The following is a 57,671-nucleotide window of genomic DNA, read 5'->3' as shown; positions in this document are numbered from 1 at the left end:
CTAGTGTTGAAATATCTAGTCTGGTTGTAACGTATAGAGTTTACGTTAGTAGGTATATCCGTGAAGGCAGTATAGTTATTGTATCTCAACGTCAACTTGTTGTTGTTGTTGATGTTGTAATCCAATCTCAAGTTGAATCTTTCTTGCTCAGATGCAAATGGATAGGAGTCAGGAGCACCAGTATCATATCCGTAAATGTTCATCATCTGCTCTCTAACGAAGTTAGCTTGAGACAACGGAACTCTAGAAATAAACTGACCATCTGGAGTTTCTCCTTCTCTAGCAGCTCTTCTCAAAATTGCTGGAGTTGATTCAGTTTCCTTTTCGTAGTTGACGAAGAAGAACAATTTATCTTTAATGATTGGACCCCCAAGTCTGAAACCCATTGTTTCATTCTTAGAATCACCAGGATTCAAGAAAGTTTCTCCAATTTTTGTACCGATCATTTGATCGTTTCTTAAGAAATAATAAGCAGAACCCGTGAATTGGTTAGTACCTGATCTAGTTACGGCGTTTACACCTGCACCAGTAAAACCACCCTGACGAACGTCATATGGAGCAAGGTTTACCTGAACTTCTTCAATCGCATCAAGTGATACTGGGTTGCCACCGGCAAACTGGCCAGAACCAAGACCGAAGTTGTTGTTGTAGATGTTACCATCAATGGTAAAGTTGTTGAATCTAGAGCTTGTACCAGCGAAAGAGTTACCGTTAGACTGAGGAGTCAATCTGGTAAAGTCGTTGATACTTCTAGAAATAGTAGGAAGAGAGTTGATAGTCTCGTTAGAAAGGTTCAAAGCAGCACCAGTTCTGTCAGAGTTCATCACCTTATCCTTTGAAGCACTTACTTCAATCACATCAAGGTCCATACCGTCGCTCATTCTGGCGTTGATGGTATAATTTTGACCTAAGGCAAGCTGAATGCCTTCGTAGATTCTGTCTTCGAAGCCAATGTAAGTGATAGCGACACGGTAAGGACCGCCCACTCTTACGTTAGCCAATACAAATCTACCTTCGATGTTTGTCACCGCGCCATAGCGGGTTCCAGAAGGCTCGTGAATGGCAACTACGTTAGCGCCAGGAAGCGACTCTCCTGTCTCGTCGGTCACTATACCCTGCATACTTGCAGTAGTAACCCCTTGTGCAAACAATGTCCCTGAAGCAGAGATAAACATTGCAAGCGCAATCACACATTTAAGTAAGGAATTCCTCATAATATTTTGTTTTGTCGGAAAATGGATTTTAGTTAGGTTATATAATTTTCTTTTCCGGGAGCAAAGATAGATTTGATTTGCTAAGTGATTGACATGCCAATGTTTACAAAATATTAAGAATTAAGGTTTTTTAACAGGCTTTCTTAACATTGGCTTAACATTGCAAAACTTAAAAACCTCTTATTTCACTATTCTAACTTTTAGTGATTTTATTCCAACACCCAGCCCCAATAATGATAAAATTCCAGTTTATTTAGCCAAGGTAACGCCAAGGTTGGGGGATTGTTAAAATCGGTTGTACAAAGAACTATGTACTAGATACTAAGTAAAAAGCCTGCCTGGTTCTCGCGACCAGGCAGGCTTTATGTATGACTGTTAAAATTTAACCGCTAAGAACTCAAAGAAACGCTTAGTTAGCAGATAGTAGATGTCCCCCTTACTTCCAACTCCTCCTTTGCGCCACTCAGCGCCCTTTGCGGTGAGTTATTAACCTCTGATCCTCCGCGCCTCCGCGGTTGTCACGTCCTAAATTTACTTGACACTTTTTTCTCAAACTTTTAAATTTTTCTCCGCGAAGTGGCCTTTCCCGATCCGCCCTCGATTGTCCCGATGGCTCTCGGGAGGGCTACTCGGGACAAGTTGTGAAACTTCGTGAAAACTTTGTGGCCTTTGTGGCCATTTTTTTCCAACATCCGACATCCGACATCGGACATCCAACTTTAAAATGTATACCTCACACCCAATTGCGCTCGCCATCTTGAGAAAAAGTCATTGGGGAGCCATGCTTCATCACCGCGCACGTCCGCTTTGAAGGCAGGGATGTTGGGATCCACCGCCACGGGGGCGCCGTTGATGGTACGGGGCTCTGCGCCTGCTGCTGGGTTGTTGCCAAATTGGGCCACTGTCATAAACTGGGCGTTTTGGATCGCATAGGACCTTCCCCATTCATTGTTGAGCAAGTTGCCCGCATTCAGCACATCAAAGGTCACTTCCAGCCTGCCGGCATTTCTCACAATGATCTCCTGGGCCACCCTCACATCAAATCGATGCTCAAACGGCGTCCTGCCTCCGTTTCGCTCGGCATAATCTCCCCTTCTACCATTCAAATAGGAATTGTTGCTGATGAAGTTGTTGATGGCATTATATTGCTGATCGGCAGTTTCCACCAACACCCATTGATCATTCTCCACCACATATCGATCATAGAGCACGATTTCGTTTCTACTGGCAGGAATGTAAATTAGGTCATTTCCAAATACACCATCACGGTTCATGTCCCCCTGATAAGTGAAGGAAATCGGCACCCCGGATTGCCCGTTATAGAATATCCCCACTGAGGTGGCCAGGAATCCGGCATATTCCTTTCTATAATTAATGGCTGCCACGATTCTGTGAGGCACCATAAACTGGGAGAAAGAAAGCTCTGGGTTATTGGGATTTCCCACTGTCGGCACGTTTCTCCAGTTGGAAATAGCCTGGGAAGAGTTGCCCGGGTTGATATCCTTGGCCACACCATAAGTATACCCAATGTTGGCCATCAGCCCGTTTTCAAATTGTTTACTCAATTGCCCTGTCAAATTATAAGTATACCCTTCATTGGTGTTGGTCAGGTAGACAATATCGGTGAAGTTTGGATTGATGAATGCTCCATCAAATCGCCTTCTGTTATCTGCACCTTCAAAGAAGGTAAACTGATTATCTTCCAAACCAGCAATATTCAGGTTTTGATAAAGGATGTTGTTGAAATTCTGCGTATAAATACCGTCAAAGGTAAATACATATCCATCGCCAATCATATAATCAGCACCCAGGTTCAACCTCAACACCTGTGGATATCTAAACCTTCTGTCGGTCACGTTAATCTCTGATGTGAAAGTAGGCAGCCCCAAGTCCGCAGCATTGGGCTGGTTGTTGGGGTCAGGGTTGAAAGTGAACCCTTCCGGAAAGTCACCCCGCTGCCGCTGGGCCTGGAGTCTGGCGATTTCTACACCTGTGTTGGAAAACTGGTTGGAAAGCCAAACAAAGGGAAGCCTTCCCGAGAAAATTCCCACCCCACCGCGAAGCTGGAAGGTGGCGTCACCGTTGACGTCCCAGTTAAACCCAAACCTTGGGGACCAAAGCAGATTCGATCCAGGCATCCTGTTAGTAGCCACATCAAACCTGTTGGCAATAGGAGAATTGTTAAATTCTGGATTAGCTGATGGGTCATCCGGGAAAATTGGCACATCCACCCTCACTCCAAAGGTCAGCTTCAGATCATCGGTAGCCTGATATTCATCCTGCGCATAGAATCCTAACTGCACAGCACGGAATTCCGCTCCCCAGTTGGGTTCATTGGGCACATTGGAAAAGGATAGGTCATATGTTAAAGGAAAAACCTCCCCTGGAGTACCCACCGTCAACCAATCATCCAAGCTGGCATAACGATAGGACCCGAATGCCTGCCTGATGAACAGGTTATAAATATTATAAAACTCATTGTGCGTACCCAAAGTGAAAGTATGCTTTCCTTTGAAGACGCTGAAGTTATTGGTCAGCGTAAACACATCCTGGTTTAGGGTGTTGGCGGTACCAAATTGCTCGGAACCCAGCTGAATATTTCTACCCCCACCCAGGTCGACCTGCACATAAGGGAATGGGGTACCCACAAAGCCCCGGTCATCTCTTACCGTAGTATACCCAATTCTCAATTCGTTGGACGCGCTGTTTCCAAAACGGGAATTCAGTTCAGCCACAGTAGTATTGGTAGTACTTGGAAAAAACTGCGCTCCTCCGGACAATACAAATGTATTCGCATTCCTAAACACACTCAGCGCTTCCGCATTCACGTAATTGTGTCGGATGGAAAAAGTATTATTGTTGTTGATATTCCAATCCAAACGCACAAAGATCTTTTCGGTATCGGTAGTCTGGTTAAACGGCCCTGCATCACCAATATCGGCATTCGGGGAAATCCGGTTAATGACACTGGTCACCTGGTTGATTTCATCCTGCGTGATGTTGGATCCCTCACCGATCCCAAACAGCTGCGGCTGGGTTCTTTCGGTCAACTCCCCATTGAGGAAGAAAAACAGTTTGTCCTTGATTATGGGACCGCCGACTCTAAACCCATATTGCCTTTCAGTATAGTCTGGAACCCTTTCTCCTTCAGTAGCCGGAAGCACCCCGGTACCGGTTAGGTTTTGGTTGTTGACAAAATAATAGGCAGACCCTCTAAAGGTATTGGTTCCGCTACGGGTCACGGCATTGATACCGCCTCCTGTAAACCCGCCCATCCTGACATCAAAAGGCGCAAGCTCCACATTGATCTCTTCAATTGCATCGAGGGAAATAGGCTGGGTGCCCGTTTGTCCACCATTGGTACCATCGGCAGCCAGACCAAACACATCATTGTTTACTGTTCCGTCAATGGCAAACTGGTTATACCGGTTATTTGTCCCAGCGAAGGAAATCCCGTTTCCTCGGGTGTTGGCCTGAGGGGTAAGTCTGGCAAAGTCCTGGATTCCCCGCTCAATTGATGGCAAACTGTTGATTCTTTCTGAGCCTATGTTGGTAGAGGCCCCGGTTCGGTTCCCGTCAAAGACCTGGTCCCGCCTGGCGGAAATAACTACTTCATCAAGTTCAGAGGCGTCATCCTGTAGGGTGATGTTGAGGTTTTGGGTTTGGCCCAAGGAGAGGTTGACATTTTCGTAGATGGATGATTCAAAGCCAATGTAGGAGATGGTGACGGTATAGGGGCCACCTACGCGCATATTTGGTATAGAAAACCGCCCTTCCATATTGGTGGTGGTACCGTATCTTGTTCCGGATGGCTCATGCACGGCCACCACGTTTGCCCCTGGTAAGGTTTCCCCAGAAGATTCAGCTACCCGACCCGAGAGCCCCGAAGTGGTGACCCCCTGTCCAATTACCTGCCCACTGCCCACCAGGACAAGCGCAAGTATTACTACACACTGTAGGAAATGCTTCATAATTGTAGAAATTTATGCCAAATGATTTCATTTTTATATTTACTCCAAGATTTTACTGCAAAGATTCCGGGAACCAACTTTTACTCTAAATGGTGGCTCGAAGACCGGAGACCGAGGCTTACCCCCTGACATCCGTGTCACGTCCTTTATTTATTTTAACACTAATCAAATAAGCTTGCCGCGAAGAAGAAACTCAGTGTAACTCTGTGTCGAACTCCGTGTAACTCTGTGACCCCTTTCTTTCCGCGATGACACGCGCCACCCTCACAAAATTAATGTAGTTATTATTCAAAAACGTAATCCCAAGATTAATTTTTTAACACTTTTTCACGTTTTCAAAACATTTTACTAACATTGGATCGGGCTAAAAGTTTTTGATTTCTAGGGTTTTACAATTAAATCACGTGAGAAGGGCAATTATTAGGCTCTAAATAAGATTTTCCTATCTTTAATGGCTCAAATAAAAAAGGGATGGCTCGCAAAGGAATAGTTTGGTTATATGTATATTTAATGGCAGGAATCGCAGATTTGGCATTCGTCGCCAACAGTGCTGATACTTATAGATATGTGAGCAAACCCCTGCTTTTACTCTCTCTATACTTCTATTTCATCACGCAGACTTCCCTGATCAAGGGCAGCCTGCTGCGCAAAAGCATGGGTGCGGCCCTGCTGTTTTCTTTGGCTGGCGACATCTTCCTGCTTTTTCCAAATCTGTTTCTATATGGCTTGGGGGCTTTTCTGATGGCCCATTTATGCTACATTGTTGCTTTCAAGCTGACCCAGCATTTTCAGTTTAGCTTCTACACAGTCAATTTTGTAAAGCTTTTTTTCTACAACCTCCCCATCTACATCCCCGGGGCAATCATATATTTTCTGATCCAACCCAACCTCAATGATCTAAAAATCCCCGTTGTAGTTTACCTGATCGTGATACTGATGATGGCTTCCCTGGCTCGGGAAAGATTTGGCCGGACCAATGCGTCCAGCTTTTGGCAGGTTTTCATCGGGGCCATGCTCTTCATGGTTTCCGACGGCATTTTGGCCCTCAACATGTTTGGCTACCCCATGGTGGATGGCGACACCCTGGTGATGGGGACCTATATTTTAGCTCAGCTGCTGATCGTAATGGGGATCCGCAGTCATATTGTGTCGCATCCTACGGAGTAGGTTTATAAGTTTATGTTTCGCGGCCGCGAAAGGATTAAAGGTTTAAGAGTTTCTTTTAACCCACTTGTCCGGATTCTTTGATCTATCAATACCGCTCGAACAATCACCTTTCGATAATTTTCATCAATTGTAAAATGGATCATGTAGGGAAATTGACTTAATGGAACACAGTGAACATTATCATACCGAACCTGATAATATGGATTAATTTCTAATGCTGAAAAATGGTGATCTAAATTACTTAAAAATCGATTCCCCAAATCTATTTGAACCTCTTCAAAGTAATCATATGCCTCTTGGATATCTCCGAGAGCAAGCGGCTCAACAAATACGGTAAACTCCTTATTTCAGTTTAAGCTGTTTTCTCCCCTCCTTCCAAGTCAACAGCTTGTCCTCTTCAGAGTTTTTAATCCTCTCTCTAACCAGGGAATTATGGGCTTCAGGAATCTCTGTTCCCTCTTGATCGAACCCCAAGCTCTCAATTAGCTCTAAAAAAAAGAGATATTTATCATCCGGAACATTAATAGTAACTTTTTTCATAGCGGTTCTTTAATTCCATTAATATGGCTATAAGTTCTATTTTAACCAAAAATATCCCGCAAGAGTTGCAACCCCCTTTCTAACAATAAAACCCACGAAGCCATTAGCCTCGCGGGTTTGTATTTTGTGCATCAAGATTCAAAACTTTGCGCTCCTTTAAATTCTCTGCGGTTAAATCCCCTTGCTTTCCAGCTTGATATGCAACTCCTTCAACTGATCCTCAGCAATACTGCTCGGCGAATCAATCATCACGTCGCGGCCTGAGTTGTTTTTAGGGAAGGCAATGTAATCCCTGATGGAATCTGAGCCGCCAAAGATCGCACAAAGCCTGTCGAAACCGAATGCAATGCCTCCATGTGGCGGCGCACCGTACTCAAAGGCCTCCATAAGGAATCCAAACTGCTTTTGTGCTTCCTCGTCGGTAAAACCAAGGTGCTTAAACATCAATTGTTGTGTTGCGCGGTCGTGGATTCTGATCGAACCCCCACCTATTTCTACTCCATTGATCACTAGATCATAGGCATTGGCACGTACAGCTCCCGGGTCCGTTTCGAGAAGCGGGATATCTTCGGCTTTTGGCGAAGTGAAAGGGTGGTGCATGGCATGAAACCTTGCCGTCTCCTCATCCCACTCCAGCAATGGAAAATCCATCACCCACAGCGGCCTGAATACTTCACGGTCACGTAGCCCCAGATCTTCACCCATCTTGAGCCTGAGCTCTGACATCTGCTTCCTTGCTGTGTTTTTGTCTCCAGACAATACCAAAATCAAATCGCCCGCCTCGGCACCGCACTTTTCGGCCCAAGCCTTCAAGTCATCCTGGTTGAAAAACTTATCCACAGAGGATTTGAAGCTTCCATCCGCATTGCACTTCACATATATCAAACCTTTGGCGCCGATTTGTGGTCGCTTCACCCAATTGGTCAACTCATCCAGCTGCTTTCTGGTATACTCACCGGCTCCTTTGGCGCAGATGCCCAATACCAGTTCAGCAGAATCAAACACGCCAAAGCCTTTGTTTTGGGCCACGTCATTCAATTCCACAAACTTCATATCAAACCTCAAATCAGGTTTGTCGTTGCCATAATATTTCATGGCATCGGCGAAAGTCATCCGCTCCACTTCACCAAGTTCCACCCCTTTCACTTGGGTGAAAAGGTGGCGTACCAATCCTTCAAAAGTATTGAGCACATCCTCCTGCTCCACAAATGACATCTCGCAGTCAATCTGGGTAAATTCAGGCTGCCTGTCTGCCCTCAAGTCCTCATCCCTGAAGCATTTCACAATCTGAAAATAGCGGTCAAATCCACTTACCATCAAAAGTTGCTTGAAGGTCTGAGGGGACTGCGGCAAAGCGTAAAACTCCCCCGGATTCACCCTGCTAGGTACCACAAAGTCCCTTGCACCCTCTGGTGTGGACTTTATCAACACGGGCGTTTCTACCTCGATAAAGTCCTGCCCGTCCATAAATTTACGGGTTTCCTGCATCATGCGGTGGCGGAGCTGAAGCTTGTTGCGCACCACATTGCGGCGAAGGTCCAGGTATCGGTATTTCATCCTCAATTCCTCACCACCGTCCGTTTCATCTTCAATAATAAAAGGTGGTACCTTGGCGCGGTTTAGCACCTCAAGGGAAGTCGCCTTGATCTCAATGTCACCGGTCGGGATTTTATCGTTCTTGGAAGTCCTCTCTATGACAGTTCCCTCCACCTGAATGACAAATTCACGTCCAAGGGAAGCAGCTTTCTTCAGCAAGGCCTCATCCGTGCTCCCTTCTTCCAAGATCAACTGGGTCACCCCATAACGGTCCCGAAGGTCCACCCAGATCAGCCCACCTTTGTTTCTGACACGCTGCACCCATCCGGCCAACGTCACTTCTGTATTTATATCTTCCGCGCGGAGTTCTCCACAGGTATGTGTTCTTAGCATAACTATCAATAGTTTCGGTCACAAAGGTGCAAAGATAAAGGTTCTGCCAGCAGATTGCAGTTTTTGGGAGATGATTATTTGTTTACTGGAATATTTTTTCTTCGGTCTTCCGTCTTCCGTCTTCGGTGTCACGTCCCAAATTAACTTGACACTTTTTTCTCAAGCTTTTAAAATTTTCTCCGCGAAGTGGCCTTTCCCGATCCGCCCTCGATTGTCCCGATGGCTCTCGGGAGGGCTACTCGGGACAAGTTGTGATACTTCGTGAAAACTTTGTGGCCTTTGTGGCCATTTTCTACTTCGGTCTTCCACCCCGCCAATCAAAGAAGATTTGGCATCCGACCTCAAGACTGAAACCCATAAAAGTTTTTTAACCAAGTCCTTTTTAGTATATTTAAAATAACCTTTTTGACTTTTCAATGAAAAAATACCTGTTTCCGGCTCTCAGCGTTATCTTTTTTAGTTGAGATTTATTGAGAAAAATATAAAAAAATAAAGACGAACGCTTAGTTTTTCAGCATTTTATGAACTTATTTTGTACTAAACGATACGCTCTAATTAAGTAGCCATGAAGAAAATTTGGATGACTGTAGGATTCGTCCTACTGGTAGCGGCGGGGTATAGCTATTTGAAATATAATAAGCAAGACAAAGAGCTCCTTGCCCATCAAGACCTTGAAAATGAGGTTGATTTAGAAGATGAAATCATTGAAGAAATAGAGGAAATCCTCTATGGGATCACTATCAACGACCTGGATATCACCGAGGGCCTTGTAGGGAAGAACCAAACCCTTTCCACCATCCTTTCCCCTTTCAATGTCCCTTATCAAATCATCGATGAGCTGGCCAAGAAATCCAAGGATATTTTTGACGTCAGAAAGATCGCTTTCAATAAAAAATACACCGTACTCACTCCAAAAGATTCCGCACAGGCGCAGTTTTTCATTTATGAGCCTAATCCCGCAGAATTTGTAGTATTCAGACTCGATTCCGTAGATATCTACAAAGAGGCCAAGCCTATGGAGCTTCGCAAAAGAGAAGTGGCCGGCACCATTACCAAATCCCTTTATGTCAACATGGTGGAGCAGGGCGTAACGCCTGACCTGATTGACCAGTTTGCCGATCTTTATGGCTGGACGGTAGATTTCCAGAGGGTTCACAAAGGAGACAAGTTCAAAGTAATTTACAACGAAAAAGTGGTAGATGACCACGTTGTTGGGGTTGAGGATATCGAAGTGGCGTATTTTGAGCATTTGGGCACTCCCTATCATGCCATTCCATTTGAGCAAAATGGGGAAATCGCCTATTTTGACCAAGAGGGCAACAGCTTGAAAAAAGCATTTTTGAGAGACCCTTTAAAATATACACGAATCAGTTCGAGGTATAACCTGAAGAGATTTCACCCTGTACAGAAAAGATACAAGCCGCACTTAGGCACGGATTATGCCGCTCCAACTGGCACAGAAATCCGCTCTGTAGGCGACGGAACAGTAGTGGAATCCAAGTTTACCAGTGCCAATGGCAACTATATCAAAATCAAACATAACGGCACCTACACCACACAATACCTTCATATGTCCAAAAGAGCTGTGGCTGCAGGCACTCGGGTAAGGCAGGGACAGGTGATCGGCTATGTGGGCAGCACAGGCTTGGCTACCGGACCGCATCTTTGCTTCCGATTCTGGAAAAACGGCAAGCAGGAAGACTGGTTGAAAGAAAAAATCCCACCTTCCGCTCCAATTGCCAAGGACAACCGCATGGCTTACGAAAGGCTTCTTATGGAAAAACTGGACCAACTGGCCAATATCCCATATGCAGGTGAAGAGCAACCTTTGCTGACAAGTGCGGAATAAAGGAAATAGCCACAAAGAAACGAAGGCGCAAAGTTTTATGGACTTTGCGCCTTCTTTTTTTTAAAATTCTCTGTGGAGGAGAAAACCTGCTTTTGCCGGTAAGCAGACTCGGTGAAACTCTTTTGTTTAGAACTCTGTGGAACTCTGTGTCCCTTTTGCTTGGCGGTTTACTTATTAGCTTCAGTAAAAGCAGTTGCTTTCTCCTTGGGGAGTTCTTCTTGAGCCAAGTCAGAAGATGAAAATCTTACCTCAGTTCTTCTATTTGCCTGGTGCTGCTCTTCGGTGCATTGGCTGCACTCCACGACTGGACGGGTTTTGCCAAACCATTGGAAGGCCATCCTGTTTTCATCCACTCCGCGCCCTTTGAGGTAATCAAACACCACTTGCGCCCTTCTCTCCGAAAGCCTCTTATTGTAATCTTCCGATCCACGGATATCCGTATGTCCCTGCAGATCCAACTGGAAATCCCTACGTTGCTGCATCCATAAGGCAAGTTTTTCCAGTTCCATCTTATGAGGAAGCCTCAAGGTATATTTATCAAAGTCAAAGTAAACCCGGGGAAGGGCCAGCAACCCATTTTCCTGCAGCCTATCCTGAATGGCTGCCAATAGGGTCTTTTCATCGCAGTCGGCAGCGGCTAGATCAATGGGAAAATCGTAATCTTTGCCACTTTCAGGGAAAGCCCTCAGCACGAGCTCACTCCTCCTATTTAGCTGATGATCAGTTTCCGAACAAGGCTGACCCTCACCGCAATCCCTAACAGGCTTTTTCTTCCCATGCCACTCCGGTGTGATCCGGCTTTTCGAAACGCCTTTCTCTACCAGGTAATCCACCACCGACTCGGCTCTTTTTTGGCTAAGCTTCTCGTTGTATGCCTCTGATGCCCTCACGTCGGTGTGGGAATTAACCTGCAAATCCAAAAAGTCATTTTCCTTCATCATCTCAGCCAGCTTATCCAAGGCAGGCTTGGCCTCGCTTCTGATCTCAGATTTATCCAAATCATAATAGATCAGGTCCACAAAAACCGGCATCCTGTATGGTATGCGTATCATGGTGTAAAACCTTTCCAATATTTCATCCTCAATATCCTTGGTGGATATCGTGCTGTCAATTTTAGAAAAATAACCCTCACGGTGGATTTTAACCAGGTAATCTGAATCATGATTGAGCTCGGCGGTGAATTTTGCCATCCGGTTACGGTCAGTACGTATATCCGACTTCAGCTTTCTATCCTGCAGGGCGAAGAAAAACTCTTCCTCCACCTCATTCCCATCGCAATCCAATAAATTCGCCAGAAAGCGCTTATACATTTCCTCCACCTTATAAATATCATCAAGCCCCTTACCACCCAAGCGGTCGGATGAAAAATAGGCTTTGCCTTTCTCCTTATGGAAATATGCATAATCATCCTGGGGAGAATTATAGGGCAGGCCAAGGTTTTCGACCTCAGCATATCCATCTTCCAGCATGACTGCCTTGAAAATATCCAGCCCCCCAAGCCCCTCATGACCCTCAGAACTAAAATACAAATGTCCATCCTTTACAAAGGGGTTTCGCTCATTCTCAGCAGTATTGATAGCAGGGTCCAAGTTGATGGGTTCTCCAAATTTGAGGTCTTCATCATATTCCACATAGTAAAGATCCAGGCCTCCATGTCCACCATTCATGTCGGAGGCAAAATAAAGCCTCTTGCTTTCCTCATCCACAAATGGAGTGATGATGGCATGCTCCAAAAATGAATTGTACGGAAAGGCCTCATAGCCCACCATTTCACCTTTGCTGTCGATTCGGCTAAAATAAAGCTCGGGATTGATATCGTATTCCCTTTTCTTAACCCCTTTTACCTCCCTGGTGACCGTGTAAAACACGATTGGCTCTTTTTTTAGGAAAAAAGGATCAGAAAAATGGTACGTATCAGGCACGGGGGACTGAACCTCAGAGACCTGAAAATTCTGGTCAACTCTATAGACCGTTAGAAAGTCCCTTCCAGTCCAGCCATAGGCATCCCGACTAAACCTATTTCGCCCATCTATCCGGACGGGTTTCTTGCCCTTCCCGATTTCACCCCTGTCAGAGGTGATATAAATATTGCCCCGGTAATCCTCTGCCCATCCAAAATCTGCAAATCCGGTATTCAGCGTATCCATAGGCTTGGCCTCTACCAAGCGGTTGGGGTTTTGGTTTACCCAGGAGACCAGGGTCACATTTTTTGCCTCAAGCTCTTTTTTGAGTTCAAAATACCTGTCCATTTCCCCGGCCCGCTGTGCAGCCATGGCGTAGGCTTTCCAATCCTCTGTACTGGCCTCTGGATGTCCGGCTGCGATTTGCCTCCACTTATAGGCAAGCCCATAATCCCGCATCTGCTCAAATGACTGGGCAGCTCGCTGGGCGGTTCGGTACCTGGCCTTCTTTTGGTAGGCCTCACTGTAAACCTTGGCCGCTTCCCGGTAATTCAACTCTTCAAACTGCCTGTCGGCATATCTAAGCATGGAGTTTTGGGCAAACACCTGCACCCCCATGGCAAAAAAGACGATAATCAACAATAACTTCTTCATAATCAAAACCATCTAGGATTCTTCATTCGGACATTGCGCGGAGTGACATAATAGCCCACAGACAACTCGTGGGAGTTGTTCCGGTAGTTGTTCAGCACGTTGGTATTGTGGTCGTAAGCGTAACCTAACCTAAGGTTGCTCAGGGCAAAAAACTCCACGATAAAGGCTACCGCATTTCTACGGTTGAGATTGGCCTGCAACTGTTCAGAGCCCAAATCCAGGTTGGACCGATAACTGGCCCCCAGCCACAGCCTCTCCATGAAAAGAAACATCCCATTCAAATCGTAGCTGGTAGGGGCCCCGCCGGTTTCTTCTTTTATCAAAAAGGAAGGCTTAAACTGCACTTGTTCAGATACCGGAAAAAGTGCCCCGGCCGTGAAGTAAAAATGGAAGTTGTGATAGGCAAGTGCCAAATCCTCCCTTTCCAAAGCCTGTCTGCCCACCAAATTAAAGGCGCTCAAGCCCGCATAGTATTTTGAATTGTGCCAAAACACCCCAGCATTCATATTGGGAGCAAACATGTTGTTTCTGCCCTCCGGAACATGGATATCCCCATGGTCATTGGGGTTAAATATAGATCCGTCAATCACGTACTCGGTCACCCCGGCACTTACCCCAAACCCTAAAAAGGAATCATATCCGGTTTGTAACCGGTAAGCGTAGGTGAGCAAGGCCCCAGAGGTTTGAGAAGGCCCAAGCCTGTCAGATAAAATTGATGCCCCAAAACCCATCCTGCCCTCATTGGCACTGAGATCTGCTGTCACCGTAAACGTACGTGGTGCCCCGGGGAAGTCCATCCATTGACTTCTGTAAGTACTCTGAACATAGGGCTCACCCTTATAGCCGGCGTATCCCGGATTGATATGGAGCCCATTGAAAATATATTGGCTAAACTGGGGCAACTGTTGCCCTTGGGTCTGCTGGGAAAAAATCAGCCCCAGCAAACCAAATACTGCTATTATTCTAAAAATCTTTTCCATTTCCGTCTTTGATTACTTGTATCCAACCCTTAAAAATTGTCTGCTGACCATTACTATCGGTGGATTTCATCACATAGTAATAGGTACCCGAATTCAGTCCCGGAGCCCCCCAGTTGTTTTGGTAATTGGTGGCTTCATAGATATGATCCCCGTAGCGGTTGAAAATGGTCAGGTCGTTTTGGACGAATTTGTCCAGCCCCTTGATGACAAAGAAATCATTTTTCCCATCCCCTCCAGGGGTGATCACATTGGGGAAAAACACCTCTTTAATTTCATTTTCATCCCTAGCTTTGTTATTGGACAGGTCTACATCTTCCTCCCTGGAGCTCACCTCCACCTCGTTGATAATAGTGCCTTTATTGTTGGCCTTCACCTCCAGGGTTAGTGTCAAAGTACCACCGGCGGGGAAGCGCTCCACCTGCCATTGAACCTGCTGACCACTGACCTGAACGCTGATCTCGGCATCAAAATCTGCCTCAAAGCTATAGCCCAGATAGGTTACTTTTGAAGGTAGCCGGTCTGTGATTATTACCGCATGGGCTGTTTCAGATCCGATATTAATCACCTCAATTTCATACTCAAAGGCATCCCCCTCTACAATATCCCGATTGAAGGAAGTTTTGGAAATCGCCAGGTCAACTTGGGCGTTTTTGACGATCACGGATTCGGATTCTGCTTCTTTCTCAAAATCCCCAATAGTGAGCTGCGCTTTGTTTACCACTTCCCCTTCGGCAGTGGCCATTGCTTCGATCACCAGCTCCACTGTTTCACCGGCAGGAAGTTGGGCTATGATAAACACCAGGGAATCATCATCTTCCCTGTCAAAATTTGAAGAGATATACATCAATTCTTCGGGAAGGAAATCCTCTATCCGGATATTCTCCAAAGTCTGATTCCCATTATTGGTCAGGGAAATGGTGTAGGTGACCATATCGCCTACCATCACTTCGGTGCGGTCCACTGATTTAGTGAAATCAACTTCAGGATCACCTGAAAGCAGTTGGAAGGTAACAATGGCCTTATCCCGATTTTGAGGATTGCCTAGTTCCCAAAGTTCATACTCCAAAGTATACGCTCTCGCCTCAGCCACGCCACCCATCAACCTCAACTTACCATCTTCCCCGATGATCAAGCCAAGCAGGCCGTCCAAATCCGTGAAAATGAAGTCAATTTGCTCAGGTTTCACTTTCTGGCCATTTAGGAGATCATTGTCCAGAATATTTCCCAAAAGCCCTCCAACCTTGGCCTCAAAATCACCGAAATGATCATCATTAGCTATGATGGTTGGGTTGTCGCCCGGAGGAGGGCCCTCACCCGCCCTGTAGGTTACCAAGGCGCTGGCTTCCAAGGCAAATTCCACCCCACCGGCATCCACGGTAACAGCAAAGGCCGTATTTCTCACCTTTCCGGCTTCAACATCGGCCGCAGTTACCGTGTAGGAGGTATAAACATGGTATTTGCTGAAAGGAGGAACCTCGGCCACGATGGTCTCTAGTCCCGTAAGGGGATCTTCCACCTTGACATTGTTTGCAGCAAAGTCACCGTCGTTGTCAATCTCAATCACATAATTGATCTCCTGACCCGCTTCGCTGAAAACCGCTCGGTCGGCTACCTTGGTCAGGGAAAGGGCAAAGCCAGCTAATACTTTGACCACCACTGGCACCTTTTCACTTTCACACCCAGCTTCATTTACCTGGCTTACATAGGCCGTATGGACACCTGGGAACCAGAGTTGCACCACTGGCTCCTCGTCCAGCTTATTGCCCCTGAAGTCATACCACACCAGGGTATGATTTGGAGAAGCCTCTACGATGTAAGTGGTGGTGCCAAAATCGATGTCGACCACCCTGTTTTTCACCTTGGGAGGCGCCACTTCATTGACCTTGATTTCAAAGGCAAAGGCACACACCTCATGGTCCATTCCCACAGGCAGGGCATAGTATGTATCCGATTCGGTAGGGAAAGGATTATTGGCATCAAATTCCATCAACTCCACATTAAGACCTGGAATCTCCTTGTAAAACCTGATTCCTGCCGGGAAAGCGTCTTTGATCAGGTCGAAAGGAATCTCTTCCCCTTCAGCCAAGCAGAACTCAAACACCCTGTTCTGGGAGTAATCCTTGCATTGGGTTGCATCAAAGTTTTCAGTGTTGACCCATACGACCACAGGCCCAGTCACCATCTCACCCTTGCATTCTCCACCATCCTGGTAGCCCTGGATCAGGGATATTTCCTTAAACGGTGTTCCGGAAACCTTACCTGTCCCCGAAATGGCGCCCTCTATAGATATGGAGGGGTTACATTCTTCATTAGTAAGTATGAAACAATCCTCTGTGGCTTTGACGGTATAGCTGAGCCTAGCCAGTACAAAATCGCTGGCCTCACCGATACTGGACGGCATGGGAAGGTCTCCAACTTTCCAAACGATCGAACCATTGGGTCCCATGGTCGGCTCATAGGTAGCGCCTGAAGAATTGTGTCCGCTAAAGAATAACTGCTCCTCCACAGTCGCTTGGGTGGCTGTGAAAGGCAGGGGAATTACAATTTGGGCATCCTCAATAGGCTCGGTGCCTTTATTAAAGAGTTCAATGGTGAATTCAATCTCTTCCCCTGGCTCCACTTCGGCATTTTCCTCGGTCACTTCCTGCCCATTGATCCGACTCACCTTATTAATCCCCACAACTTCGGGCACATAGGCATCCACCGAAAACGTAAGGTTGAAAATAATGTAACGGTCACGCACAGATCCATATCGGAACAAGGTTGAGGTTTGGCTATTTCCGATCACCTCATTGTTCTCATTGGGAATTTCAAACATGGAAATATCCATCCCGGCATTATGCTTTAGGAACGGATTACGGGGATTGCCTCCTGTAAAAATGGAGGAATTGAAGAAGTTGTCAGGACTATTTCCCTCATGACTCAGACGGATAAATTCACCCGAGTTTAGGCCATTTTCGATTTCCAAATAGTTGCCATCAAGGTCCATATCGCCTTCACCGGCCATCACGCCTAACTTGATGTTGACTTCACCGTTTTGCGCGGTTTGGAAACCTTCAATCGGAATCTGATATTCCAGCACCTGGCTCCCGGTCACGTAGGCATGCCCATCAAACACGGTTACATCCCGCCAGTTCATTTTGGAGTTTTGGTACACCACTACCAGACCCCAGCCTCCGTAAAAGCCCACTTGCTCGTCGGAGCCTTCATTAAGAGCCATGTCGGCAACAAAGTACTCTCCACCGCCATGCTCCTTAACCAGATCAGTGACTTCAGCATAGGCTGAATACATCAGGCTTTCGGAGGTTTCTGGAAAATAAATGTTGTTTGGCGCAGCCGTAATGGTCTGGTAGCTTCCGTTGGCATGCTTAAACAAAACCTGTCTTTTATTCAAGGTCTTGGTAAGCCCGTCTTTGCTCACTTCAAAAGAAATGGGGCTTTCCGGACCTGCTGAGGCCCGACCCGTCCAATAAAGGCCGGCATACACCACTTCCGAGCAACTAGGGTCAGCACCGTTTTCCTGAGAAAACAACAGGGTGGCCGAGGAGGAATTGAGGGTAGTGGGATCACCGTCTATATCGACATATACCATGGAGGTGTTGTTAGTGGTAGCATCGGGGTCCTCGGTTTGGAGGTTGGTGTTTCCAATCATGGTAAAATCACCTTTGATGCTATAGATGGTTTTCTCCGGGCTCGCAGCGGCTGTGCGGGGAGAAAAAGGCACCTGAACCTGTGCCTGAGCGGGGGCAAGGCCTGCTATCATAAAGACCAGCAGCAACCAAGCGAAAATCACCCTTGGGGTACTACAGAAAGTATTCATAATCAAATAGTAACGCTAATAAAAAGTCGGTCAAGGAGACCGGAATCCTTAAAATTGAAGAAGGTAAAACCCGTTCTTACTATCTAAAATCAAAACCTGCCGAATTGGCTGCGGCAGTACCGGGAACTAAGTAAAGATTCTTTTCATAGGTAAAAAGTTTATCCGTGAATCTTACATCAAGCAATCAAAAAAACCTTTTTAAAAACTAAAAAAGTACCCGAAACTATGTTTCATCACTCATTATGGGATTATTGAGACAGAAACTATCGTTAAATCCTTGTGACCAATATATAAATTAAAATGCAAAAAATGTCATTTATCTAGGTGATTATTTTCTATAAAATAAATTTAACCGCCAAAAAATGTGATGAAAGGCATCTAGAGGCATAAAAAAAGCAGGTGGCTTCACCTGCTTTTCAATTGTTTTTTACTTGTTTTTAGCCTTTTTATCTTTCACCAAGCGGCTGATGTACTTTTCTAAAACCTCACGTTTATAGGTTTCCAACAGTCTTGATTGCAGATTTAGCTTCTCTAAACTCCACACCATAACCTTATTTATTTAATTTCTGTCCTAATTTTAAAACGAAATACCCCTATAAAGGGTTTTAACGACTTAAAACCATTTGGCATCCCCATTTTTGTTATTGGCCTATTTTGACTAAATTGAAAACAAACCACTGACTCATGGAAAACAGAAACTTATCAAAGTTGCAAGAAGAGATAAACGAAACTTTTGAATTACATAAGCAGCATGCCCTCAAGCTCAGGCTGAGCACCAAAGAGGAGCGTGCTCGCAAACTTTCCAAACTGCGGGAGTGGATCAAAAAGAACAAGGCGGAGATCCGAAAAGCTCTTTATGCAGATTTTAAAAAGCCGGCCACCGAGGTGGATTTGACGGAGACTTACCTGGTATTGTCAGAAATCAACCTGGCCTTAAAAAACCTCAGCAAATGGATGCAGCCCAAAAAGGTCAAAAACCCGATCACCCTTACCGGCAGTTCTGCCTATATCCAATATGAGCCAAAAGGCACCTCGCTTATAATTTCCCCTTGGAATTTCCCCTTTCAGCTGGCAGTTACCCCGCTGGTATCGGCCATTGCGGCGGGATGCACCGCTATCATGAAGCCTTCGGAAAGCTCGCCTCACACCAGTGCCTTGCTGAGAAGAATGGTAATGGAAGTTTTTTCCAGAGATGACGTGGCGTTGTTTGAAGGGGAGGTGGAAGTGGCCACCATGCTTTTGGAAAAACCCTTTGACCATATATTTTTCACCGGTAGCCCAAAAGTAGGCCGGATAGTCATGAAAGCTGCAGCTGAAAACCTGAGCTCAGTTACTCTAGAACTGGGAGGAAAGAGTCCGGTAATTATTGATAAAAACGCCAACCTGGAAGATGCCGCCCAAAAGATAGTATGGGCGAAATTCATGAATGCCGGCCAAACTTGCATAGCGCCTGATTATTTGATGGTGCACTCCAGCATCGTGGATCCGTTTTTGGCAGAAGTCAAAAACCAGATCCATAAAATGTATGGTTCAAAGGGCAAGGCTATCGCAAAAAGCAAGGATTACGCACGCATCATCAACGAAAGGCACCACAAGCAACTCTCCAGGTTGCTAAGTGATGCTCGATTAAAAGGGGCTTCCATTTTCTTTGGCGGAGATACCGATGAAGAAGTAAACTACCTGGAACCAACCATCCTCACCCAGGTGACGGAAGCCATGGATATCATGCACGAGGAGATTTTTGGGCCAATTCTCCCAGTAGTGACCTACACCGACATCGAGGATATCGTCCATACCATCAACAGCAAGCCAAAACCACTTGCCCTTTACATTTTCTCCGACGAACAGTTTGTGATCGACTTTGTATTGAGCAACACTTCCTCAGGCGGTGTTTGCATCAACGATTGTATCGTCCACTACATGTCGCCCGATTTGCCTTTTGGCGGGGTGAATGAGAGCGGGATAGGAAAAGCCCATGGCCACTTTGGCTTTAAGGCCTTCAGCAATGAAAAAGCCGTGCTCAAACAGCGCGTTGGGATGACGCCTGCCAAAATGTTCTATCCTCCCTATGGCTTTGCCGAAAAGAGAATTTCCAAACTGTTTCTGAAGATATTTGGCTAAATGAAGAAAGCTTTTTTCGCCCTAGCCGCTCTATTGGTTATGGAAAATGCAAATGCCCAGCAAAGGGCAAGGGATTTCGGTTTTGAATTTGGGGTGATGTCTCCTGGTCCACTCAATGCCATCACGGATGTGGAAGGCGTGAAAGTGGGTCACATCACCCTGGCGGAAGACGATGATATCCGGACAGGCGTCACGGCCATTCTTCCCCACGATGAAAATATCTTCCAAAATAAGATTCCGGCTGCCATATATCTTGGCAACGGCTTCGGAAAATTGGTGGGTTATAGCCAAGTCAAGGAGCTGGGCAACCTGGAAGGCCCCATTATTTTAACCAACACCCTAAGCGTGGCGGCTGGCATTGAAGGTGTGGTTGACTATACTTTTTCCTTTGAGGAAAACAGCAACGTCTATTCCGTGAATGCGGTAGTAGGGGAAACCAATGATGGGTACCTAAATGCCATCAGGAAAAGAGCCGTCAAGCCCAGCCATGTGCTTCAGGCAATCGAGGATGCAAAAGGAGGCGAGGTGGAGGAAGGAAATGTGGGTGCCGGGACTGGCACTGTGGCTTTTGGTTTTAAAGGGGGAATTGGGACAGCTTCACGGAAGCTTCCAGAAAATCTGGGTGGCTATACGGTTGGCGTATTGGTCCAAAGCAATTTTGGTGGGGTCCTTACCGTGGACGGGCTGCCGGTAGGTAAACATCTTGAACAATATTCTTTCAAAAACCAGCTGGAATCTGCCGACGGGTCAATAATGATTGTAATAGCTACCGATGCCCCGGTTGGGGAAAGGAACCTGGAAAGAATTGCCAAGCGCGGGATGATGGGACTGGCCAAAACCGGCGGGATTGCCTCCAACGGTTCGGGAGATTATGTGATTGCCTTTTCCACTGCCAAGGAACTGCGCATTTCTCACAGTGAAAAACCCCTCACCCTATCCCCAACCTCCACTTTACGAAACGACGACATGAGCGCCCTATTCCTGGCTGCTATTGAGGCCACTGAGGAAGCGATCATCAACTCCCTTTTTGCGGCCGAGGATATGAAAGGGCGAGATGGGCATGAAGTGAAGGCTTTGCCAATCAATGAAGCCATCAAGCTGAAAGAAAAGAAGGGAAGGTAGTTTCATTTCGCACCCTTATTGGGATGAGAGACCGAAGCCAGCCTAACTCGGGGCGGGTCTTACTCTTCTTCTATCCATATTCCCAGTAAACATGGTACGGATCAGGTATGGAGTAAGTATGGACAAGCTCTATATTTGGGTTTACCGGTTATGAGCGAAGACCTAACTCACCCCTAACTCAATATCCCTATAAGGTCCCTATATTGTCCCTATAAATTCCCTGTAAGGTCTCTAAAAGGTTTCTCATAACGACCGAAAAGTGAAGCGCAAAGCACCTAGCGCTTAGCTTATTTTTTATCCAAATCCCTTTGTGAAATCTGTGTTTTTTTATGGTCACTCTGAAGCTGTATTCTTTTGCGCCTGACTGCTTTTCAAATTCCTAAATCAACATTTCCTCCTGTAAGGATAACCCCAACATTTTTCCCTGCAAAAGTCTCCTTTTCCTTTAAAATGGCAGCCAGAGGCACTGCACTGGAAGGCTCAATCACTATTTTCATCCTTTCCAAAATCAGCTTCATGGCAGCCTTGATTTCTTCATCCGAAACGGTAATTATCTCCTTAATTCTACCTTGGATAATCGCAAAATTTATCTCTCCCAATGAGGTAAGCAATCCATCAGCAATGGTATTGGGTTTCAAACTGGGTTGTCGCTCCCCGGTTTGAAGGGAACGAAAAGCATCATCGGCACCTTGGGGTTCGCCGGCATATACTTCAAGGCTGGGGTTCATATATCCGGCCGTAAGAAGGGTCCCCGCCAAAAGGCCTCCACCACCTACAGGCGTAATGATCACATCCAGCCCCTCCACATCTTCGATCAATTCCAAGGCAGCAGTGGCTTGCCCCTCGATGACGTCCATAAAGTCATAAGGATGGATAAAGGTCGCTCCGGTTTTTTCCACCACCTTTCCCAACATTTCTTCCCTGGCCTGCTGGGTAGGCTCACATTCAATAATTTCACCCCCATAAGAAGCAACGGCCGCCTTTTTGATCTCGGGGGCAGTTTTGGGCATCACGATGTAGGCGGGTATCCCCGCCACCTGCGCCGCCCTGGCCAATGCGGCAGCATGGTTGCCGCTACTGTGGGTGGCCACTCCCTTCAATTTTTGTGAATCCGAAAGTTTTCGCACGGCATTTGCAGCGCCTCTTGCTTTGAAGGCCCCTACCTTTTGGAGGTTCTCACATTTGAAGAAAATACTGCAACCCGCCATTATATTAATCGCAGAAGAAGACATCACCGGTGTGCGGTGGATGAATGGCTGGATGGCAGTGTGTGCTTCACGGATATTTTCTAAACTTGGCAGTGAGAAGGTCGGCATGGTTCGGCTTACTTATTTGCGGCAAATTAACATTTTCGAACCACATTGCTTATATTGAAAGGGTAAAATGACTATTTCTATGGATTACAAAGAGTTTTTTAAGCGCCAGCAAGCCCACCCTTTGATGGGGGAGGCCCTGAACAAAGACAACACGGAACTACTGGACCTCACGGCCAATAACAAAGGCTTGGAAGGGGTCAACCTACAGGACACAAGTGATTTTGATAAGTTTATAAAAAGACAGCTCAACGGCAAAAAGTACGGCTTAGGGGGCTATATGGAGAAGCGGGACATTTACCGGCGTTCCGATGTTTTTGCCCAGAATGATGCTTTCCGCAACATTCATTTGGGAGTAGATATATGGGCAGAGGCCTGCACCCCGGTGTATGCGCCCTTTGATGGCGTGGTGCACAGCTTCCGCGACAACGCCGGCTATGGCAACTACGGCCCCACCATCATCCTTCAGCACGAATTGGAGGGCCAAACCTTCTTCACCCTATATGGACACCTCAAATTAAGAGACCTTAACCCACTTCACAGGGGGTTGAAAATCAAAAAAGGCCAACTTCTCTGCCACCTAGGCATTCAGGAGGAAAACGGCAATTGGCCGCCCCACCTTCATTTCCAGATCATGACCGACATGCTGGACTTTGATGGGGACTTCCCGGGGGTAAGTGCAGAAGTGGACACCGAGCACTACCGCACCATCTGCCTTGATCCTGACATGATTCTCTGCTTTGAGGTGCAGCAGGAAGCTGGCAAACAGAAACCGACCCAGGGTGTTGTAATTTAAAAAACCACATCTCGCATGACCCAAAAAGAACTTGAAAGCCTGACCGATTTTAGACAAAAACTTCACCAGCACCCCGAACTTTCCAATGAGGAAAAAGAGACTGCTATAATGGTGAAGGATTTTTTTGAACCGCTCAAACCCGACAAAGTCTACGACAAATTAGGCGGGCACGGGGTAGCTTTTAAGTTTGAGGGGCAAGAAGACGGCCCTACCACCATGATCCGATGTGAGCTTGACGGTCTTCCTATTGCTGACCTAAGTGAGGCCAAGCATGCCTCCACAAACCAGGGTATTTCCCATTCTTGCGGCCACGATGGCCATATGGCTATCGTGGCCGGAATGGGTAAGCATCTTTCGGCAAACCGTCCGTTGAAGGGCAATGTCGTTTTGTTATTTCAGCCGGCTGAGGAGACGGGTGAAGGAGCAGAGCGTGTGATTAAGGATAAGAAGTATAAGGAAATCCAGCCCGATTATGCCTTTGCCCTCCATAACCTGCCAGGCTATCCCGAAAAGCAGGTAGTCATCAAAAAAGGCCCGTTTGCCGCAGCGTCAACGGGCATGATCATCCAACTTACAGGCAAAACCTCTCATGCAGGACACCCAGAAGACGGCCTCAGCCCTGCGGTGGCCATGAGCACCTTGATGGTCGGCTTGCCCTTGCTACCCGAGAGCATGAAAGACTTTGCCCTCATCACGGTAGTGCATGCCCAACTGGGCAAAAGGGCTTTTGGCACGTCCCCTGGAAAGGCAACCGTCATGGCCACGCTGCGGAGCTTCGACAATGACACCCTGGCAGCATTGACCGGGTACGCCGAAGCATTGGCCAAAAAAGTCGCCGAGGAAAACAAGTTGCAAATAGAGATCAGCTATACCGAATCTTTTGCCGCGACCGAAAACAGCCCCGAGGCGCACAAGCTGGTTAAGGACGCAGCCAAACGGCTCGGTTTAAAGACCAAAAACATCCGGATCCCCTTCCGCTGGTCGGAAGATTTCGGCCATTTTTCCCAAGCCACCCAAACAGCCCTTTTTGGATTGGGGGCAGGAAAAAAACAGCCCCAACTCCACGAGCCCACCTATGATTTTCCGGATGAAATCATCGGTACAGGGGTGGATATTTTTGTCGAAACCCTAAAAGAACTTCATTATTGATACTATGCAGGGAACCAGCTATATCCAAATCAGCAAATCAGCCTATAAACGCAACCTCAGCTACATCAGGCAGGAAATCGGGGAGCACCCCATCATCTCGGCAGTGGTAAAAGGCAATGCTTATGGACACGGGATAGAAAACATGGTCAAAATAGCTGAAAGTGCCGGCGTAAGACATTTTAGCACCTTCAGTGTGGACGAGGCCTACAGGGTATTTCACGCCAGTAAGCATCGCAGCCATATCATGATCATGGGCATGGCCACCGAAGCACAGCTGGATTGGGTGGTGGAAAACGGGCTGAGCATTTTTGTATTTGGTATGGATAGGATGGAAAAAATCCTGTCTATCGCCAAGCAAAAGGGGAAAAAAGCCAAAATCCACATAGAAGTAGAAACGGGTTTTCACCGTACGGGATTTGAGTGGTCGGAAAGGGAAAAGCTCAGCAAATTATTGATTGAAAACCTGGATCATTTGGTGCTCTGCGGACTTTGTACCCACTATGCTGGTGCGGAAAGTATCAGCAATTATGTGCGAGTTAAGGAGCAGATAGAAACCTTCCACAAGTTCAAAGAATACTTCAAGAGCAAAGGGCTTGCGTTTTCCCTATATCATACGGCCTGCTCAGCGGCAGCGCTGACCTACCCGGAAACGGTGATGGATATGGTGAGGATTGGCATACTACTGTACGGATTTTGGCCGAGCCAGGAGACTTATATGGCCAAATACAAACACCTGCTTACCCAAACGACCAAGAATCCGCTTAAAAGACTGCTAAGTTGGAAAAGTGAGATTATGAGTCTCAAGGAAGTGAAAATGGGGGATTTTATAGGATATGGCACCAGCTACATGGCCCCGCGAAATATGCGGATTGCCTTGGTGCCGGTAGGCTATGCCCATGGCTTTAGCCGGACTTTAAGCAATCTGGGCAAGGTGCTTATCCATGGCAAAATGGTCTCGGTAGTTGGCACGGTAACCATGAATAGCATTGCGGTGGACATCACCGAACTTAGAAATGTGAAAGCCGGGGAAGAAGTGATAATTATTGGCAAGCAAAAGTCGCAGGAGCTCACGGTGGCCTCCTTTGGGGAGACATCCCAGCAAGTCAACTACGAGCTGCTTACTAGGCTGCCCCAAGATATTAAGCGGACCATTACCACTTAGTCCAACAACGCCTCAATATCCTCTTTGCTGAGGCTCTTCATAAAGCTTTCTTCCGTACTGATAAGTTCTCCAGCCAAAGCCATCTTTTTCTCCTGCAAAGCCATGATTTTCTCCTCTACCGTATTTCTGGTGATAAATTTATAGATCATGACCTTGTTCTGCTGACCTATCCTGTGCGCACGGTCAATAGCTTGTGCCTCTACGGCAGGATTCCACCAAGGATCAAGTAAAAACACATATTCAGCTTTGGTCAAGTTGAGTCCCACACCACCGGCTTTCAGGGAAATCAGGAAGATCTTAACCTCATCGTTTTCCTGAAACTCCTTCACTTGGGCCTGACGGTCCTTGGTAGTACCATCCAGATAAGCATATCGGATATTTTCAGCATCCAGGAATTCCTTAACTATTGCCAAGTGCCTCACAAACTGGCTAAACACCAAAACCTTGTGCCCTTCACTCGCAGTGGAATGAAGCATGTGCGTCACATCCTCCAACTTGCCTGAACCGCCTCCGTATGACTTGTCGGTCATTTTGGGGTGGTTGGCTATTTGTCTGAGCTGGGTAAGGCCTCTAAGCAGGGTAAATTGCTTCCTGGCCATCCCTGGCATGCTTAATTCATTGACAATTTGCTCCCTATAGTAGCTCTTCACCTCTTCGTAAGCCTTCTCCTGCTCGCTGGTCATGGAGGAATATTTCACATTGATCAGCTTCTCTGGAAGATCGGTGGCCACTTGGGTTTTGAGTCGGCGCAGGATGAAAGGCTTGATGGTGGCATGCAGCTTTTGGGCCTTGTCCATGTCGTTCTTTTTTTCGATAGGCAATAGAAATTGCTTCTTAAAAAGACTCTGGTTGCCCAATAAACCTGGGTTGATGAAATTCATCTGAGACCACAGGTCCATGGTGCCATTCTCCACAGGCGTACCCGTGAGGATGAGTTTATTCTTGCAGTGAAAATTATTGACAGCCTTCGAGATATTGCTTCCCGGGTTCTTGATTGCCTGGGATTCATCCAAAATCACATAGTTGAAGTAAAACTGTTTCAACACGTCAATATCCAGCCTGGTGATGCCGTAGGAAGTCAACACCAGGTCATATTTGTGAAATTGGGAAGTGTCCTTGACCCGGAATGAACCGGTATAGGTCAATATTTTGAGTTTTGGCGTAAATTTCCTTGCCTCCAGTTCCCAGTTGTAAATCAGGGAAGTCGGCATTACCAGCAGTGAAGTGCTATCTGGGTTCAGCTCTTTTTCATGGGCAAGCATCGCAAGGGTTTGGACCGTTTTACCAAGACCCATATCATCGGCAAGGCAACCGCCAAAGCTATAATCATTCAGGAATCTTAGCCAATTGTAGCCCGCCTTTTGGTAAGGCCTCAATTCTCCCTGGAAGCCAGCGGGAAGCTCATAATCCTCAATGTTGGAGAAGTCTTTCAGCTTTTCCAGTTTGCGGCTCAGGGTTAGGTTGATCAGCTGGCCTTTTTCAAGCTCCTGTGCAAGGGCTATATGGTGCTTTTTAAGTTTGAGATGCTGGTGGGTGGCATCATTATCTTCTAGGAAGGAGAAAATCTCCGAATAGTTAACAAACCAGCTGTCAGGAATAACGGCGATTTCTCCGTTTGGCAATTCAAATTCACTTTTGCCCTGTGTAAGCATTTTCCTAATCTTGTGGAAAGGAATTTCAAATTCACCAAACTTGATGATAGCATTGACATCAAACCAATCAATATTTTCTTTGATCTCAACTGAAATGCTGGCTTGTCCAATAAAATACTTCTTTCCTTCCAGATTATTGTTTTGAAGGATTTTCACACCCATTGACTCCAGCTGCTCGCGATTATGATTGATCCAATCGAAGGCTTTTGATTTCTCAAGAGAAAATCGAGAGGATTTTACCGGCAAACCCATCTCCTTAAGGTAGTCGCCGTAGCTTTTCTCTTTTTCAAGGTCTCTCATGACCTTGTAAAAAGTATAGTTATCTCCCTGCTGCTCCAGCTTTACGTCATTTGGACGTTTTTCATCTGAGCGAAAGGAGTAATTTCCATATTGGAATTTCAGGTCAAAAATAATCTTATCCTCCGATTCAGGCTCTCCTGCCACATTATTTCCAAAAAGATCCTGTGAAGATCCATTGCCCGGTAAGTCACTCAGGCTCAAATAAGGCTCAGGCTGCTTTCTTTCCACTTTTATATCAAACCCTTTGGCATACACATCAAATGAGCTAACCAATTGAGTGACAAATTTCTCGTAATACGACTGTTCTACTTTTTTGGGAATGACAATGAATTTTTTGTTGAGGAAAGGATTCAGCTTTTTCCCATCCACATTTTTCTCAAAGCTGTAAAGTTTTTGATCCACGACCAGCCAAGCCGGCTCTTTACAAATCAAATAACCGTTTTTATACTGCCACTCGAGCTTTTCTCCATCGTATTTGATGGTTGGGAAATAATGGGTGTTTTCCTCATTTCTTCTAAAATGAAATAGCACTGAGGCCTTATTGGGCATCACCTGGATCTCTTTCCATATGGGATTGCCGTCATTTCCCATTTCAAAAAGCCGTTTTCCCTGAAGCTTTTCCAGAACCTGCGCCCGCAAACTTTCCAGTTTCAATTCTATCTGATCCTGAATCGTCTTGTTACCTGTTTTCTCATCGTAAATCTTACGGATAAAATCCTTCGGTTTGAGGTTTTTGGTGTTGAATTTCTTGGAAATGGCGTCGGTCTGCATGTTGTCCATAAGCTTGATAAGCTCATAGTCCGTATCATCCAGCCCTGAGGCAAAGTCCTTGGCGTTTTTGAAAGAAATGTTTTGATTGGCATACGAAAGCCTCCCCTTCTCATCCAGCTGCACCACAAAAGATTCAAAAAGAATCCCGAAGTATTCGTGGATAAATAGGGCGTAAACAATCTCAAAGGGCTTCTCCGAAGAAACTTTCATAATCAACCAAGTTACAAGCAACGAAGGAAAATGGGCGGCGATGGCACAAAATCCATAATACAATAGCTCGCAAAATAACGAAAATTTAGGAAAAATGCCCCATAAATTAGCCGAAATATGGCTGCTTACAGTTGCTCAACTGTTTTGACCTTTGAAGCAATTTTGGCAGGTCGATAGGAGGCCATCAGGGTAATGGCGATCACGCTGATACAGGTATACAGGAAATCCGTCCACACCATTTTGACCGGATAATTGTCGATGATGGAGCTGGCCACTCCCAAACTCACCAGTCCAAAGGTGTCCTGAAGCCACACGATCAAAAACCCCAGCACAAGCCCAATGATTGCTCCAGAGAAGGCGATGATTGCCCCCTGTTTTAGATAAATGGCCTGAATGAGGCTGTCTTTGGCCCCCAAAGCTTTCAGTACGGCAATATCTTTCTTTTTCTCAATGGCCAACATGCTGAGTGAAAAAAAGATGTTGAACGAAGCCACAGCAAGAATAAAGGTCAAGGTCAGGTAAACGAACAGTTTTTCTATTTTGATGGCTCTTAAAAGGGAAGCATGCTGCTCATCCGTGTCTCTAACCAAAAAATCAGTGCCTAGATGTTCTCTCAGGTTTCTTTTCACTTGGGAAATCCTGTAGCCCTCCAGCACTTTGATCTCCAGAGCGGTTCGCCTATTGCCATATTCAAGCAATTCCTCCACAAAGGAGATGGGCGCGATGATGTACTCATCGTCAAACTGCTTTTCAATGCTGAAATATCCAATTGGCCGGATGATCTCCCGGTTGTACATCTGCCGTGGATCAATGGAACCTGACCGGCTGGCTTTGGGATAATACACGGTCAAAAACTCCAGGTCATTGTTGATGTCCACACGTAAGGAGCTGGCCACTCCCATACCCAAGATAGCCTCCGGCTGCTTTTCTGTGCCCAGTGAAATTTGGCCTCGGAAATAGCCTTGCTCAAATCTGCCCTGATCGAGAAAATTATCCGATACACCTTTCAGTTTTGCTACCTTCTGCACGCCTTTGTAGCCAAAAAGTGCATTGTCTTCGATCACCTCGGTCACCACTTCCACTCCTTCTACCGTCTGTATTTCATTCAGCCAATCCTGCTCCACCCGGAAGGATTTCCCAACCGCTGCTTCCACCTTTAGTTCTGCATCAAAAGAAGCATACAGCCCCCGGATGAGATCTTCAAGGCCATTAAACACCGAAAGCACTATGACTAGCGCCATAGTGCCTACCGCTACCCCAATCATGGAGATCCGGGAAAGAATGGTGATGAAATTACGCTTCTTTTTGCTTCTGAAATATCGGGAAGCTATGAAAAAGGATAGGTTCAAGATCGGTATTGGAGTTAATTATTTGTCATCCTCTTCATCTTCTTCCTCACCGGCTTCAGGAATATCCAAATCGGAAATCACCTTGTCCATGTGCTGGGCATAAGCGGCGGAATCATCCGGGAAGAAAATAAGCTCAGGAATCACCCTGACGCTTTTGCCGATTCGTCGGCCTAGATGTTTACGGATTTCTTTTTTGCTGTCGTCAATTTTTTCAAAGGTCTCCTTGTTGTTGGCCAGCAAAAAGCTGAGGTAAATTTTGGCCACACCCAGATCAGGGCTCATCAGCACGCGCGTCACGGTCACCATGGCACTTCCCACCAAATGTCGCCCCTCACGCTGGAATATTTCCCCAACCTCTTTCTGGATCAACTTTGAATATTTTTGCTGTCTTTTGCTTTCCATAATTGATAATTATCGTTACAAATGTAGTGAATTAAATGCGTAAGGTTTAATTTCGTGTTTGCTGATTGCTAAACATTCAACCCCAATCGCCCTTGTTAAGTTTTTTTAAAGTAAATGACCCGTTTCGGATTGCCGGCATCTTGGTAATCCTGCTTATCCTGCGGGTACCCTATCTGTTGATGGATATCCCATTGCTCACACCCGAGCTGATGTGGATGCTGACAGGGGAAAGGATGTCACAGGGCTATCACATGTATTTGGACATCATTGATGATAACGGCCCATTTTCGGCTGGGGTTTACTGGCTCATTGATCTGGCCTTTGGAAGATCGCTTTTGGCCTACCATATCATAGCCGGTCTGATCATTATTTTCCAGATCGTCTACATCAACCATCTCTTTATCAGGTATAGGGCATTTTCCGACACCACCTACCTCCCCGCTTTGGTGATGGGGGTGCTATTTCACCTTTCCTTTGATTTTCTTACCCTCTCACCAGCTCTGCTTGGGACAATGTTTCTGGTTTTGGCACTGGGAAAGGTTTTCAGCCTGACCCTGCTCAGTGAAGACAGTACCGAATCGGTGCTGATGGTGGGCGTATTTGGTGGGATTGCGGCTTGCTTCCATTTCCCCTTGGTATTCTTCCTGCCCTTTTTGATCGTGGCAGGAATTGCCGTTTCGGGCTTTAGCTTCAATCAATTTATATTATCCATGGTTGGCTATTTTCAGCCAATTTTGCTTTGCAGTCTGTATTATTTTTGGCAGAACGGCCTGCCGGAATTCCTCCTGGAGTTTGTGTTTGCCACCAGAATCATCGAGGCCTACATTCACGTCACCTACCTGGATATGTTGATCCTGTTTTTGGTGCCCTTTGGGTTTGCCGCCAGTGGTTTTCTATTCAGTTCCCTAATGCGGAGCCAGACGATCAACCAGCAGAAGCAAAAGCAGCTGATGATGCTCTACATGATGTTTGCGCTGTTGACTTTACTGATTTCCAATAGGAGAACACCTTACCAGATGCTGCCATTATTGCCTGCCATGGCTTATTTTATCAACCAGATTTTCATGAATGTGGAAAGAAGGGTGGTGCTCAAGAGCTTCTTTTATGGTTTTATCGTGGCCGTGCCCCTGGTGGGATATGCCTGGACTTTCCAAAAGATCCAATCGGGAAGGATTACCGCTTACGGGGTGGCTTCTGATTCCAAGTATAACTTTACCCGCGATCGAAGGGTGGTCGTGTTAGGTACCGACATGGGCTTCTACCAACATGCCTATCCCTCCACGCCATTCTTGAATTACAACCTTTCCAAGAGGGTGTTAACCGATTTTGAGGATCTCAACGATATGGCCACTACTTTTAAGTATTTCAACAATGAGAAGCCTGAATTCATCATTGACGAAGAGGGGGTTTTTGAGGAGCTTTTGATCCAGATTCCTGCCTTGAGAGATTTGTACAGAAAGCAAAGGGATGGCGTTTATAAGCTAATTGCCGATAGAAATTAGGATTTCCGGCATAAAAACGTAAATTTACGTTTCAATTAACCTGAAGCGTTATGAATTGGATGAAGACTTTTTCCCTGCTGGTAGTATCTTTTTTAGTATTTGCGTGTAGTGATGACCCTACTCCAGATGTCACAACCTTACATGGGAAATGGGAAATCCGAGAATATCAGTCCGGATGGGATATAGATTGGGTTGAAACCTACCATTTTGAGCCAAACGGTTCATTTCAACATTCCCTAATCGCAAAGGAGCCTGGTAGCGATGTGGAATTAGGCTATACTACTTACCGATACGGGAACTTCCATATTCAAAATCAAGCCCTGCAATTAACGGACTTAGTCCTATTTATTTCCCTAAGTGATATCCAAGAGGGCTGGTATTCTCCGAAAGAAGAATTAGTAAAGACAGATTTTGGTGTTAATACTCAAAGTATAAACTTCACTTTGCAAAATAACAACACCGAACTCGTTTTAGAAGAATGCCCAACTTTTGAATGCGAAGAAATTACATATAAGGTTTTTCTCCGAGTTCAATAATTAGGCATCCTTTTTTAAGAATTGCTCAATTCATTGACAGCAATATAGGCCATCAAGCCAGATCCCACCTCAAGCGCATCTTCGTCGATGTCAAAAGTTGGTGAGTGCACACCTGAAGTGATTCCTTTGGCTTCGTTGCGGATTCCCAACCGGTAAAAACATCCCGGCATTTCTTGGGTATAGTAGGAAAAGTCTTCGGCAGCCATCCAAATGTCCAGCTCCTCCACATTCTCCTCCCCTAGGTATTGCTTGGCAGCCTCTTCGGCGCGTGAGGTCAATTCCGGCTCATTTACCAGAAAGGGATACCCTTTTCTAACCTCAAAATCAACCGAGCCGCCCATTCCCTCGGCAATGCCCTCCGCTATTTTGACCATAGCCTTGTGGGCCTCAGATCTCCATTTTTCATCCAGTGTCCTAAAAGTACCCTCAATCTCCACCTTCTCAGGGATAATGTTGGTGGCGCCATTGGCCTGCACTTTCCCAAAAGAAAGCACAGTTGGGGTCTTGGGACTAGCTTTTCTGCTCACAATCTGCTGTAGAGCTACAATGATATGGCTGGCAATAAGCACCGGGTCCACAAAGTTTTCAGGCATGGCTCCATGTCCGCCTTTTCCTTTGACCGTAAGGTAAAGCTCATCCGTGCTCGCCATATACATTCCTTTGCGGAAACCCACTTTCCCGACATCAATCAAGGGCATCACATGCTGCCCAACAATTCCGCTAGGCTTGGGGTTTTCCAAAACCCCATCTTTGATCATCAAAGAAGCGCCACCGGGAAGCAGTTCCTCTCCAGGTTGGAAAACAAGCTTAATGGTTCCCTCAAACTCATCCCGAAGTTCCTGAAGGATCTTGGCAGCACCCAAAAGTGAAGCGGTGTGCACATCATGGCCACAGGCATGCATCACACCTTGGTTCTGGGATTTATAAGAGACATCGTTTTGCTCTTCTATGGGGAGGGCGTCCATGTCTCCGCGCAGGGCAACCACTTTTTTATCAGGATTTTTCCCTTTGATCAAAGCTACCCAACCGGTATCAGCCTTTTTCTCTATCTCCGTAATGCCATACGAGCGCAATTGTGTTTCCACAAATGCGCTCGTATTGTATTCTTTGAAGGATAATTCAGGGTTGGCGTGTAAATGTCTTCTGTTATCTATCACCTCGCTTTTGTATTTCTGGGCGAGGGTTTTGATTTTATCTTTCAGCATCAAAATCGTCTTCTATATCATTTTCTTCTTCAAACCCATCCCGTTCAAACCTTTCCTGGATGATTCTCGCCGTGGGAAAATCATCCTTCAGTTTATGATAGAGCGATTGGGCCTCAATTCTGTTGATGTACTTCCCAACCTTGACCAAATAGCGGGGCTGCTGATATTGCATATCCGCCTTCACGTCTGGGTGGGCCGTATAAATATCATTTCGGGTTTCAAAGGCTTTCTCCCTATCCACACCGCTATATACCAAAATGGTAAAGCCATTGTAATACTGTTTGTCTTCATTGTCCCGCTTGAAATAGCTGATCGCTTCTTCCAAGTCCTTGTCTACCGGAGCGCCGGAGCCTTTTGACACGGAGGACTCTTTTTCCATCTCATCAGGATCTGGAAGTTCAGGGAAGGTTACGCGAGTTTCCGAAAGGTCTTCTGAATAATCCCTATAGGCATCAGCCGGCCCCCTTTTGATGGCGGCACAGCTGAAAGCAAACATGGAAACCAATATTACAATTAAAGCATTTTTCATATCACAGGATTAGTTCTCGATGATTACGCATCGACCGTTTTGCAGGTCATCTTCCACGCTTTTGAATTTCACGTTCTTTTTCACGCTGCCATTCGGATACTGGACAGAAACCTTGTCGTTTCTTCCATAAGCCTTATCAGATTTCCTTGGTTCTACCACTTGCTGCCTGCTTGATGGGGCGGTAGCAGCCGGTGTACGGTTGCCTGCAATTGAGCTGCCAACTTCTTCTTTGGAAGCCTGAACTTTTGGTTCTGGCGCTCTTTGTGGCTGGGCGGTATTTACCTGATCAGGATTTTGCTTAGGCAGTTCGGCCTTGGAGATAAAGGAAATGATATCTTCATTCAACTTGCCGACAAAACGCTTGAACATTTCAAATGCCTCAAACTTGTAAATAAGCAATGGGTCCTTCTGCTCATACACCGCATTTTGCACGGATTGCTTGAGGTCATCCATATCTCTTAGATGCTCTTTCCAGTTTTGGTCAATGATTGCCAATGTAACATTCTTCTCAATGGCCCTGATCAAATCCCTACCCTCATTTTCAATAGTAGACTCCAAGTTTACCACTACGCCAATCTGCTTGATACCATCAGAGATAGGCACCATAATATCCCGGACTGTTCCGCCCCTTTGCTCATGCACATCCTTGATGATCGGAAGCGCCCTGTTAAGGATTCTCTCGTTTTTGGCTCTATAATTCTGATAAGCTGCTTCAAAAAGCTCCTGAGTCAAGCTATGGGCATCCTTCGATTTAACCTGCTCCTCGGTAAACTTATGGTCAATACCCAAAGAGCTGTATATGTTCATTCTCAGGTTTTCCATATCATCGGAAGCTTTGGCCATATCGATGATATCCGAACATACATCATACATGATGTTGAGAATGTCCAACTCAAGCCTTTCACCCATCAAGGCATTTTTCCTCCGCTTGTAGACTACTTCTCTTTGGGAGTTCATCACATCATCGTATTCAAGCAAACGCTTACGAACACCGAAGTTGTTTTCCTCTACCTTCTTCTGGGCTCTTTCGATGGATTTGGTAATCATGGAGTGCTGGATCACCTCGCCTTCCTCGAGTCCCATTCTATCCATAAGTTTTGCGATTCTTTCGGAACCGAACAACCTCATCAGGTTATCTTCTAGGGAAACAAAGAACTGGGAAGAACCCACGTCACCTTGTCGGCCGGCACGACCTCTAAGCTGTCTATCAACCCTCCTGGATTCGTGTCTTTCCGTACCGATGATGGCCAAACCACCAGCCTGCTTGGATTCCGGGGTCAATTTAATATCGGTACCCCTACCGGCCATGTTGGTGGCGATAGTCACTGTGCCCGGCTTACCGGCTTCGGCTACCACTTCCGCTTCCTTGGCGTGCTGCTTGGCATTCAATACCTGGTGCTTGATTTTGCGCAAGGTCAACATACGGCTGAGAACTTCCGAAATCTCCACTGATGTGGTCCCCACAAGTACCGGCCTTCCAGCGGTGGTCAATTCGTTGATTTCGTCCACTACGGCATTGAATTTCTCCCTTACGGTCTTATAAACTTTATCCTGCCTGTCATCCCTTGAAATAGGACGGTTGGTGGGGATTACGACTACATCCAATTTATAGATTTCCCAAAATTCACCCGCTTCCGTTTCGGCTGTACCGGTCATACCGGAAAGCTTGTGGTACATTCTGAAATAATTCTGAAGGGTTACCGTGGCATAAGTTTGCGTGGCATCTTCTACCTTCACATTCTCCTTGGCTTCAATCGCCTGGTGAAGACCGTCAGAATAACGCCTTCCTTCCATCACACGACCGGTTTGCTCATCGACAATCTTCACCTTGCCGTCCACCAGGATATACTCGGTATCTTTTTCAAACATACAGTAAGCTTTCAACAGCTGGTTTACTGTATGGATACGCTGGGCTTTTACGCCGTAATCCTTGATGATTTCTTCCTTGCGAATAAGCTTTTCCTTCTCATCAATCTCCTCATTTTTCTCCATTTCGGCAATTTCCATCCCAATATCAGGAAGAATGAAGAAATCCACCGTTTCGTTTTTCTTGGTCAACACCTCGATACCGTTGTCGGTAAGGTCTACAGTGTTGGACTTCTCGTCAATGGTAAACAAAAGAGGTTCATCCGCCTCTGGCATCATCCTTTTGTTATCCTGGAGATAATAGTTTTCCGTTTTCTGTAGAACCACTCGGATACCAGGCTCAGAAAGATACTTGATCAAAGGTTTGTATTTAGGCATCCCACGGAAGGCTCTAAACAAGGATAAACCACCTTCTTTTTGGTTTCCTTCTTTGATCAGGCGTTTGGCTTCTGTAAGATAGCCCTGCACCAGTTTTCGCTGCTCTTCCACAAGAGTGGATACTCTTGGCTTGAGCTCATAAAATTCATGCTCATCCCCTCTTGGCACTGGGCCGGAGATGATCAAAGGTGTTCTTGCATCATCAATCAATACAGAATCGACCTCATCAATCATGGCAAAATGGTGCTTGCCCTGAACCAGGTCATTGGAATCCCTGGCCATGTTGTCCCTGAGGTAATCAAAGCCGAATTCGTTGTTGGTTCCGTATACGATGTCAGCGTTGTATGCTTTTCTTCTTCCTGCGGAATTAGGGGGGTATTTGTCGATACAGTCTACTTTGAGACCGTGGAATTCAAAAAGTGGAGCGTTCCATTCGGAGTCACGTTTGGCAAGGTAGTCGTTGACTGTTACCACGTGTACGCCTCTGCCGGAAAGCGCATTGAGGAAAGAAGGAAGGGTTGAAACCAGGGTTTTACCTTCACCAGTGGCCATCTCGGCGATTTTACCCTTGTGAAGGGTGATACCCCCGATCAGCTGCACATCGTAGTGAAGCATGTCCCAGGTGATTTCGGTCCCGGCAGCCAGCCACTTGTTGTGCCAGATTGCCTTGTCCCCGTCAATTTCCACGTTGGGCTTGTTGGCGGCCATTACCTGATCCTCAGGATTGGCGGTCACTACAAGTTTGCCGTTTTCCTTAAACCTTTTGGCCGTTTCCTTTACCACTGCAAAAGCCCTTGGAAGTATTTTCTCCAAAGATTTTTCCAACTCCTGATCACGGTCTTTTTCGATTTTGTCGATCTCGTTGAAAAGGGCATCTTTTTCATGGACCTTGTCGGCCTCCATCGCGTTGATTTTTTCCTTAATGGATTTGATCTGGTCGTCAAATGAAGCCAAGTCCTTGTTGATGATGCTTTTCAGCTCAATTGTTTGGGCTCTGAGTTCATCATCGGTAAGCTGGTGAAGCTTGCCAAACTCTTGGTTGATCTGGTCAACGATGGGCAAAACCTCCTTTATATCCCTATCTGACTTGGTCCCGAAAACCTTTGCCAGTCCTTTCGCTATAATATCTAACATATATTTTGATCAAATTAAAATGGCTTTAAAATTACTTTCTTTTTGGCAGAATAGTAAATTATTGTCCTCTTTTGATGGTTTTATCTTGTATTCTTAATCGATTGCAATGCTTCCTTGGAATACCTGGCGGGCAGGACCGGATAGCACCACCTCTGTAAAGCGGTCCTCATCCTCCTTCTTAAATTTAACTTCCAAGGCACCCCCTAAAGTTTTGATCCGGATGTGATTTTGTCCAGAAAGGCTGCCATGTACCAAAGCGCAGGCCGTCACACCGGTACCGCAGGAAAGCGTCTCATTTTCCACCCCCCGCTCATAGGTCCTCACGTTAAGATCCTGGTCATCCAGCACTTCCACAAAATTGACATTGGTGCCCCGTGGGGAGTATTTGGAGCTGTACCTGATGTTGGCACCTTCTTCCACCACGGGGTAATGTGCCACGTCGGCGACAAACTTCACATGGTGGGGGGAACCGGTATTGAGAAAATATTCCTCGCCGTCCTTGGCGATGCCCGGCACATCGTTCATTTCCAGATGGACGATATCATCTTTGTAGACTGCCTTATGCGGGCCGTCGATGGCCAAGAAATGGGTTTCTTCACTGATTATCCCCAAAAAATGAGAAAAGGCAACCGCGCATCTCGCACCGTTGCCGCACATGCTCTGAGTTCCGTCAGAGTTGAAGTACACCATTTCAAAATCATATTCCGGATGATTTCTGATCAGAATCAGGCCATCTGCCCCTACTCCAAACTTTCGGTCACAGATGCTGTTGATCAAGGGCAAGTTTTGTAGACCGAAGGCATTCTGGCGATCGTCCACCATAACAAAATCATTGCCCGTACCCTGATATTTATAGAACTCCAAATTCATTCAAATCCTTTGATTATTAAGCGAAGAATATATTTTCAAAAACCAAACCAAGTCGGATGAGTTATAAAATACGGCCAAACTTGTCAGAAATTCGGACTTAATGGCCGACCTCTTTTTTGTATTGGGCAATTATGGCTACCTTAGTGTGAGAGCCCCGTTGGTTTTGGATCACAATTTTATGCAATAATATGAACATAAATAAATTATAATATGAGCAATTTTTCGAGAAGGAGTTTTCTTTCCCGCACCACCAAAGCTACCCTGGCCATAGGAATCGGGTCTAGTGCGATGGGATCTGCGCTGATGGCCTGCAGCACCGGCCCGCAAAAGGACACAGTCCTGGACAACCTCCGAACTGGCTTCACCCAAACAGACCTGCCATATGGCTTTGCCGCCCTTGAGCCGCATATCGATGCCAAAACGATGGAAATCCACTATACCAAACATGCCAAAAGCTACGCCGACAACCTGCAGGAAGCCGCCGAAGAGGAGGATGTGGACACCGGCAAACCTTTGGAAGAGGTGATGATGAACATCTCTCGCTACTCTGACAAGATGAGAAACAACGGCGGTGGACATTATAACCATGAGCTCTTTTGGAAAATCATGTCTCCCGACGGAGGTGGGCAACCCCAAGGGGACCTGGCCCAGGCAATCAATGATTCATTTGGTAGCTATGATGAGTTTGTGAGCAAATTCGAGGAAGAAGCCAAGGACAGGTTTGGTTCTGGATGGGCCTGGCTGGTACTGGACAGGGATAAAAACCTCGCTGTAGGCTCCACGCCAAACCAGGATAACCCACTGATGAACGATGTGGATTTCCAGGGCATTCCCCTGATGGGCATTGATGTATGGGAACACGCTTATTACTTGAAGTATCAAAATGAGAGAGGCGAATACATTTCCAACTGGTGGAATGTGGTCGATTGGGCTAAAATCTCCGAAAGATATGAGCGCCTAAAAGGCTAACCCAACTCTAAAATCCAAGCATACTTAGCCTGGGGTTTTGCGTAAAAGCAAATTCCCAGGCTATTTTTTTGTACTTAAACGCTGTACAATTGAGACTTTGAAGCAATCTTTTACCACCATATAAAACACTAATAAATAGATACATAGCAAACACCCAGTTTGACCAACTAAAAATAATTGTACTATAGTGGCATAGCATTTGTAAAAATCGGGGAGATAAACCAACAAATACATTTATGAAAAAATCATTTTTGAACATCGCAAAAGTAATGATGCCATTTGGCCTGGCCTTTGGCATGATTGCCTGTACGACTACCGAGGACGGCACACCTGTGGAATCAGAGAGCCGTGTGGCCCTGAGGGCTACCGCTGACCAGAATGCGGATGGGGAAAACAGCCGTGTGGATGTAGGAGCCATGTCCGTGACAGAGTTTCAGGTGGGTACCCAAGATGTGGAAATGCGCTATGCCGCAAAAAGTGAGATTGGCGCCGGCATCAACTTGGGCAACATCAGCCTGTCCACCAATCTGAATGCTGAACTGGGCACATCCGCTTCCCAGCCAAAGTCTAATCTTTTGATCCAAAACGGCGAACATCAAACAGCCGTGATCGGAGAAGGCCGCACACCCGACGGAACCTACACAGAAATTACCTTTGATCTGTATCAGAACACCAATGTTGAGCAGGACCATTTTGCCTATGGCAAGTCCCTTTACATCATTGGAGAAGTGAACAACACGCCGACCCGAATCTGGTTTGAAACTGAAGAGGAGCTAAGAGCCACCTCCAGAGATACCGGAGGCTATGCCATCGACGGAGATGCCGACTTGTGGTTGTATTTCGATCTGCAGAGCATGTTTAATGGAGTGGATTTCTCCGCTGCCACCGATGCTGATGCTGATGGATTTATTGATATTGGACCGAATGACGTGGACGGGAATGGAGACATTCACGCCGCCATCAGAGCCAACCTAGACTCTTCTGTGGAGTTTGTAAAATAACATTTTTTAATCCTAATCACCCCTAAAGGCCGGCGCAAGTCGGCCTTTTTGTTTTTACAGGCAATAGGATGAAAATTATAAAAAAACCACAGAGCAGTAGAGGCACCAGAGAAGATCTAGAGATTAAGTAGTAAAATTGGATAATTTACGGCTATGGACAAAAAAATAGGCCGGTAAAACCGGCCTATTTTTTATTGAGCGAAAGGCAAGATTTGAACTTACGACCCCAGCCTTGGAAAGGCTGTGCTCTGCCACTGAGCTACTTTCGCATTTGTACGTTAAAAAATATCCCTAAAAATCCCAGATTGCCAAAAAGGCATCAAAAAATCAGTTCTAAAAAATTACAGCTTCCGTATGAAGTTGTATTGAGCGAAAGGCAAGAATTGAACTTACGACCCCAGTCTTGGAAAGACTGTGCTCTGCCACTGAGCTACTTTCGCTTTTGTACACTAAAAACTCATTCAAAAAAGTTTCCCTATGCCATTAAATATGGCTGAAAAAATAGTTGAAAAAGCAGCTTGCATCCTTATAAGGCAAGCTATGGAGCGAAAGGCAAGATTCGAACTCACGACCCCAACCTTGGAAAGGTTGTGCTCTTCCACCTGAGCTACTTTCGCATTGTTATTGAGCATTTATGCAATTACGGTTCCAAAAACTGGCACAACCCTAACTTTTTCAACCCCAATCCAACAACCTGCTGATATACAGCGGTAAAAAATATTAAATATTTGAAAAGTGCAAAAATGGTGATTCATCGAGGGATTTGGACTGTTTTAAATTGGGATTGGTATTTACGAGACGGGAGACGGAAGACCGGAGACGGAAGACGGGAGGGCATAAAAAAAAGCCGCTCAGATCTGAGCGGCTTTTGTACCAGGAGCGGGAATCGAACCCGCACGGCCTTACGGCCACAAGATTTTAAGTCTTGCGTGTCTACCTATTCCACCATCCCGGCAGCATTTCCTTTTACAGAAAGGCTAAAACAACAAAGCCCTTTTTCAAGGGCTTTTGAGCGAAAGACGAGATTCGAACTCGCGACCCCGACCTTGGCAAGGTCGTGCTCTACCAGCTGAGCTACTTTCGCTTATTTGTTTTTTTTGTTTGCTTTCAATCTCGTGCGATTGTGGATACAAAGGTATAGCACTTTTCCTGATTTGCAAACTCCCCGCTGAAAAAAAATCAATATTTTTCGCCTTTTAAGCCCTATTTACTGATTTTCAGAAGCTTATTTTTTATCAGCTTTTATGCATCATTATTCTCACCAGCTCCAAGGAAGAGTTGATCTTCAATTTCTTCATGATATTCTTTCGGTGCGTCACCAGTGTATTTGGGCTAATCCCCAATTCCTTGGCAATGTCACTCGCCTGAACCCCATTAACGATGAGCTGCGCCACTTCATATTCCCGTTTGGAAAGCTTGTTTTTGGCCACATCTTCAAATTGTTTGGCCATTTTGATCAGCGCACCGTTATCGGCTGTATAGTGGAATTCCCAATGGAACTTTGCCGGATCTGGCGGAGCATTCAATCTCATGCAAATCTGAAGGTCCAAAATGATATTCCCATTTTCATCCGTCATAAAGGGAACAATACTGGTCTGCTGCCAGATCTCCTCACCGGTAAGCCTGTGGATCCACCTGTAGGTATAACTCGCCCCAAAGGTCTTTTTTTCATTAAGACTTAATGAATCATAGGTATCGATATTCATCTTCTGGAATTTGAGCACTTCCTCTCTATCCTCATGATGAAACATCGACATGGTGGCCTCCAAGCCATACCGCTTGAAGTATTCTGCCGGCAAGCCCGACACATCAAATATATTGTCCGTAAAGAAAGCGAGGCTAAAATCCCTGTAATCAAAACTTCCCACAATCAGGTTGTCTTTGACTCCTACTTTCTCACTGAATTCTCGAAGCTCCTGAATGAATTTCTCTTCCTTTTCCTGGCGCCCAAACTCTCTATTTGACCAAGCATGGAATAGCTTCCTATACTTGTCTTGAGTCTTTAGCGCTTCCAATAACTCTACACCCATATTCTTATTCGTTCTTCCTATAGCGCTATAATAGCTAAAATCGTTCAATTATATAAGATTACTCCAGCTTTTTTTTGATTTCATTGAGTTTTATAAGGGCCTCCACTGGAGATATAGTATTAATATCAAGTTTTTCGATCGTTTCCTGAATTTCCTTAAACTTTGGATCTATTTCGAAAAGGCTCAATTGATAGTTGTTTTTCGGAACATCCTTCAGTTTTTCCTGCTGCTGGTGCAGGCTTTTATCTTTTTCCAAGTGGGACATGATCTCAGACGCTCTCAATACCACCGGATTGGGCATACCGGCCATCTGCGCCACATGGATACCAAAACTGTGTTCACTGCCCCCTTCCTTGAGTTTACGCATGAAGACCACCTTATTGCCCACTTCCTTCACTGAAACGTTGAAATTCTTGACCCTTCCAAAGTCTTCAGCTAATTGGTTAAGCTCATGGTAGTGGGTGGCAAAAAGCGTCTTGGCCCTGAATTTTGGATGGTTGTGAAGAAACTCCACAATCGACCAAGCTATGGATATACCATCATAAGTAGAAGTACCCCGGCCGATCTCATCCATGAGCACGAGCGACCTGTCAGAAAGGTTGTTTAGGATGCTGGCCGTTTCGGTCATTTCGACCATAAATGTAGATTCCCCTTTACTCAGGTTATCAGATGCCCCCACACGGGTAAACACCTTATCAATTAGCCCAATCCTGGCATAGCTGGCAGGTACAAAACTACCCATCTGGGCCATCAACACGATTAAGGCGGTCTGCCTCAAAAGGGCCGATTTACCGGCCATGTTGGGTCCGGTGATAATGATGATCTGCTGGCTGGAGTGATCAAGGTATATATCATTGGGAACATACTCCTCCCCGATCCCCAGCTGTCTTTCGATCACCGGATGCCTACCATCTTTTATTTCGATCACATCTGTATCGCTGCATTTGGGTCTACAATAATTGTTGGCTTGGGCCACCTGGGCAAAAGACAACAAGCAATCCACCATGGCCAGCATCCTGGCGTTTTGCTGGATACTGGCCACATATTCGGCCGCATCCTGCACCAACAGCATGAAGTATTTTTGCTCTAAGGAAATCAGCCTTTCTTCGGCATTCAGGATTTTTTCCTCATAAACTTTCAGTTCCTCGGTGATATATCGCTCCGCATTTACCAGCGTCTGCTTTCTGATCCACTCTGCGGGAACTTTGGCTTTATGGGTATTGGAGACTTCCAGGTAGTATCCAAACACTTTATTATAGGCTACTTTAAGAGAAGAAATACCGGTTTTTTGTATTTCCCTCTGCTGCATCTGAAGCAGGTAATCCTTACCGGAATTGGCCAGCCTCCTGTATTCATCCAAATCGGGATCCACACCGTTTTTGATCACGCCGCCCTGGTGGGTGAGCATAGGGGCATCCTCGAGAAGTTCATTTTCTATCTTTTCCAGCAAAAACTCGCAGGAATTGATCTGGTCAGCTATTTTCTTGAGGGATGGGTTCTTTTGCTTTTTGAGCAACTCCTTAATGGGCAGCGTGCTTTTGAGCGCTCTTTTCAGCTGATTCATTTCCCGCGGGTTGATCCTACCCACGGCTACTTTGGAAATCAGCCTTTCCAAATCCCCAATGTGCTTCAAATGCCCCAGGATCTCTTCACTCATTTCGCTTTCCTTGGAGAAATACTCCACGACATTTAACCGTTCCTCAATCTGCTCTTTTTCCTTTAGCGGCAGCACCATCCACTTTTTCATCAACCTCGAACCCATTGGGGTGACCGATTGGTCCAAAATCTGAATTAATGGAACCCCACCTTCCTGCTGCGAATAAACCAACTCCAGGTTGCGGATGGTAAACTTATCCAGCCAAACGAATTTTTCCTCAGCGATCCTGGAGATGGAGGCGATATGCTTGACCTCTTTGTGTTCGGTTTCTTCCAAATAATACAGAATGGCTCCGGCGGCCACTATGCCTTCATCCAAGTTTTCAATACCAAAACCTTTTAGACTGCTGGTCTGAAAGTGTTCAGTCAGTTTTTCATAGGCATAATCATACTGATAGACCCAGTCTTCGCAGTGAAAAGTGTTGAATTGGTCTTTTAAAATCTCAGCAGCACTGCTTTTTTGGGCCTTGGAATAAATTACCTCAGAAGGGGCAAAGCTTTGAAGCAGTTTTTCAATATAGGAAGTGCTTCCCTGACTGGTCATAAACTCCCCGGTGGATAGATCCAGGAAGGCCAGACCATGCTCGGTTTTGCCGAATTTTATGGAAGCCAAATAATTGTTTCGGCGCTTATCCAGCACATTATCGTTGAAGGAAAGACCGGGGGTCACCAATTCCGTGACACCTCTTTTGACGATCCCTTTTACCTCTTTCGGGTCCTCCAATTGATCGCAAATCGCCACTCTATTTCCCGCTCGAACCAACTTGGGCAAGTAAGAATCGAGAGAATGGTGGGGGAAACCTGCCAGTTCGATATGGGAGGCTGAGCCGTTTGCCCTCTTGGTGAGCACAATGTCCAGAATCTTGCTAGCCTTGATGGCATCCTCCCCAAAGGTTTCATAAAAGTCACCCACCCTAAACAATAACAATGCGCCAGGGTGCTTGGCTTTTATGGCATTATACTGCTTCATCAAAGGGGTTTCTTTGGATTTGGTTTTGGCCATCGTAAGGGGGATTTAATTCTTTATGCTAATTTTGAGGTGCAATTCAAACCTTGAAATTAAAGGTTTTTAATCAAAAAGCAGATGAAAAAATTAAGTATGGACGAATTAAACCGTCTGTCTGTCGAAGAATACAAGCAAAAGGACAAAACGCCCCTGGTATTGGTACTAGATAATGTGAGGAGCCTAAATAATGTGGGGTCGTCATTCCGTACCGCGGATGCTTTTCGCTTGGAAAAAATCATGCTTTGTGGCATTACAGGTACTCCCCCGCACAGGGAAATCCAGAAAACCGCCCTGGGGGCCACCGAATCCGTAGACTGGGAGCATCTGCCATCTACCTTGGAGGCTGTGGAAAAGCTCAAGCAGGAGGGCTATCAAATCCTAGCTATTGAGCAGGTGGACAAAAGCCAGATGCTTCACGAATTTCAGCCTGAAGATGGTCAAAAATACGCCATGGTTTTCGGAAACGAAGTGTTTGGGGTTGAACAGGAAGTGATCCAAGCATCCGACCGGGTGATCGAAATCCCTCAATTGGGCACCAAGCATTCCCTAAATATATCAGTAACGATGGGGATTGTGATTTGGGATTTGGTCAGTAAAATGGGGGTTTTGGGGAAATAGAAAAACCCGGACCTTTCGGCCCGGGCATCCAATTGTCCGAGGATTAATTCAGGACAATTTGTTCACCTAGATAAAAAAGTTAACCACACACTGTTTTTAATATCTGAAACATGGGATGATCCTGCTTCGGCGGTCCCTTTGGTTAGGGTCTCCGAAAAGGAAGCTATATCGGATGGAAATCTCATGTGCTCCTCCGGCATTGATAAGACCAAGCTTTGAAGTGGTAAAGTCAAAGCTGTATCCGATATCGACTCCACTATCAAGCGAAAAGCCGAAAAGCGCCACGATGGATTCATTGTTAGGCAGAGAATATTTGGAGGGCAAACCTCTATACCACAGCCCCATCACCATAGGTTGCAGATAAATCTGGGTACCGATATCCAATTGGTTGAAAGGATCCTGATGTTTTACATTGAAAGCAAAGGAAATCTCCCTTTCCTGCCTGGAATTGCTAAAGAAGTTGTTGATACTGCCGTTTCCCAAATCAAAGCGAATCCCGCCGTGTGCGGAAAGTTTCATGGGCAGACGGCTGATGTTGTCATCCAAAAAACTCTGGTTGGGCTGGGTGACATGGTGACCGGAGATCCCCACCCAGTAGGTTTCCCCGTTGAGCAGCATCCCAAAATTGAAATCTGCAAACCTGTGCCTACTGTCCGTTCCCAGCAGTTCCCCGCTAAAATCATCAATAGCACCGCGGTGAATGTCCAGCTGGGAACCGAAAACCAGATTGTTGAAGTTTACATCCCTGCCCACATAACTCACCTGGCCGCCGAAACGCAGGAAGGTATTCATGTTAAGCCTTACCCTATAGGAATAAATGGCTCCCACCTCCATGGTGCTTAAATGGGCCATGCTCTCTCTGTTGCCATTGAAAATCAAGCCTATCCCACTGTTGATGTCAAACATGTAGTGGTCGATATAGGCGGTGTAGGAATTGAAGGAATGGTCCAGCCCCGGCCATTGGTTACGGTAATTTACCCCCACGCGGGTCACCTCCGAAGATCCCGCAAAGGCAGGATTTAGGTACATAGGATTGGCATAAAACTGTGAGTATTGCACATCCTGGGCCGCTGCCTGAAAGGCGGTGCCTAAAAGTAAAATGAGTAATAGAATTTTTTTCATCTTCACGGTGGTTAAGTAATCCTTCCAGTAAGCGGTGAACAAACTAGAAGTCTTTAAAAAAATACTCTTTACCAACACTCTCTGCCGGCCTACTTTTACTCTTGCAATTCTTAATTATTCAAGGTTTAAATTATGTACTATAAATCGGAATATTTGCATTTCATCTTTAGGAATAAAATTTTATGTTTTTCATATACCCCTAAATGATATTTCTATAATCATCTGATTCATAGTAAATAATGAAAGATTATTGGTTTTTGCAAAATATTAATTGATTTATTTTCCAGCGAAACAGAACATCGAAAAACATAATTTTTCTAAAAATTATGCAATAAACAATTATCTGGAGATGAGGTGCTTTTTTTGGGGTTTTATTGAAAACGGGGAGGGTGGAAAAAATTTTTGTTTTACGAAGAAAAGGGACGCGGAGTTTCGCGGAGTTTAATAGGAGTTTCGGGGAGTTTTCCTCTTCGTAGAGAAATGTTAGTAAAGCCACAATAAGGATAAAAAAACCCTAGCCCTGTCTCACTTGGAGGAGACAGGGCTGGTTTTGTTAATTGATAAGCAAGAATACGCCGGAGCGGCTGGAGCGTTTGCCTTCGCGGGTGGTGTAGTAGATTTTGTAGACGTAGTTCCCGTTTGGACTTGGCTTTCCTTGGTGAAAACCATTCCATCCCGGATCTTCCATAGAGGTGGTGGTGTATAGCAACTCGCCCCAGGTGTTGAAAATATGCATCTCGAAATCCGACAAGCCCCTAAATTTCGGCATGAAGGTATCATTCAGGCCGTCCCCGTTTGGTGTAAAGGCATTCGGAATGAGTATTCTGTAAGAGTCGGTCACCTCCACCTCTATGCGACTCAAGGTACTGCAACCATATTCGTCATATACGCGCAGCGCGATTTCATAAGTACCAGGGCCAGCATAGGTGTGTTTCGGGTTTTGCTCACTGCTCTTGTTGCCATCTCCAAAATCCCAATCCCAGGCGATAATGTGGCCCTCACTTTCGTCATTAAACTGAATCGGATCATTGACCAAAATTTCTCCCTCCATATCCAAACTGATCACAGAATAAGTGAAATCAGCATCGGCAAACACAGGCGGGAAATCGATCACCCTCGACAGGTCAATGTTGCAACCTCTCTTGTCTCTTACAAAAACGGAGATGTCATCCGGGCTATTGAAAGTCACTTCGCGGACATTTTTCTCCCCACTGCTCCACTGGATTTCATATTCACCGGTACCTCCGGCGATGGTCACCCAAGCCGTACCAACCACTTCCCGCGTCTCACAATCCACATCAATCCTGGTGAACAAATCAGCCACCAATGGCTCAGGCTCATCGATGATGTAGGTTTTGCTGATGGTACAACCGTTTTTATCAGTCACAAGAAGCGTATATTCTCCCTTTTCCAGATCCACCCTATTCCAGGTTTTTATGTTGGAAGCATCTGACCATTCAATCGTATAATCCTGCACCCCGCCGCTGATGACATTATTGATGACACCATTTTTAGCCCCGTTACAAGCCAGCATTTCCGTATGGGAAGAAGTAATCGTTAATTCCTCAGGGGCTTGGATCTGTATGATCTCGCTGATGGAGCAGCTACCGTCCTCAACCCTTACACGGTACCGGCCCGTCTCCAAACCAGATATGCCAGAAGTTGTACGGTCCTTGATCCAATGATCCGGGTTGTCAAGATTTTCCCAACGGTAGGTGTAAGCCCCGCTTCCACCCGTGACTTCTAGATTGATCGAACCATTTTCGCTATCGTTACAGGTTGGGTTTTGATGAGAAGGCACAATGTTCAATGGGGCACGATCAGCCACCGTGTACACACGTGAAGTTCTACAGCCACCCTCTCCTTCAACATCCAAAATGTAATTGCCCGGCTTAAGGTTGGTTAGCTCAGTAGCACCTTCAAATTCATATAAAGGTGACTGGACGCCCGTTTGCGGATCGCCAAACCTCCAGGAAAGTTGCAGGTCTCCCAATCCGCCAGATACGTTGACGGATATCCTACCGTCCCGCATACCGAAACAGGAAATCGGTTCCAATTCCACGGTTTCCACGATTATTGGATCGGCAATGACAATCTCTACGGTGTGCTCGGCTTCACATCCGGTCTCAGTATCTTTCACTGTTACGGTATAATCTCCAGCAGGAAGATTGATCAGATTGGAGACCTGAGAGCCATTTGACCATTTGTAGGTATAATTGCCTGTGCCACCATTTACCGTAAGCTGAACATTCCCCCTTTCTTGGGGACTGCAGAGAATAAGCTTGCCGTCAGATTCAATTTCAAGAGATGGGGCAGGATTTGGCAAATCTACGGTGATGGTTTCCGTACATCCTTTATCATCTGTTACGGTCACCTCATACATGCCCGGCTCGATTCCAAAAATATCCTTGGTGGTGGCGCCATTTGACCACTCATAAGTGTAATCAGGTGTGCCGCCGCTCACTTCGAGAGTGATGGAGAGTTCGCCATCTTCATTACAAAGAATGTAATTAGGGGTCGCCACCACCAAAAGTTCCTCCTCGGGCTGACCAACATAGAAGCTTAGATAATTGCTTCTACATTCTCTAAAATCCTCAACTTCAACCCGATAAAGCCCAGCTGTAAGACCTTCCAAAAACGGCGTATCTTCATCTGTATGATCCCAATGGTATCGGTATGGAGAGTCTCCCTCAAATGGGGTTCCGCCTGTAACTTCTAAAAGAATGGAACCATCATCTCCCCCACGGCAGGAAACGTCAATGATTTCTTCCTTAACCAGAATAGGATCGGTCACCTCTACCACCACTTCGATAGGCTCGGATTCGCAGTACCCTACAGTAGAGTTGCCGATTCCGGCGGTGATGGTGTAGGTGCCGGCACGCACATTCAGTTCATTTCCGAAAATCTGCTGACCATTGACAAAATAAGAGTAATTGAGTTGACCATCTCGCTTGCTTCCACTGGCTTTTATGATTAGTTTTCCATCCATATTGTTTCCACAAGAAACAGGAATTATATCAGCCTCCACTTCAATCTTCTCTCCATCCTCAAGCTCAAAGGTGTCCGTCAGCACCAGGCAGTTTTCCCCATCGGTCACCTCATAGGCATATTGACCAAAAGGAAGGTTGGAAATGGTGTTGATTCTTTGGTTGAATGTATAGGTTTCAAAAGCTTCCCCGTTTCTGGTCAATTCCATGGTGAAAGGGGCAGTGCCGCCTTCAAAATTCAGCTGGGCGGTGGTTGATCCATCGATACAGATGATGGTACCGGGATTCACCGCAACGGTAAAGCCATCAGGCTGGCCAAGTTCAAACTCCCGCTCGATAGGGCATCGTTTTTCATCCAGGAGGGTAAACAGGTATTCCCCTTGCCTAAGGTTTTCAAATTCGTGCGTGGCACTGGCAGATAAGCCGGAAAGCGTTAGTTCCTCACCGGAATCTTTGTGCAGAAGCGTGGCTTCATAATTTCCATTTCCACCAGAGACCCTAAACTTCAACCAGCCCTCGTCACCCTCAAAACAGGTTGGGTCCTCAAAATCAAAACGTTCAATTTCCAATTCTTCTGGCTGGCTGATGGTGAAGCTTTTCGACTGCTGCCCACAACCTTCCGAATCAACCAACGCTACATTGTACTGCCCCGGGGCAAGCCCAGTGAATACCGTTTGACCCGCTGGCATTGCCTGCCCGTTGATCCGAACCGTGAAGTTTCGGCCACTTTCAACTTGAGGGTCAAGCACGCGGATAACGCCATCGTGGGCACCACGGCAGGTAATGTCATCAAATTCCACATCGGCAAAAGTAGGCTCCAAAACCTCGTGGATGGCAAATGCATGGGCCGTTTCGCCACAGCCTTCATCCGTCAATAAAAGCTCATAATCACCTGGTGCCAAATCCCTAAATGTGAAGTTACCTTCAAAAAGATTTTCCTTGATATCGATTACCTCTGAGCCCGAAATAAGCTGTAAGGATTTACCGGATTTCCCTCCGGAAACCGTAAAGGTGACACTGCCCAGATCATCGTAGCAGACCAACTGGGTTGCCAACAAGGATGCCTGAATGACGTTTGGCTGCTGAATGATGATATCATTGGTCCTTTCGGTACAGTTTTCAGCAAAAGTAACCTCCATATAGTAGGTCCCTGCTTCCAATTCATCCAATTGACTATCGGTAATCGGCTGTGGATTTTGGCCAGGCAGCCTTTTATACCATTGATGCGAAGCGCCGGTCACCGAGAAATCAATTACTCCATCATTCCCCCCGTAGCAGGAGACATCCTGAACCTTATTGGCAGAAAATGATGGGGCATTTGGCTGGGTGATGGTCAGTGTACTGTCATCTTCGCAACCTTTTGCATCTCTCACCATAACAAGATAATCTCCCGCATCTAGCGAAGTAAGTACTGACCCACTCAATGGTGACCAGTTATCGCTTTCATTTATTTTATAAAAATAGTCATACGGGGCAAACCCTCCGGAAGCATTCAAGTAAATAGCTCCCTCTTGTTCAGGGCAGGTTGGATCCACCTGAGAAGTCAAAATGGTAAGTGGAGATTCCGGCCCTTCAATTCTGAGCACCCGGTCAACCACACAGTCTTCCCCAGCCGACACAAAAACCTGATAGAATCCCACATTTAGGCCCTCAACTGTAGTCTGGTTCTGGCCAAACTGCTCATTGGTCTGCAGGTTTAGCCAATGAATATTGAAATCAGCGGCATCAAGCCCATTGCCCAAGCCTATCTGAAGCTTTCCACTGTTTTCCTCACACACTACATCGCTCTTATCCAACAGCTGAATGGAAGGACGGGGAACCGGGGCAATGTTAAAGGTTTCGGAAGTGGCCTTACAGCCATTGGCATCAAATACCTCCAGGGTGTAGTTACCTGGTCTTAAGTCGTAAATGTTCTGATTGGTCTGGCCATTGGACCATCTGAATTGGTAATCGCCGCTGCCGCCAAGGATGTCCACTTCTATAAAGCCATCGTTTCGGTCAAAACAACTGATGCCCTCTTTTTGGGAAAGTACCACCTGAAGTTCTTCGGGCTGGTTAACCACTATGGTCTCTTGCGCCTCACAGAATCCATCAGCAACAGTCACCAAATAGGTCCCCGCTTTTACGTTTTGGCTTAAGATTCGGGAGGTTTGACCGGGAATTATTTCAAATTCCTGAGTGTCCTCGTTGAAATACTGCCAGGAGTAATCGTAATTTCCTACTCCATTGCTTGCCGTAATTTCAATCCTGCCGTTTTCACTGCCAGAACAACCTGGCTGAGTTACTTCCGGTGTATTTATCGTAAGCCGGTTTTCAGGTTCGCTCACCGTATAGGTTTGCTCAAACAAGCAAGTATTGCCATCGGTGATGGTAAGATCGTATGTTCCTGCAGGCAGGGCAGTAAGGGTCCTTTCGGAGGAAGTCCCATTCGGCCCGGTCCATGTCACTTGGTAATCTTCTCCATCAGCCAAATTTCCACCGGTAATGCTTTGGATATCCAAAACCCCGCTCTCATCACCTTGGCAAACCACATCGGTGATCCTCACATTAGCCTGTATAGCCGGAGGGGATTCAATAGCAAAGGGACCGAAGATTTTATAACAATTGACATTTCCTGGATCAATGACTCTCAAAAAATAATTCCCATCCTGCAGCCCGTCAATAGTTAAAGAAGTACCTAAAACCTGATTTGGATAGCCCTGCAAAAACCACTCATATGTCAAAATCTGGGATGAGCCCCCTGTGACTGTCGCCTCAAATCCCCCATCATTGCCGCCTTCACAGGTTGGCAAGATTGGATTTAATTCTTCGAGCTTAATTTCCTCCGGCTGGTTGATGGCAAAACTGATGGTCTGGGGAAGGGTGCAGCCATTTTCATCTCGGATGTGCAGCTCGTAATCTCCAGCGGCGAGACCGTCAATCCGACCGTTTTGCCCCAACCTTTGGTAATTATTTCCTTCAAATGAATAGTAATAGGGAGCTGTGCCTCCTTCCAGGGAAATTTCAACGGAGCCCGTTTCTCCAAAACAAAGCGGGTCAGTAGTGGCATGCTCCAAGTAATCAAGTCGGCTTGGCGCCTCAAAGGTGAATGGGTTAGAGATTATTTCACAGTCATTTCTATCGGTCACCACCAAACGGTAAGTCCCTTCACCCAATCCGGAAATGTCAATTGAAGTTTCACCGGCCAGAGATTCCCACTGCCCACCTGGAAGCTGCTTTTCCCATTGATAGTCATAAGAAGGGTTGCCGCCCTCCACGCGGAGTCCGGCAACACCTCCATCTTGGTCATTATAACAAAGTAAAGGGCTTATGTTATTGTCATAAATAATGACCAAAGGGTCAGGCTGCCCCACGGTGATATCCCTGTAGAGCATACAGCCTTCTGCAATCTGAATTGTAACGGTATATTCGCCAGCCTCCAGACCGGTAAATTCAGCCTCAGTTCCCATATATTCCTCACCGTTCAGCCCAATCAAATAGGGCTCTGAGCCTTGAAGCCGCAGAAAAATAGACCCGTCCCTATCGCCATGGCAACTGGTTGGTTCTGAACTCAACTCCTCGATAATTGGGCTCTCGGGATCGGTAAGGGTAAATTCGAATGTTTCGTGGCAACCGTTGGCATCTATCAAAGTAAGGGTATAGTCACCGGCAGGTACATTTTCCAGTTTTTGGGATTGGCTTAACACATTGGTCGAACCAGTCCTCACCCACTCGTAGGTCCAAGGGGCTCCCCAGCCGCCAACTGCCTCTATCTCGATAGACCCGCTTGCCGCTTCCGGGCAATTGGGATCGGTAAGGTCAATCAGGGTGTAGCTGATATCCATTTCCGGCTCCCTCACTTGTATTATGTCAGTATTGGTCAGACAGCCATTTGCATCCATGACATACACGGTATAGCTACCTGGAGCAAGATCCTCAAAAGTCTCGGCAGAAGAGGATGAAGGAAGAAGTCCGGCAAAATTATTTTCCAGGCTGAACATGTATGGAGCTGTGCCTCCCTGTGCCCTTACCCGGATAGCGCCATCCACGCTGTCAAAGCAGACATCGTTTACCAATTCCACATTTACGCCAAGTTCGGCGGGTTCGCTAATGGAAAAAGTGGTGCTCATCTGGCAACCGTCAGCGTCGGTGATGGCAACTGTATAGTCTCCTGGCTCCAGACCGATTAAATTCAAAGGATCAACGCTATTGTGCTGAGTGGCTGATCCGCCGTTTATGGTGTAGGAGAAAGGAGCATCCAGTGTGCCCGAAAGGGTCAACCTGGCAGAACCATCATCTTCTCCATAGCAAGTGATAGCTGTGGGAGTGGGCTGGATGGTAAATTTGGGGGCATAGACGATCTGGAAAGCATAGTCTTCAAAGCAGTTATCATCGGTAGCCTGATCAGTGAAAACCCTGAAGAAGTAAGTCCCTGGCTCAAGGTCAGTTTCGGTAATCTGCCCGTTGTTTTGAGTCTGGCGGTTATCGCGATAAAGCGCCCCATCTTTCCACAATTGGTAGCTAAATTCAGGACCGTTTCCACCAAGGATTCGCGTAGTGGCGGAACCAAGGTCATTTTCACATACGGGATGCGTTACCTCAGGGCCGTTTCCATCGGCCTGCTCGAGTGGCTCGGGTTCTTCGATGATGATTTCGGCAAAGGCCACACATCCTGCGATGTCCCTGACTTCCACTATATATTCGCCTGCAGGAATATTATTTAGCTGACCCGTATTTTCATACTCCCGGATCAGTTCAGTCGGATTAGATTTATCAAATAATTTTACAGTAAAATTCAGGTTACTGCTGATATTCAAAATAGCCTGACCATTAGCTACCCCGTTACAGTTAGCATCGATAACGGTCACTATTTCCACCCCTACTGGATTGACAATATTTACATTTAGGCTTCGAGTGGCTTTATTGCCATGCCTATCAATAGCTTCAACTATATAACTCCCGTCTGGAACCACTTTGGAGGAAATATAATAATTGTTAGCATCAGGGCTTGCCACTACATCCTCAGCCTCCAAAACCCCATCACGCAGATACCTAAAAGTAATCGGCCCTTCACCAGTAGCTACCAGTGTGGTTTCCTGCAAACAGTCATCAATGGATGTTCTAATAATTGAAACTTGCCCATACGAATTCTGTATCAGGCTGAAAAAAATCACAGCCATCCAGATTAAGATCCAGTTTCGATTAATATGTAGCTTCATGGTCACAGACTCTGGTAAAAGCCAACTATTTTAGCACAGTTCCTATATGAATTTTTGAATTTTAAAGAAAAAATAAAGCTTTTTGTGATTACCTATTTTATTTTATGCAATTCGTATTACATAAAATGATATTCTTCAATAGCCTGATTTTTAATAAATTAAAAGAATAAAGTTTTTAAACGCAACAAATAATATTAAAAAACTGCAATTATCGGTTTACCAGTTATATGCTCCAATTACTACATCCTAACTCTATCTGCATTTCCCTAGGGACCAACCACATTTGCTCTGCTAGAAATAAATTTGACTTGAAACGAAAAAGAGCCTAAATAGGCTCTTTTTACATGGTTGGTGGTTGTGAAAATTATCAATTGATCAGCAGGAATACACCTGATTGGGATTTGCGGTCACCTTCTTTGGTGGTGAAGTAGATTTTGTAGACATAGTTCCCGTTAGGGCTCATGCGGTCTCTTACTGTGCCATCCCATCCCGGATCCTCCATGCTGTAGGCCGAATAAAGCAGGTCGCCCCATCTATTGAAGATGTGGAACTCGATATCCTCCACACCTCTGTACAGAGGCTTGAAAGTATCATTCAGCCCGTCACCATTTGGCGTGAAGGCATTCGGCACCAGCACCCTGTAGGATGCCAACACCTGGATTTCCATTTCGTGAATAGAAGTACATCCAAATTGATCTATCACAGATAACTTCACGGTGTAGAAACCAGTTTGGGCATAACTGTGCTTCGGTTCCTGTTCATTGCTGGTGATGCCATCTCCAAATTCCCATTCCCACGAAACGATATCTCCTAAGGACAGGTCATTGAACTGTATATGGTCGCCCAGCAGCACCTCGCCGTTGGTGGTCTGGGTTTCTATAACCGTATAACTGAAGTCTGCAGTGGCAAAAGATGGAGGGAATTCAATTACCGTTTCCACATATTCCATACAGCCGTTTTCATCAAGTATGGTTACCGAGAATTTGCCGTCCTGGGTGAATGAAATTTCATCCACATTTTGCTCTCCATTGCTCCAGTTGATTTGGTATTCTCCAGTACCGCCTGTAACAGTAAGATAGGCTTTCCCAACCACTGTTCTTTCCTCACAGTCTACCTCAAGAGAGGTAGTGAGGTAGGCATCAATTTCTTCAGGTTCTTCGATGGTAATTGTTTTTTCAACATAGCAGCCATTTTCATCTTCTACCCTGGCTTCGTAAATGCCAGCTGGAAGTCCCGATCTGGAATAGCTCTTCTCATCTTCATCGTCAGCCCAGAAGATTTCCCTGGTTCCCCAGCCACCTTTAGCGTCTATATGGATAAATCCTTCTAGGCTGCCATTACATTCCAGCATCTCAGAATATTGCTCCGTCATTTCCAACAATGGAGGTTCAATGATTTCGATCACCTCCGTAATGGAGCAAGCCCCACTGGAAACTGTCACGGAATAAATGCCAGGACCCAGGTTTTTCCTTTCGGGCAGGGTAGTGGTAAAGATCTCCTCCTCGCCTTCTTTCTGCCACTCATACACATAGCTTCCAATTCCTCCGGTCACCGGAAGGAATATTCTGCCATCATTGGCGAAATGACAGGAGATGTGCTGGGTAATCCTGTTGTCAGAAATCTTCAGCGGCTGTGGCGCCTCAATAGTAAAGGTTCTGTTTACAGAGCATTCTAGGGCGTCCTCAATTTTTACTGCATACCCCCTTGGAGAAAGTTGGTCGATGGTAAAAACATCCTCTGTAAACCTCATTTTTCTGATGACATTGTCATTGACAATCAAATCTACAGTGAAAGGAGCCTGATAACCGGTCATTTCATATGTGACTGTACCGTCATTTACACCTTCACAACTAACATTCTGCAAGGCAGCTTGGCGGACTATCTTTTGATCCATAGGGACGATGTAATAGCTTTCCTCAACCCAGCAGCCTGTCTCCTTGTCAATGGCTCTTACGGTATAAGTCCCAGGATTCAAGTCGGTGGCCTTTTCGCCAATCAGCGATGAACTATGGCTCCACTTGAATTCAAAGTCTCCACTGCCGCCCTCCACCTGAGCTTCGATCTCTGCCTGGTCTCCATTGAAGCATACAGACATTTTGCCTTCCAAAGTAAGCGTCATCGGTTCCTTTGGCTCAGGCATCACCACTTCCTTTTCTATCCAACATCCATTGTCATCAGTGATCACCACTTTATAGGTACCCGGTGCGAGATTATCTACCCTGGCAGTCGTGCTTTGGGCCGCATCATTCCATTGGAAAGTATATGGTCCAACTCCACCGTCAGGCTCCACCTCGGCATAGATCTCCTTGGAATCGCCGCAGATATCAACCTTCACGGTGATTTCTGCCTCTAGTCGTTTTGTTGGCTGCTCAATTGTGATGATTTCAAATTTCTGGCAGTTTCCATCAAAAATGGTCACCATGTAATCTCCAGCTGCCAGGTTTTCCAATTTATACCCTTGTCCAAAAGGCCCCCAGTTAGGAACATAATTCCCACTTCCTCCGGTCACTTCGATCTCTATCATACCGGTCCTGTCTCCATGGCAAAGTATATCTCTTTTGTCGATTACCTTGATGACAATTTCTTCAGGGTTGTCAACTACATACTTTTCAGTAATTGAGCAATTGTTTTGATCAGTCACCGTGGCCTCATAAATACCAGGGGAAAGTTCCTTTCTCTCAAATTTGCCTTG

General features: G+C 46.0%; 32 protein-coding genes and 5 tRNA genes (2 of these 37 only partly in view). 12 read left to right on the top strand and 25 right to left on the bottom strand.

Going from position 1 to position 57,671, the window contains the following annotated elements; genetic code table 11:
- On the bottom strand, window positions 1-1,214 hold the start of the coding sequence (locus KI659_RS06125) for a TonB-dependent receptor (protein WP_213944476.1). 2,050 nt of this gene lie to the left of the window's left edge; 1,214 of the gene's 3,264 nt are visible here — the first part of the coding sequence; its start codon is at window positions 1,212-1,214; its stop codon lies beyond the left edge, outside the window.
- Between the two features lie 719 nt (window positions 1,215-1,933).
- Window positions 1,934-5,185, bottom strand: a complete 3,252-nt coding sequence (locus KI659_RS06120; RefSeq protein ID WP_213944475.1) for a TonB-dependent receptor — start codon at window positions 5,183-5,185, stop codon at window positions 1,934-1,936.
- A gap of 510 nt (window positions 5,186-5,695) precedes the next feature.
- Between KI659_RS06120 and KI659_RS06115 the strand changes: the two genes are divergently transcribed.
- The gene (locus tag KI659_RS06115) at window positions 5,696-6,352 is read left to right on the top strand and encodes a lysoplasmalogenase (protein ID WP_317195929.1); all 657 of its coding nucleotides are present in this window, start codon (window positions 5,696-5,698) and stop codon (window positions 6,350-6,352) included.
- 342 nt (window positions 6,353-6,694) lie between these two features.
- Here the strand turns inward: KI659_RS06115 and KI659_RS06110 are convergent, their stop codons facing one another.
- Entirely contained in the window at window positions 6,695-6,892 is a 198-nt protein-coding gene (locus KI659_RS06110) for a hypothetical protein (protein ID WP_213944473.1), read from the bottom strand.
- Window positions 6,893-7,063: 171 nt separating this feature from the next.
- Window positions 7,064-8,821 (bottom strand): aspartate--tRNA ligase, encoded by a 1,758-nt coding sequence (gene aspS / locus KI659_RS06105; RefSeq protein ID WP_213944472.1) that lies wholly within the window; start codon window positions 8,819-8,821, stop codon window positions 7,064-7,066.
- Between the two features lie 565 nt (window positions 8,822-9,386).
- Between aspS and KI659_RS06100 the strand changes: the two genes are divergently transcribed.
- Entirely contained in the window at window positions 9,387-10,670 is a 1,284-nt protein-coding gene (locus tag KI659_RS06100) for a peptidoglycan DD-metalloendopeptidase family protein (protein ID WP_213944471.1), read from the top strand.
- A 167-nt stretch (window positions 10,671-10,837) separates the two neighbouring features.
- Here KI659_RS06100 and KI659_RS06095 read toward each other — a convergent pair whose 3' ends face one another.
- The 3 genes from KI659_RS06095 to KI659_RS06085 are packed head-to-tail and all read right to left on the bottom strand — an operon-like array spanning window position 10,838 to window position 18,025.
- Complete coding sequence (locus tag KI659_RS06095; protein ID WP_213944470.1) at window positions 10,838-13,225, bottom strand: OmpA family protein; 2,388 nt, start codon at window positions 13,223-13,225, stop codon at window positions 10,838-10,840.
- Window positions 13,226-13,227: 2 nt separating this feature from the next.
- Window positions 13,228-14,205: a PorP/SprF family type IX secretion system membrane protein gene (locus KI659_RS06090; RefSeq protein WP_213944469.1), complete on the bottom strand. Its 978-nt coding sequence runs from the start codon at window positions 14,203-14,205 to the stop codon at window positions 13,228-13,230.
- The gene (locus KI659_RS06085) at window positions 14,189-18,025 is read right to left on the bottom strand and encodes a DUF7507 domain-containing protein (protein ID WP_213944468.1); all 3,837 of its coding nucleotides are present in this window, start codon (window positions 18,023-18,025) and stop codon (window positions 14,189-14,191) included. Before KI659_RS06085 ends, KI659_RS06090 begins: the two co-directional genes overlap by 17 nt.
- A 684-nt stretch (window positions 18,026-18,709) precedes the next feature.
- Here KI659_RS06085 and KI659_RS06080 point away from each other — a divergent pair.
- A complete protein-coding gene (locus KI659_RS06080; RefSeq protein WP_213944467.1) occupies window positions 18,710-20,146 on the top strand; it encodes an aldehyde dehydrogenase family protein in 1,437 nt (478 codons plus the stop codon).
- Window positions 20,147-21,268, top strand: a complete 1,122-nt coding sequence (locus KI659_RS06075; RefSeq protein WP_213944466.1) for a DmpA family aminopeptidase — start codon at window positions 20,147-20,149, stop codon at window positions 21,266-21,268.
- Between the two features lie 371 nt (window positions 21,269-21,639).
- Here the strand turns inward: KI659_RS06075 and KI659_RS06070 are convergent, their stop codons facing one another.
- A complete protein-coding gene (locus tag KI659_RS06070) occupies window positions 21,640-22,584 on the bottom strand; it encodes a pyridoxal-phosphate dependent enzyme (RefSeq protein ID WP_213944465.1) in 945 nt (314 codons plus the stop codon).
- 79 nt (window positions 22,585-22,663) lie between these two features.
- Here KI659_RS06070 and KI659_RS06065 point away from each other — a divergent pair, with 79 nt between their 5' ends.
- The 3 genes from KI659_RS06065 to alr are packed head-to-tail and all read left to right on the top strand — an operon-like array spanning window position 22,664 to window position 25,688.
- Window positions 22,664-23,377 carry a peptidoglycan DD-metalloendopeptidase family protein gene (locus KI659_RS06065; RefSeq protein WP_213944464.1) on the top strand — a complete coding sequence of 238 codons (714 nt, stop codon included), beginning with the start codon at window positions 22,664-22,666 and terminating at the stop codon, window positions 23,375-23,377.
- A 15-nt stretch (window positions 23,378-23,392) separates the two neighbouring features.
- Complete coding sequence (locus KI659_RS06060) at window positions 23,393-24,526, top strand: amidohydrolase (protein WP_213944463.1); 1,134 nt, start codon at window positions 23,393-23,395, stop codon at window positions 24,524-24,526.
- A gap of 4 nt (window positions 24,527-24,530) precedes the next feature.
- Window positions 24,531-25,688, top strand: a complete 1,158-nt coding sequence (gene alr, locus KI659_RS06055) for an alanine racemase (protein ID WP_213944462.1) — start codon at window positions 24,531-24,533, stop codon at window positions 25,686-25,688.
- Here the strand turns inward: alr and KI659_RS06050 are convergent.
- The 3 genes from KI659_RS06050 to rbfA form a co-directional block, all read right to left on the bottom strand.
- Window positions 25,685-28,621 carry a DEAD/DEAH box helicase gene (locus KI659_RS06050; protein ID WP_213944461.1) on the bottom strand — a complete coding sequence of 979 codons (2,937 nt, stop codon included), beginning with the start codon at window positions 28,619-28,621 and terminating at the stop codon, window positions 25,685-25,687. The genes alr and KI659_RS06050 overlap by 4 nt on opposite strands.
- Before the next feature lie 125 nt (window positions 28,622-28,746).
- Window positions 28,747-29,970 (bottom strand): FtsX-like permease family protein, encoded by a 1,224-nt coding sequence (locus KI659_RS06045; RefSeq protein ID WP_213944460.1) that lies wholly within the window; start codon window positions 29,968-29,970, stop codon window positions 28,747-28,749.
- A gap of 18 nt (window positions 29,971-29,988) precedes the next feature.
- The gene (rbfA, locus tag KI659_RS06040; protein ID WP_213944459.1) at window positions 29,989-30,372 is read right to left on the bottom strand and encodes a 30S ribosome-binding factor RbfA; all 384 of its coding nucleotides are present in this window, start codon (window positions 30,370-30,372) and stop codon (window positions 29,989-29,991) included.
- Between the two features lie 92 nt (window positions 30,373-30,464).
- Between rbfA and KI659_RS06035 the strand changes: the two genes are divergently transcribed.
- Together KI659_RS06035 and KI659_RS06030 are read left to right on the top strand one after the other, a co-directional pair.
- Window positions 30,465-31,874: a hypothetical protein gene (locus KI659_RS06035; protein ID WP_213944458.1), complete on the top strand. Its 1,410-nt coding sequence runs from the start codon at window positions 30,465-30,467 to the stop codon at window positions 31,872-31,874.
- 50 nt (window positions 31,875-31,924) lie between these two features.
- A complete protein-coding gene (locus KI659_RS06030) occupies window positions 31,925-32,410 on the top strand; it encodes a hypothetical protein (RefSeq protein ID WP_213944457.1) in 486 nt (161 codons plus the stop codon).
- Between the two features lie 14 nt (window positions 32,411-32,424).
- On the opposite strand, the gene KI659_RS06025 is transcribed toward KI659_RS06030, so the two are convergent.
- From KI659_RS06025 to dapF, 4 genes are all read right to left on the bottom strand, one after another.
- Window positions 32,425-33,615, bottom strand: coding sequence for a M20 metallopeptidase family protein (locus tag KI659_RS06025; RefSeq protein ID WP_213944456.1), 1,191 nt, complete (start codon window positions 33,613-33,615; stop codon window positions 32,425-32,427).
- Window positions 33,602-34,144, bottom strand: a complete 543-nt coding sequence (locus KI659_RS06020; RefSeq protein WP_213944455.1) for a hypothetical protein — start codon at window positions 34,142-34,144, stop codon at window positions 33,602-33,604. Before KI659_RS06020 ends, KI659_RS06025 begins: the two co-directional genes overlap by 14 nt.
- Window positions 34,145-34,153: 9 nt before the next feature.
- Window positions 34,154-37,522: a preprotein translocase subunit SecA gene (gene secA, locus KI659_RS06015; protein WP_213944454.1), complete on the bottom strand. Its 3,369-nt coding sequence runs from the start codon at window positions 37,520-37,522 to the stop codon at window positions 34,154-34,156.
- 93 nt (window positions 37,523-37,615) lie between these two features.
- Window positions 37,616-38,392 carry a diaminopimelate epimerase gene (gene dapF, locus KI659_RS06010; protein ID WP_213944453.1) on the bottom strand — a complete coding sequence of 259 codons (777 nt, stop codon included), beginning with the start codon at window positions 38,390-38,392 and terminating at the stop codon, window positions 37,616-37,618.
- Window positions 38,393-38,602: 210 nt separating this feature from the next.
- Between dapF and KI659_RS06005 the strand changes: the two genes are divergently transcribed.
- Together KI659_RS06005 and KI659_RS06000 are read left to right on the top strand one after the other, a co-directional pair.
- A complete protein-coding gene (locus KI659_RS06005) occupies window positions 38,603-39,361 on the top strand; it encodes a superoxide dismutase (protein WP_246535304.1) in 759 nt (252 codons plus the stop codon).
- Window positions 39,362-39,597: 236 nt separating this feature from the next.
- A complete protein-coding gene (locus KI659_RS06000) occupies window positions 39,598-40,362 on the top strand; it encodes a hypothetical protein (RefSeq protein WP_213944452.1) in 765 nt (254 codons plus the stop codon).
- Between the two features lie 197 nt (window positions 40,363-40,559).
- On the opposite strand, the gene KI659_RS05995 is transcribed toward KI659_RS06000, so the two are convergent.
- The 7 genes from KI659_RS05995 to mutS all read right to left on the bottom strand — a co-directional run bounded on the left by KI659_RS05995 (window position 40,560) and on the right by mutS (window position 45,051).
- Window positions 40,560-40,631, bottom strand: a tRNA-Gly gene (locus tag KI659_RS05995).
- A 99-nt stretch (window positions 40,632-40,730) separates the two neighbouring features.
- Window positions 40,731-40,802, bottom strand: a tRNA-Gly gene (locus tag KI659_RS05990).
- Window positions 40,803-40,903: 101 nt separating this feature from the next.
- Window positions 40,904-40,979, bottom strand: a tRNA-Gly gene (locus KI659_RS05985).
- Window positions 40,980-41,233: 254 nt separating this feature from the next.
- Window positions 41,234-41,317: transfer RNA gene (locus KI659_RS05980), tRNA-Leu, on the bottom strand.
- Window positions 41,318-41,373: 56 nt separating this feature from the next.
- Window positions 41,374-41,446: transfer RNA gene (locus tag KI659_RS05975), tRNA-Gly, on the bottom strand.
- 151 nt (window positions 41,447-41,597) lie between these two features.
- A complete protein-coding gene (locus tag KI659_RS05970; protein WP_213944451.1) occupies window positions 41,598-42,392 on the bottom strand; it encodes a helix-turn-helix domain-containing protein in 795 nt (264 codons plus the stop codon).
- Window positions 42,393-42,450: 58 nt separating this feature from the next.
- Entirely contained in the window at window positions 42,451-45,051 is a 2,601-nt protein-coding gene (mutS, locus tag KI659_RS05965; protein WP_213944450.1) for a DNA mismatch repair protein MutS, read from the bottom strand.
- An 81-nt stretch (window positions 45,052-45,132) separates the two neighbouring features.
- Between mutS and KI659_RS05960 the strand changes: the two genes are divergently transcribed.
- Complete coding sequence (locus tag KI659_RS05960) at window positions 45,133-45,672, top strand: RNA methyltransferase (protein ID WP_213944449.1); 540 nt, start codon at window positions 45,133-45,135, stop codon at window positions 45,670-45,672.
- 96 nt (window positions 45,673-45,768) lie between these two features.
- Here the strand turns inward: KI659_RS05960 and KI659_RS05955 are convergent, their stop codons facing one another.
- From KI659_RS05955 to KI659_RS05945, 3 genes are all read right to left on the bottom strand, one after another.
- Window positions 45,769-46,794: a PorP/SprF family type IX secretion system membrane protein gene (locus KI659_RS05955; protein WP_213944448.1), complete on the bottom strand. Its 1,026-nt coding sequence runs from the start codon at window positions 46,792-46,794 to the stop codon at window positions 45,769-45,771.
- 553 nt (window positions 46,795-47,347) lie between these two features.
- Window positions 47,348-54,979 (bottom strand): T9SS type B sorting domain-containing protein, encoded by a 7,632-nt coding sequence (locus KI659_RS05950; RefSeq protein ID WP_213944447.1) that lies wholly within the window; start codon window positions 54,977-54,979, stop codon window positions 47,348-47,350.
- A 367-nt stretch (window positions 54,980-55,346) separates the two neighbouring features.
- Window positions 55,347-57,671: the end of a T9SS type B sorting domain-containing protein gene (locus KI659_RS05945; RefSeq protein ID WP_213944446.1), read on the bottom strand. 11,862 nt of this gene lie beyond the right edge of the window; 2,325 of the gene's 14,187 nt are visible here — the last part of the coding sequence; its start codon lies off the right edge, out of view; it ends in the stop codon at window positions 55,347-55,349.

Source organism: Litoribacter ruber (assembly GCF_018449405.1).
GTDB lineage: Bacteria > Bacteroidota > Bacteroidia > Cytophagales > Cyclobacteriaceae > Litoribacter > Litoribacter ruber.
Note: the sequence above shows the minus strand (reverse complement) of the source record. Positions and strands in the feature narration are given on the sequence as shown.

What these genes read in the sequence shown, in the direction of transcription:
- secA (WP_213944454.1), bottom strand. Translation starts at nt 37,522, where the DNA reads ATGTTAGATATTATAGCGAAAGGACTGGCAAAGGTTTTCGGGACCAAG.
- KI659_RS06060 (WP_213944463.1), top strand. Translation starts at nt 23,393, where the DNA reads ATGACCCAAAAAGAACTTGAAAGCCTGACCGATTTTAGACAAAAACTT.
- dapF (WP_213944453.1), bottom strand. Translation starts at nt 38,392, where the DNA reads ATGAATTTGGAGTTCTATAAATATCAGGGTACGGGCAATGATTTTGTT.
- KI659_RS06070 (WP_213944465.1), bottom strand. Translation starts at nt 22,584, where the DNA reads ATGCCGACCTTCTCACTGCCAAGTTTAGAAAATATCCGTGAAGCACAC.
- KI659_RS05970 (WP_213944451.1), bottom strand. Translation starts at nt 42,392, where the DNA reads ATGGGTGTAGAGTTATTGGAAGCGCTAAAGACTCAAGACAAGTATAGG.
- KI659_RS06120 (WP_213944475.1), bottom strand. Translation starts at nt 5,185, where the DNA reads ATGAAGCATTTCCTACAGTGTGTAGTAATACTTGCGCTTGTCCTGGTG.
- rbfA (WP_213944459.1), bottom strand. Translation starts at nt 30,372, where the DNA reads ATGGAAAGCAAAAGACAGCAAAAATATTCAAAGTTGATCCAGAAAGAG.
- KI659_RS06025 (WP_213944456.1), bottom strand. Translation starts at nt 33,615, where the DNA reads ATGCTGAAAGATAAAATCAAAACCCTCGCCCAGAAATACAAAAGCGAG.
- KI659_RS06110 (WP_213944473.1), bottom strand. Translation starts at nt 6,892, where the DNA reads ATGAAAAAAGTTACTATTAATGTTCCGGATGATAAATATCTCTTTTTT.
- KI659_RS06080 (WP_213944467.1), top strand. Translation starts at nt 18,710, where the DNA reads ATGGAAAACAGAAACTTATCAAAGTTGCAAGAAGAGATAAACGAAACT.
- KI659_RS06020 (WP_213944455.1), bottom strand. Translation starts at nt 34,144, where the DNA reads ATGAAAAATGCTTTAATTGTAATATTGGTTTCCATGTTTGCTTTCAGC.
- KI659_RS06065 (WP_213944464.1), top strand. Translation starts at nt 22,664, where the DNA reads ATGGATTACAAAGAGTTTTTTAAGCGCCAGCAAGCCCACCCTTTGATG.
- KI659_RS05955 (WP_213944448.1), bottom strand. Translation starts at nt 46,794, where the DNA reads ATGAAAAAAATTCTATTACTCATTTTACTTTTAGGCACCGCCTTTCAG.
- KI659_RS06030 (WP_213944457.1), top strand. Translation starts at nt 31,925, where the DNA reads ATGAATTGGATGAAGACTTTTTCCCTGCTGGTAGTATCTTTTTTAGTA.
- KI659_RS06000 (WP_213944452.1), top strand. Translation starts at nt 39,598, where the DNA reads ATGAAAAAATCATTTTTGAACATCGCAAAAGTAATGATGCCATTTGGC.
- KI659_RS06075 (WP_213944466.1), top strand. Translation starts at nt 20,147, where the DNA reads ATGAAGAAAGCTTTTTTCGCCCTAGCCGCTCTATTGGTTATGGAAAAT.
- KI659_RS06050 (WP_213944461.1), bottom strand. Translation starts at nt 28,621, where the DNA reads ATGAAAGTTTCTTCGGAGAAGCCCTTTGAGATTGTTTACGCCCTATTT.
- KI659_RS05960 (WP_213944449.1), top strand. Translation starts at nt 45,133, where the DNA reads ATGAAAAAATTAAGTATGGACGAATTAAACCGTCTGTCTGTCGAAGAA.
- KI659_RS06090 (WP_213944469.1), bottom strand. Translation starts at nt 14,205, where the DNA reads ATGGAAAAGATTTTTAGAATAATAGCAGTATTTGGTTTGCTGGGGCTG.
- alr (WP_213944462.1), top strand. Translation starts at nt 24,531, where the DNA reads ATGCAGGGAACCAGCTATATCCAAATCAGCAAATCAGCCTATAAACGC.
- mutS (WP_213944450.1), bottom strand. Translation starts at nt 45,051, where the DNA reads ATGGCCAAAACCAAATCCAAAGAAACCCCTTTGATGAAGCAGTATAAT.
- aspS (WP_213944472.1), bottom strand. Translation starts at nt 8,821, where the DNA reads ATGCTAAGAACACATACCTGTGGAGAACTCCGCGCGGAAGATATAAAT.
- KI659_RS05950 (WP_213944447.1), bottom strand. Translation starts at nt 54,979, where the DNA reads ATGAAGCTACATATTAATCGAAACTGGATCTTAATCTGGATGGCTGTG.
- KI659_RS06100 (WP_213944471.1), top strand. Translation starts at nt 9,387, where the DNA reads ATGAAGAAAATTTGGATGACTGTAGGATTCGTCCTACTGGTAGCGGCG.
- KI659_RS06095 (WP_213944470.1), bottom strand. Translation starts at nt 13,225, where the DNA reads ATGAAGAAGTTATTGTTGATTATCGTCTTTTTTGCCATGGGGGTGCAG.
- KI659_RS06115 (WP_317195929.1), top strand. Translation starts at nt 5,696, where the DNA reads ATGGCAGGAATCGCAGATTTGGCATTCGTCGCCAACAGTGCTGATACT.
- KI659_RS06085 (WP_213944468.1), bottom strand. Translation starts at nt 18,025, where the DNA reads ATGAATACTTTCTGTAGTACCCCAAGGGTGATTTTCGCTTGGTTGCTG.
- KI659_RS06005 (WP_246535304.1), top strand. Translation starts at nt 38,603, where the DNA reads ATGAGCAATTTTTCGAGAAGGAGTTTTCTTTCCCGCACCACCAAAGCT.